The organism is Paenibacillus sp. ISL-20 (assembly GCF_018613005.1).
GTDB lineage: Bacteria > Bacillota > Bacilli > Paenibacillales > Paenibacillaceae > Paenibacillus_AQ.
The window spans coordinates 62,209-119,879 of sequence record NZ_JAGGRD010000064.1 but is presented as its reverse complement, the minus strand read 5'-3'; the positions used below and the strand labels follow the sequence as shown (position 1 = coordinate 119,879).

At 50.7% G+C, this 57,671-nt stretch carries 51 protein-coding genes, 2 pseudogenes and 1 riboswitch (2 of these 54 only partly in view); of the genes and pseudogenes, 25 read left to right on the top strand and 28 right to left on the bottom strand.

Features of this window, described 5'->3' with window-relative positions:
- The 10 genes and pseudogenes from J7E85_RS29715 to J7E85_RS29670 all read left to right on the top strand — a co-directional run.
- Nucleotides 1–18 (top strand): annotated as a pseudogene (locus J7E85_RS29715) (asparaginase) (it extends 1,204 nt beyond the left edge of the window).
- A 248-nt stretch (nucleotides 19–266) separates the two neighbouring features.
- Nucleotides 267–1,307, top strand: coding sequence for a LacI family DNA-binding transcriptional regulator (locus J7E85_RS29710; RefSeq protein ID WP_215163561.1), 1,041 nt, complete (start codon nucleotides 267–269; stop codon nucleotides 1,305–1,307).
- Nucleotides 1,308–1,633: 326 nt separating this feature from the next.
- On the top strand, nucleotides 1,634–2,947 hold the full coding sequence (locus J7E85_RS29705) for an ABC transporter substrate-binding protein (RefSeq protein ID WP_215163559.1): 1,314 nt from the start codon (nucleotides 1,634–1,636) through the stop codon (nucleotides 2,945–2,947).
- An 80-nt stretch (nucleotides 2,948–3,027) separates the two neighbouring features.
- Nucleotides 3,028–3,909, top strand: coding sequence for a carbohydrate ABC transporter permease (locus J7E85_RS29700; RefSeq protein ID WP_076322333.1), 882 nt, complete (start codon nucleotides 3,028–3,030; stop codon nucleotides 3,907–3,909).
- A complete protein-coding gene (locus tag J7E85_RS29695; protein ID WP_215163557.1) occupies nucleotides 3,902–4,732 on the top strand; it encodes a carbohydrate ABC transporter permease in 831 nt (276 codons plus the stop codon). The genes J7E85_RS29700 and J7E85_RS29695 overlap by 8 nt, the downstream gene beginning before the upstream one ends.
- Nucleotides 4,733–4,748: 16 nt before the next feature.
- Nucleotides 4,749–5,990 (top strand): Gfo/Idh/MocA family protein, encoded by a 1,242-nt coding sequence (locus J7E85_RS29690; protein ID WP_215163555.1) that lies wholly within the window; start codon nucleotides 4,749–4,751, stop codon nucleotides 5,988–5,990.
- Nucleotides 5,987–8,179 carry an alpha/beta hydrolase family protein gene (locus J7E85_RS29685; RefSeq protein ID WP_251036139.1) on the top strand — a complete coding sequence of 731 codons (2,193 nt, stop codon included), beginning with the start codon at nucleotides 5,987–5,989 and terminating at the stop codon, nucleotides 8,177–8,179. The genes J7E85_RS29690 and J7E85_RS29685 overlap by 4 nt, the downstream gene beginning before the upstream one ends.
- Nucleotides 8,176–9,450 carry a Gfo/Idh/MocA family protein gene (locus tag J7E85_RS29680; RefSeq protein ID WP_215163554.1) on the top strand — a complete coding sequence of 425 codons (1,275 nt, stop codon included), beginning with the start codon at nucleotides 8,176–8,178 and terminating at the stop codon, nucleotides 9,448–9,450. The genes J7E85_RS29685 and J7E85_RS29680 overlap by 4 nt, the downstream gene beginning before the upstream one ends.
- Before the next feature lie 36 nt (nucleotides 9,451–9,486).
- Nucleotides 9,487–10,224 (top strand): glucosamine-6-phosphate deaminase, encoded by a 738-nt coding sequence (locus tag J7E85_RS29675; protein WP_215163552.1) that lies wholly within the window; start codon nucleotides 9,487–9,489, stop codon nucleotides 10,222–10,224.
- A gap of 16 nt (nucleotides 10,225–10,240) precedes the next feature.
- A complete protein-coding gene (locus J7E85_RS29670; protein ID WP_215163550.1) occupies nucleotides 10,241–11,413 on the top strand; it encodes an N-acetylglucosamine-6-phosphate deacetylase in 1,173 nt (390 codons plus the stop codon).
- A gap of 262 nt (nucleotides 11,414–11,675) precedes the next feature.
- Here the strand turns inward: J7E85_RS29670 and J7E85_RS29665 are convergent, their stop codons facing one another.
- The gene (locus tag J7E85_RS29665; RefSeq protein ID WP_215163548.1) at nucleotides 11,676–13,676 is read right to left on the bottom strand and encodes a S9 family peptidase; all 2,001 of its coding nucleotides are present in this window, start codon (nucleotides 13,674–13,676) and stop codon (nucleotides 11,676–11,678) included.
- A 303-nt stretch (nucleotides 13,677–13,979) separates the two neighbouring features.
- Between J7E85_RS29665 and J7E85_RS29660 the strand changes: the two genes are divergently transcribed.
- Both J7E85_RS29660 and J7E85_RS29655 read left to right on the top strand, forming a co-directional pair.
- Nucleotides 13,980–14,564, top strand: coding sequence for a nitroreductase family protein (locus tag J7E85_RS29660; RefSeq protein ID WP_098741697.1), 585 nt, complete (start codon nucleotides 13,980–13,982; stop codon nucleotides 14,562–14,564).
- Between the two features lie 101 nt (nucleotides 14,565–14,665).
- Nucleotides 14,666–15,037, top strand: coding sequence for a hypothetical protein (locus J7E85_RS29655; RefSeq protein WP_215163545.1), 372 nt, complete (start codon nucleotides 14,666–14,668; stop codon nucleotides 15,035–15,037).
- A gap of 103 nt (nucleotides 15,038–15,140) precedes the next feature.
- On the opposite strand, the gene J7E85_RS29650 is transcribed toward J7E85_RS29655, so the two are convergent.
- Entirely contained in the window at nucleotides 15,141–15,332 is a 192-nt protein-coding gene (locus J7E85_RS29650; RefSeq protein ID WP_215163543.1) for a hypothetical protein, read from the bottom strand.
- 207 nt (nucleotides 15,333–15,539) lie between these two features.
- Between J7E85_RS29650 and J7E85_RS29645 the strand changes: the two genes are divergently transcribed.
- Entirely contained in the window at nucleotides 15,540–16,370 is an 831-nt protein-coding gene (locus J7E85_RS29645) for an aldo/keto reductase (protein ID WP_076322322.1), read from the top strand.
- A gap of 96 nt (nucleotides 16,371–16,466) precedes the next feature.
- Here the strand turns inward: J7E85_RS29645 and J7E85_RS29640 are convergent, their stop codons facing one another.
- The 4 genes from J7E85_RS29640 to J7E85_RS29625 all read right to left on the bottom strand — a co-directional run bounded on the left by J7E85_RS29640 (nucleotide 16,467) and on the right by J7E85_RS29625 (nucleotide 21,944).
- On the bottom strand, nucleotides 16,467–17,048 hold the full coding sequence (locus J7E85_RS29640; RefSeq protein ID WP_215163541.1) for a PadR family transcriptional regulator: 582 nt from the start codon (nucleotides 17,046–17,048) through the stop codon (nucleotides 16,467–16,469).
- Nucleotides 17,049–17,052: 4 nt separating this feature from the next.
- The gene (locus J7E85_RS29635) at nucleotides 17,053–18,555 is read right to left on the bottom strand and encodes an MDR family MFS transporter (RefSeq protein ID WP_076322320.1); all 1,503 of its coding nucleotides are present in this window, start codon (nucleotides 18,553–18,555) and stop codon (nucleotides 17,053–17,055) included.
- Between the two features lie 247 nt (nucleotides 18,556–18,802).
- The gene (locus tag J7E85_RS29630; RefSeq protein WP_076322319.1) at nucleotides 18,803–19,210 is read right to left on the bottom strand and encodes a VOC family protein; all 408 of its coding nucleotides are present in this window, start codon (nucleotides 19,208–19,210) and stop codon (nucleotides 18,803–18,805) included.
- Nucleotides 19,211–19,481: 271 nt separating this feature from the next.
- On the bottom strand, nucleotides 19,482–21,944 hold the full coding sequence (locus J7E85_RS29625) for a UvrD-helicase domain-containing protein (RefSeq protein ID WP_215163626.1): 2,463 nt from the start codon (nucleotides 21,942–21,944) through the stop codon (nucleotides 19,482–19,484).
- A gap of 291 nt (nucleotides 21,945–22,235) precedes the next feature.
- Here J7E85_RS29625 and J7E85_RS29620 point away from each other — a divergent pair, with 291 nt between their 5' ends.
- The gene (locus J7E85_RS29620; protein ID WP_215163539.1) at nucleotides 22,236–22,430 is read left to right on the top strand and encodes a hypothetical protein; all 195 of its coding nucleotides are present in this window, start codon (nucleotides 22,236–22,238) and stop codon (nucleotides 22,428–22,430) included.
- A gap of 206 nt (nucleotides 22,431–22,636) precedes the next feature.
- Here the strand turns inward: J7E85_RS29620 and J7E85_RS29615 are convergent, their stop codons facing one another.
- From J7E85_RS29615 to J7E85_RS29580, 9 genes are all read right to left on the bottom strand, one after another.
- Nucleotides 22,637–23,890, bottom strand: coding sequence for an anti sigma factor C-terminal domain-containing protein (locus J7E85_RS29615; protein WP_215163537.1), 1,254 nt, complete (start codon nucleotides 23,888–23,890; stop codon nucleotides 22,637–22,639).
- Nucleotides 23,887–24,387, bottom strand: coding sequence for a sigma-70 family RNA polymerase sigma factor (locus tag J7E85_RS29610; protein ID WP_215163535.1), 501 nt, complete (start codon nucleotides 24,385–24,387; stop codon nucleotides 23,887–23,889). Before J7E85_RS29610 ends, J7E85_RS29615 begins: the two co-directional genes overlap by 4 nt.
- Before the next feature lie 200 nt (nucleotides 24,388–24,587).
- Entirely contained in the window at nucleotides 24,588–25,349 is a 762-nt protein-coding gene (locus tag J7E85_RS29605; RefSeq protein WP_215163534.1) for a stalk domain-containing protein, read from the bottom strand.
- Between the two features lie 129 nt (nucleotides 25,350–25,478).
- On the bottom strand, nucleotides 25,479–25,670 hold the full coding sequence (locus tag J7E85_RS34365) for a hypothetical protein (protein WP_251036138.1): 192 nt from the start codon (nucleotides 25,668–25,670) through the stop codon (nucleotides 25,479–25,481).
- A gap of 3 nt (nucleotides 25,671–25,673) precedes the next feature.
- Nucleotides 25,674–25,925 (bottom strand): hypothetical protein, encoded by a 252-nt coding sequence (locus J7E85_RS34360; RefSeq protein WP_251036137.1) that lies wholly within the window; start codon nucleotides 25,923–25,925, stop codon nucleotides 25,674–25,676.
- Nucleotides 25,926–26,100: 175 nt separating this feature from the next.
- Nucleotides 26,101–27,237, bottom strand: coding sequence for an ArnT family glycosyltransferase (locus J7E85_RS29595; RefSeq protein WP_353049581.1), 1,137 nt, complete (start codon nucleotides 27,235–27,237; stop codon nucleotides 26,101–26,103).
- A 142-nt stretch (nucleotides 27,238–27,379) separates the two neighbouring features.
- Nucleotides 27,380–27,610 carry a hypothetical protein gene (locus J7E85_RS29590; RefSeq protein WP_215163531.1) on the bottom strand — a complete coding sequence of 77 codons (231 nt, stop codon included), beginning with the start codon at nucleotides 27,608–27,610 and terminating at the stop codon, nucleotides 27,380–27,382.
- Nucleotides 27,611–27,708: 98 nt separating this feature from the next.
- Nucleotides 27,709–29,565, bottom strand: a complete 1,857-nt coding sequence (locus J7E85_RS29585; RefSeq protein WP_215163529.1) for a bifunctional diguanylate cyclase/phosphohydrolase — start codon at nucleotides 29,563–29,565, stop codon at nucleotides 27,709–27,711.
- Between the two features lie 265 nt (nucleotides 29,566–29,830).
- Nucleotides 29,831–30,448 (bottom strand): DUF5317 domain-containing protein, encoded by a 618-nt coding sequence (locus J7E85_RS29580; RefSeq protein ID WP_215163527.1) that lies wholly within the window; start codon nucleotides 30,446–30,448, stop codon nucleotides 29,831–29,833.
- 299 nt (nucleotides 30,449–30,747) lie between these two features.
- Between J7E85_RS29580 and J7E85_RS29575 the strand changes: the two genes are divergently transcribed.
- Together J7E85_RS29575 and nfsA are read left to right on the top strand one after the other, a co-directional pair.
- Nucleotides 30,748–30,951, top strand: coding sequence for a cation transporter (locus J7E85_RS29575; protein ID WP_215163526.1), 204 nt, complete (start codon nucleotides 30,748–30,750; stop codon nucleotides 30,949–30,951).
- Between the two features lie 187 nt (nucleotides 30,952–31,138).
- Nucleotides 31,139–31,879 (top strand): oxygen-insensitive NADPH nitroreductase, encoded by a 741-nt coding sequence (nfsA, locus tag J7E85_RS29570; RefSeq protein ID WP_215163525.1) that lies wholly within the window; start codon nucleotides 31,139–31,141, stop codon nucleotides 31,877–31,879.
- Between the two features lie 102 nt (nucleotides 31,880–31,981).
- Here nfsA and J7E85_RS29565 read toward each other — a convergent pair whose 3' ends face one another.
- Both J7E85_RS29565 and J7E85_RS29560 read right to left on the bottom strand, forming a co-directional pair.
- A complete protein-coding gene (locus J7E85_RS29565; protein ID WP_215163524.1) occupies nucleotides 31,982–32,380 on the bottom strand; it encodes a hypothetical protein in 399 nt (132 codons plus the stop codon).
- Between the two features lie 252 nt (nucleotides 32,381–32,632).
- A complete protein-coding gene (locus tag J7E85_RS29560; protein ID WP_215163522.1) occupies nucleotides 32,633–34,951 on the bottom strand; it encodes a helix-turn-helix domain-containing protein in 2,319 nt (772 codons plus the stop codon).
- 377 nt (nucleotides 34,952–35,328) lie between these two features.
- On the opposite strand from J7E85_RS29560, the gene J7E85_RS29555 reads away from it, so the two are divergent.
- The 4 genes from J7E85_RS29555 to J7E85_RS29540 all read left to right on the top strand — a co-directional run bounded on the left by J7E85_RS29555 (nucleotide 35,329) and on the right by J7E85_RS29540 (nucleotide 39,179).
- The gene (locus tag J7E85_RS29555) at nucleotides 35,329–36,309 is read left to right on the top strand and encodes an ABC transporter permease (RefSeq protein WP_098741717.1); all 981 of its coding nucleotides are present in this window, start codon (nucleotides 35,329–35,331) and stop codon (nucleotides 36,307–36,309) included.
- Between the two features lie 32 nt (nucleotides 36,310–36,341).
- Entirely contained in the window at nucleotides 36,342–37,226 is an 885-nt protein-coding gene (locus tag J7E85_RS29550) for a carbohydrate ABC transporter permease (RefSeq protein ID WP_076322305.1), read from the top strand.
- A gap of 65 nt (nucleotides 37,227–37,291) precedes the next feature.
- On the top strand, nucleotides 37,292–38,845 hold the full coding sequence (locus J7E85_RS29545) for an extracellular solute-binding protein (RefSeq protein ID WP_215163520.1): 1,554 nt from the start codon (nucleotides 37,292–37,294) through the stop codon (nucleotides 38,843–38,845).
- A 157-nt stretch (nucleotides 38,846–39,002) separates the two neighbouring features.
- Nucleotides 39,003–39,179: an aspartyl-phosphate phosphatase Spo0E family protein gene (locus tag J7E85_RS29540; protein WP_076322303.1), complete on the top strand. Its 177-nt coding sequence runs from the start codon at nucleotides 39,003–39,005 to the stop codon at nucleotides 39,177–39,179.
- A gap of 32 nt (nucleotides 39,180–39,211) precedes the next feature.
- On the opposite strand, the gene J7E85_RS29535 is transcribed toward J7E85_RS29540, so the two are convergent.
- The 6 genes and pseudogenes from J7E85_RS29535 to J7E85_RS29510 form a co-directional block, all read right to left on the bottom strand.
- Nucleotides 39,212–40,027 (bottom strand): TatD family hydrolase, encoded by an 816-nt coding sequence (locus tag J7E85_RS29535; protein WP_215163518.1) that lies wholly within the window; start codon nucleotides 40,025–40,027, stop codon nucleotides 39,212–39,214.
- 80 nt (nucleotides 40,028–40,107) lie between these two features.
- Nucleotides 40,108–40,941, bottom strand: a complete 834-nt coding sequence (locus tag J7E85_RS29530; RefSeq protein ID WP_215163517.1) for an ABC transporter ATP-binding protein — start codon at nucleotides 40,939–40,941, stop codon at nucleotides 40,108–40,110.
- A gap of 54 nt (nucleotides 40,942–40,995) precedes the next feature.
- Nucleotides 40,996–41,751, bottom strand: coding sequence for an ABC transporter permease (locus tag J7E85_RS29525; RefSeq protein ID WP_215163516.1), 756 nt, complete (start codon nucleotides 41,749–41,751; stop codon nucleotides 40,996–40,998).
- Nucleotides 41,748–42,041 (bottom strand): MTH1187 family thiamine-binding protein, encoded by a 294-nt coding sequence (locus tag J7E85_RS29520; RefSeq protein WP_215163515.1) that lies wholly within the window; start codon nucleotides 42,039–42,041, stop codon nucleotides 41,748–41,750. Before J7E85_RS29520 ends, J7E85_RS29525 begins: the two co-directional genes overlap by 4 nt.
- 91 nt (nucleotides 42,042–42,132) lie before the next feature.
- Nucleotides 42,133–43,164 (bottom strand): ABC transporter substrate-binding protein, encoded by a 1,032-nt coding sequence (locus tag J7E85_RS29515; RefSeq protein WP_215163514.1) that lies wholly within the window; start codon nucleotides 43,162–43,164, stop codon nucleotides 42,133–42,135.
- Between the two features lie 114 nt (nucleotides 43,165–43,278).
- Nucleotides 43,279–43,390, bottom strand: a riboswitch (TPP riboswitch).
- Nucleotides 43,391–43,561: 171 nt separating this feature from the next.
- Nucleotides 43,562–43,657: pseudogene (locus tag J7E85_RS29510) on the bottom strand (VOC family protein); the annotation flags it as partial.
- 179 nt (nucleotides 43,658–43,836) lie between these two features.
- Between J7E85_RS29510 and J7E85_RS29505 the strand changes: the two are divergent.
- Complete coding sequence (locus J7E85_RS29505) at nucleotides 43,837–45,375, top strand: diguanylate cyclase domain-containing protein (RefSeq protein ID WP_215163512.1); 1,539 nt, start codon at nucleotides 43,837–43,839, stop codon at nucleotides 45,373–45,375.
- Between the two features lie 205 nt (nucleotides 45,376–45,580).
- Nucleotides 45,581–46,615, top strand: a complete 1,035-nt coding sequence (locus J7E85_RS29500; protein WP_215163510.1) for an EAL domain-containing protein — start codon at nucleotides 45,581–45,583, stop codon at nucleotides 46,613–46,615.
- Nucleotides 46,616–46,856: 241 nt separating this feature from the next.
- On the opposite strand, the gene J7E85_RS29495 is transcribed toward J7E85_RS29500, so the two are convergent.
- The 3 genes from J7E85_RS29495 to J7E85_RS29485 all read right to left on the bottom strand — a co-directional run bounded on the left by J7E85_RS29495 (nucleotide 46,857) and on the right by J7E85_RS29485 (nucleotide 51,056).
- A complete protein-coding gene (locus J7E85_RS29495) occupies nucleotides 46,857–49,160 on the bottom strand; it encodes a glycoside hydrolase family 65 protein (RefSeq protein ID WP_215163508.1) in 2,304 nt (767 codons plus the stop codon).
- Between the two features lie 90 nt (nucleotides 49,161–49,250).
- Entirely contained in the window at nucleotides 49,251–49,901 is a 651-nt protein-coding gene (gene pgmB / locus J7E85_RS29490) for a beta-phosphoglucomutase (protein ID WP_215163507.1), read from the bottom strand.
- A 120-nt stretch (nucleotides 49,902–50,021) separates the two neighbouring features.
- Nucleotides 50,022–51,056 (bottom strand): LacI family DNA-binding transcriptional regulator, encoded by a 1,035-nt coding sequence (locus J7E85_RS29485; protein WP_076322293.1) that lies wholly within the window; start codon nucleotides 51,054–51,056, stop codon nucleotides 50,022–50,024.
- A gap of 809 nt (nucleotides 51,057–51,865) precedes the next feature.
- Here J7E85_RS29485 and J7E85_RS29480 point away from each other — a divergent pair.
- Complete coding sequence (locus J7E85_RS29480) at nucleotides 51,866–53,071, top strand: MFS transporter (protein ID WP_215163506.1); 1,206 nt, start codon at nucleotides 51,866–51,868, stop codon at nucleotides 53,069–53,071.
- A gap of 84 nt (nucleotides 53,072–53,155) precedes the next feature.
- Here J7E85_RS29480 and J7E85_RS29475 read toward each other — a convergent pair whose 3' ends face one another.
- Nucleotides 53,156–53,608 carry an Lrp/AsnC family transcriptional regulator gene (locus J7E85_RS29475; protein ID WP_215163504.1) on the bottom strand — a complete coding sequence of 151 codons (453 nt, stop codon included), beginning with the start codon at nucleotides 53,606–53,608 and terminating at the stop codon, nucleotides 53,156–53,158.
- 184 nt (nucleotides 53,609–53,792) lie between these two features.
- On the opposite strand from J7E85_RS29475, the gene J7E85_RS29470 reads away from it, so the two are divergent.
- A complete protein-coding gene (locus J7E85_RS29470) occupies nucleotides 53,793–54,962 on the top strand; it encodes a serine hydrolase domain-containing protein (RefSeq protein WP_483311349.1) in 1,170 nt (389 codons plus the stop codon).
- Between the two features lie 55 nt (nucleotides 54,963–55,017).
- On the opposite strand, the gene J7E85_RS29465 is transcribed toward J7E85_RS29470, so the two are convergent.
- Complete coding sequence (locus tag J7E85_RS29465) at nucleotides 55,018–56,388, bottom strand: amino acid permease (protein WP_215163501.1); 1,371 nt, start codon at nucleotides 56,386–56,388, stop codon at nucleotides 55,018–55,020.
- A gap of 189 nt (nucleotides 56,389–56,577) precedes the next feature.
- Between J7E85_RS29465 and J7E85_RS29460 the strand changes: the two genes are divergently transcribed.
- Nucleotides 56,578–57,671: the 5' portion of an alpha-amylase family glycosyl hydrolase gene (locus J7E85_RS29460; protein ID WP_215163499.1), read on the top strand. It continues 604 nt past the right edge of the window; 1,094 of the gene's 1,698 nt are visible here — the first part of the coding sequence; its start codon is at nucleotides 56,578–56,580; the stop codon falls past the right edge of the window.

Genomic DNA, 57,671 nt, shown 5'->3' with positions numbered 1-57,671 from the left:
GGCACGCCTGAAGTGTAATCTCAGTCATGTTTTAACTGCTGCTTAGTCCTACTGAACGATGAAATTCCTTCCACCAATATATTGCCGCCAGGATTGCCCTGGCGGTCTTTTTTTGTTCATCGTTAGTAGTGAAACATCGATAATTTTAACAGGGTTCCATGTAACGTATGCCGAATGATGGGGATAATTTCATCGGTTTATTGCTTTCTATGTCAGCTATTTGTATAATTTACAATAGTAAACGATTACTATAAGTGAGGGATCCTATGAAGAAGCCGACCACGATACATGATATAGCCAAGATGGCAAACGTTTCTTCGGCGACGGTTTCGCGCGTGTTGAGTAACAGCAGTTATCCTGTCAGCAAGGAGCTTAAAGAACGTATCCAGCAAATCGCGAAGGAGTCCAATTATATTCCGAATATGTTTGGCAAACAGCTGAAGAAGAATAGCAGTAATACGATCGGAATCATCATTCCTTCTATTGTGAATCCATTCTATTCTTCCGTCATATTCGGGATTGAAGAGGTGGCGCGGCAGAATAGCTTTACGGTTATCGTATGCAATTCCCTGCAAGATCCGGCGCTGGAGGATGAATACTTGAGGACGATCATGGAGAAACAGGTCAAAGGCTTGATTATTTCCTCGATCTCCAAAGATAAGAGCCAATTGACGCAGTTGATGAAGCTTGGACTGAACGTCATTGCCATCGATCAGAAAATCGATGAGGATAACATCAACCAGATTGAGTTCGATTACCACAAAGCTGGTTACCTGGCGACTAAGCATCTGCAGGAAAAGGGGCATGAACGAATTAGTTACGTTACTTCTAAGCTAGACCGTCCCAGCCGCCGAAGCATCCATCAGGGGTACGTTTCGGCGATGAAGGACGCGGGTCTCAAGCCGCTGGTGGTCGAGTCCCAGACCGAAGAAGTATATAATGCAATCACCGAATTTGATACGGGCAAGCAGCTCACGCAGAAATTGCTGGAGCATTCTTCGCCGCAGCCGACGGCGATTTTTGCATGCAATGACATGATGGCCTTCGGGGTGATCAACGAATTGTCGAAGCGCGATATCCAAGTGCCGGAGCAGATGTCGGTTATGGGCTTTGACGGCATTGACGTGGGGCAAATGATTCACCCGCCGCTTACAACGATTAAGCAGCCCGATTACGAGATGGGGAAGATGGCCTGCAAAATGCTGCTGGATATGATGCTGGGCGACGACAGTCCGATGTTTGACGTCATGCTGCAGCCTAAATTGCTGGAAAGAAAATCGGTCCGGGATATCCGGGAGACGAAGTGAATATAGGATGGTATAAAGCCCGGGCATAACTGCTCGGGCTTTATTTATTTCCAATAAAAGATATCGATTACTAACTAATTACTTGTCCATGTCTGATTCAACAAGTGGAAAACAATGCCTATTAAAACTTGGAATACCTTATATGACGCCTGAAGTCAGACTTTTACAATAAAAATTATCGATTAGAGCATAGAAAACTCTATTCAAGAAAGGGCTTACATGCTATACTCGTTACAGAAATCGATTACTATAAAATCTAAACATTTGGAATGAGCTGGAGCAGAAAACACGCAATCCTGTTTTTTAAACAAAAAGGAGGGTTTTCAATGTCAAAAAAGGTAAAGGTATTCACCCTGATGCTGGCGTTTATGATGATTTTCACGGCATGCTCCTCATCCGGAGGGTCAACCGACGGGGAAACTCCGCCGGGCGAACCGGGAGGCAGCAAAGACAAAGTGACGCTCAAGATTGGGCTTCCCGGCAGTTATGAGGTGACGAGTAAGGAAATTATCGATGGCTTTATTGCTTCCCACCCCCACATCAACGTTGAAATTCAAGAAGCGCCTTGGGGGGACTTTACGTCCAAGATCGCCACGCAGATTGCAGGCAACACCATGCCGGACGTCTGGTTCCAAGAGAACGCCACCATACTTAGCTACGGACAGCGCGGTGTAGCAGAGGATTTATCCTCTTACATTGAAGCTGATCTGAAGGCAGACGAATACATCGATGGCTTGTTCTCGGCCAAAACGCCTGAAGGCAAGATCTGGGGTGTACCTCACGGTATTAACCCGATTGCACTCGCGTATAACCAGGATGTTTTTGAGAAAGCCGGCGTGCCAGTGCCGACCGACGACTGGACCTATGACGACCTGATTGAGGCCTCCAAGAAGCTGACGATCAAAGAAGGAGACAAAACGAGCCAATTCGGATTTATCGGATCCTTCTCCATAACCAACGGCTGGTTCCCTTGGATCAAGCAGGCAGGCGGCGCTGCCCTGGACGATACCCTGACGAAATCGCGGTTTGACGATCCCAAGACTGCAGTCGGTTTACAGCAGCTGTATGATGGGCTGGACCAGGGACATTTTGCGGATATCGACTTTCTAAAAGCGAACGGCGGCGAGCTCGAAGTATTCGCAAGCGGCAAGGCTGCGATGTACTTCCTCCAATACAGCTTGCAGGTGAATATGAACGAGAGTTTTGCCGATACGAACTGGGATGTTGTCAAAATTCCGAAAGGCGTTGACGGCAAACGTTATGTTCCGATGGTAGCCAACACGTGGCTGGTCTCCTCCAGAGCGAAGCAGGAATCGAAGGATGCCGCCTGGGAGTTCCTGAAATATTACCTCGGCGATGAAGTGCAGGACATGATCGTCAAGACGGGATCCACGCTGCCCGTGAAGAAGTCGGCACTGGATCAATTGAAGGACAGCACAACCAAACCGCTGAACAAAGAGGCTTTCACGGACGGCATTAACGAAGGCGGCGTTACCCTGGATGAAAATGCTACTTGGAGCGAATGGCGCATTCTGGTGCAGCAGGTGGTGAATGAAATCATGGTAGGCAATGTCTCGGTTGAAGACGGCGTGAAAGATATTCATACCAAAGTTCAGGACGTACTGGACTCCAGTAAATAGCTTCATGGGATAAGAGCGGTGCAGTCTTGACGACGTATCGGGTTGCACCTCTCTTCCCGCTATCGAAAGGTAGGTGTGTCATGCAGAAACAAGGGTACTGGGGCTATATATTCACATTGCCGTTTGTCATTAATGTCGTGGTATTCCTCTTATTTCCGATTGTATTCTCCACATATATTTCCTTCACGGAGTGGGACTTGTTTAACGCGCCGCGCTGGATCGGGCTGGATAACTGGGTACGCGTATTGAACAAACATGAATTCTGGGTATCCATCCGAAATGTCTTTATGTTTGCACTCATCTTCGTGCCGATTCAGACGATCATGGCGTTTGTGATCGCCTTTATGCTGAATCAGGCCATTCGGGCCAAGGGGTTGTTCCGCTTGTTCTATTTCCTGCCTGTCGTTACTCCGTGGATCGCCGGCGGTGTGGTCTGGGTGTGGATGTTCAACTACCAATACGGCGTCATCAACTGGGTGTTGGAATCCATCGGCCTCGATCCTGTGAAATGGATAGATAGCAGCAATTGGCTGATGGTCGTCTCCAGCATCGCGATTGTTCAGGTATGGAAGGGCGTTGGTCAATCCATGATCATGATCCTGGCCGGGATGCAAAATGTTCCGAAAGAGGTGCTGGAAGCCTCGCAAATCGACGGCGCCAACGGCTGGAAGCAGCTGACGAAGGTGGTGTTCCCGATGGTAACGCCGATGGTATATCTCGTTATGATTCTGTCCACCATCTCGGCGTTTCAGGCATTTGATGTGTTCCTCGGCCTGTTCGGTTCCATCACCACGGGAATTCCGGAACGGAACATGGTTCCGAACCTGCTAGTGTACCGGGATGCGTTCCTGCTCTTCAAAATGGGACCGGCATCCGCAACGGCCTGGCTGCTGTTTGTCATTATTCTAGGCTTCACCTTGTTCCAGAAGTATTTTGAGAAGAAGTGGGTGCATTATGACTAAGACTACTCACCCCTTACTTAAGGTGCTCATGTACCTGCTACTGATTTTCGGTGCGGTATTCATGGTGTTCCCATTCATATGGATGCTGTCCACATCGCTGAAAACGGTAGGCGCCATCTCGCAGATGCCGCCGCAGCTCATCCCGAATCCGATGAATTGGGATAACTATGTGACGATATGGAATAAAGTCGACTTCGGTCGATACACCCTGAACAGTTTTTTCATCGTCTCGATCGAGATGGTTGGATCCTTGATCTCCTGCGCGTTTGTGGCTTTTGGACTTGCGATGTTCACCTTCCGGCTGCGGGGGCTCATCTATATGATCATGCTGGCAACCTTAATGATTCCGTCTCAAGTGACCATGATCCCGACCTATTTCATCTGGAAGGAATTTGGCGCATTGAATTCGTATTTCCCTTTGATCGTGCCCAGCTTTCTGGGCGGGGCGTTCGGTATTTTCCTGATGCATCAGTTTATCAAATCTTTGCCTAAAGAGCTGTATGAATCGGCTACGATTGATGGCTGCAGCCCGCCGGGCATATTCTTCAGAATTTATTTGCCGCTGTGCAAGCCGGCGCTGGCGGCGCTAGGGGTATTCACTTTCATGGGGGCGTGGAACAACACGCTGGGACCGCTGATTTACCTGCAAGACAAGGAATTATATACATTGCCGCTCGGCTTGCTCTACCTGAAATCGGAGAACGTCAACCAAGCGCTGCTGATGGCAGGGGCCGTCATTACGACGCTTCCAGTCGTCATCGTCTATCTGTTCGCGCAGAAGCAATTTGTTCAGGGTATCGCTTCGACAGGGATGAAGGGCTGAAGGAGGAACTTACGACATGAAGAAGTACGTACTGGTCGGCGCTGGGTCAAGAGCGCTGTATATGTTTGCTAAACCGATGGTAACCGATTGGAAGGGGAGCGTTGCCTTTGAAGGCGTGTATGATGCCAATCCGGTGCGGGCGCGCTTTCTTAGCGAGGAATGCGGGGGAGTTCCCGTATATGATGATTTCCACGGCATGCTTGCGGCTGTGAAGCCGGATGTTGTCATTGTGGCGAGTACGGATTACACGCACCATACCTATATCGTGCAAGCCTTGAGAGCCGGCTGTGATGTTATTAGCGAGAAGCCGATGACGATTGATGAAGATAAATGCCGTGAAATTTTGCAAGCGGAGCAGGATAGCGGTAAGAGGGTGACGGTCACGTTCAACCTCCGGTTTGCGCCTTATTTTGCGACCGTGAAGGAATTGCTGCTGCAAGGGGTCATCGGGGATGCCTACCATATTGATCTGGAGTGGTTTCTGGACCGCCGGCATGGCGCGGATTATTTCCGCAGATGGCATGCCGAGATGAAGAACAGCGGCGGACTGCTGGTTCACAAGTCCACGCATCACTTCGACATCATGAACTGGTGGATGAACAGCCGTCCCGTGGAGGTCCATGCCTTCGGAACGAGACGGGTGTATGGGGACGATCGGCAGGATCATGGAGAACGATGCCTTACTTGCCATCGGAAAGACGAGTGCGAGTTCTATATGGATATCGAAAAGGATCCGTTTCTTGAAAAATACTATCGCCAGGCAGAAGAAGCGGACGGATATTTCCGGGACCGGTGCCTGTTTGACAGCCGGATCGACATTTATGACACGATGTCGGTCAATGTCCGATATGACAATAATGCGATGCTGACCTATTCCCTCGTCGCCTATAGCCCTTATGAGGGCTGGCGCGCTGCGATCAACGGCAGCAAAGGCCGGATCGAGGTCTCGAATGTATACAGCAACGCGGATATGAAGCAAGGGGAAGCGAGCAGGATTCATATCTTCAGAACCGATGGCACGGAAGAAGTGGTCGAGGTCAATACATCGGCCGCCGGTCATGGCGGCGGGGATGCGAAGCTGCGCAAGGCGCTGTTCGAAGGCGGAATCGAAGATCCTCTAGGTCAACAAGCCGACAGTTCGGTAGGTGCCGAATCCCTTCTGATTGGCGCCACAGCCAATCGCTCCATTGCCGAAGGCCGGGCGATGAAGCTTCCGGACGTTTCGCCGAAGTTCGTCAACGGGAGTTCATCGAGATGAACAGCGTTCAGGAACTGGAGCAGTATATCTGCACATTATACGACACGAGGGATCAGTTGAAGGCGCATGTGTTTGAACGTTCCGATGCCGCTTTTGCCGCCGGGGATGCCATTCGGGATGCCATTGTCACGCCCGAGGCGGCGAGAAAGCGGCAGGAGGAGATCAGGGGGGCTTTCCTGAGGTCCATCGGCGGTCTTCCCGATACGTTTGCGAATTCGGGAAGGGAGGAAGGGCCGGCATTCGGGGAGAGGGTACAGCCTGGTGTTTCTTTGCCGAATGTATACACGACCAAGGCGGCAGGGCGAATCAGTACAAAGGCAGAAGGGACTGCAGAGGGCGCGTCGCTCGTCAGGTTCCGTTCCGGGCGGGCAGTAGGAGAAACGGGTGATGATGGAGCGCAAGCCAAACATCAGCCTCTGCTTAATGCATATACGGCGGGTGTCGTTAGCGGAGCCGGCTTTCAGGTGGAGAAGGTCGTGTTCGAGTCTAGTCCAGGGTATTGGGTCACCTCGAATCTGTACCTGCCCGACCACCGGGAAGAACGTTCCGCGGCCGTCCTGTTTCTGAGTGGACACGAGCTGGGGGCGAAGCATGATGCCTATTATCAGCGCGTGATCCAGCACTTCGTCCGGGCGGGTATGATCGTGCTGGCCATCGATCCGATCGGGCAGGGCGAACGCCTTAGCCTTCATGATTTCGAAGATCGGGAAGGAAGCGTCATATGGGGCACAAAGGAGCATCAGCAATACGGCGTTCAGTGTCATATGCTCGGCGACAGCGTAGCCCGCTATTTCGTTCACGATGCCATGCGTGCCGTCGATTACTTATGCGAACGGCCCGATGTTGATCCGGCCCGGATCGGCGTAACGGGGAACTCCGGCGGCGGAACGCAGACGGCCATGATGATGGTTTGCGATGAACGCATTGCGGCGGCGGCTCCCGCCACATTCATCATGAACCGGCAGCTGTACATGCATGCCGGCGGCGTGCAGGATGCCGAGCAGGTATGGCCGGGTCTGTCCGGGCTGGGTTACGACCATGAGGATCTGCTTATCGCTTTTGCGCCGAAGCCGCTGATCGTGCTGGCGGCGGAATACGATTTCTTCCCGATTGAAGGCACGCGGCGCACCGTTGATCGCTGCAGGCGCTTCTGGGAGCTGCTGGGTCATCCACGGGACCTGCAGTTTGTAACCGATGCCTCGACGCACCGCTATACGGACCGGCTGGCCACGGCGGCGGCGGCTTTTTTCGTCCGGCATCTTGAGGTGAAGGTTGCCGCCAATCATGCAGTGAAGATAGAGGCATTTCCGCCGGAACAACTGTGGTGCAGCCCCAGCGGTCAGCTTTACCGGGATCAGGTGGGTGCAAGATCGATCCGGGACTTCAATGCCGATTGCTGCGACCAACTGGCCGCAGCCCGGTCGCTGCTGCCGACGCAGCAAAGACAGGATCAAGCAAGGCAGTGGCTGCAGGAGAGAATCTACGCCTCCCGCAAGCCTTGCGAATTGAACCCGCGCATCATTCGGCTGGGCGCAGTGGAGGGCCTTGAGGCTGATTATCGCCTGTGGTGGTCACAGGAAGGCATCATGAACAGTGGTTATGTATTCCGACTGGCCGGGGATATAACCGAACGAAAGCAGCCGCTGACCGTTGCGGTTTGGCGGGGAGGGACCCGCCGATTGAAGGATCACTGGGCCTGGATTCAGGAGACCTGTCAATCCGGCCGGGCCGTACTGGTGCTGAATACGTCCGGGGTCGGTCCTCATGAGCCTTATCCGATGTACGAAAAACCTGCGCATTCCTATTTTGGCGTGCTGCATAAGCTTGCCGATGATTTGATCTGGCTCGGGGACAGTCTGGCTGCGCTGCGCACGTACGATGTCCTCCGGTGCATGGAGGTCATCTCCCACTTTGATGAGTGGCAGGGGGGAGCGGTCCCGTTCTATACCGTGGGTCGGGAAGGGTTTTACGTGCAGCTTGCCGCGGAGATTGATCGAAGAATCGGTGCGATCACGGCCATTCATCCTTTGAGCAGCGCAGCCGATCTGGTCAGGGCACGGCAGCTTGAGGAGGAAGAAGCGATGAGCGTTGTGTTTCCCGGCATTTTGAAGGTGCTTGATCCCTCCGAGCTGAACGAATCGGGGAGTATATCGCGGGCAACTAGATGGAAAGGAAGTGGAAGGACATGAGTAAACCAAAACCATTAACGGTCACGCTGGTCGGAGCCGGCCTTCGCGGCATGATATATAGCAGTTATGCGCTCCAGCGGCCTGGGGAGATGCAGATTGTTGCCGTTGCCGATCCGGATGAGGTGCGGCGAAGCCGCTGCCAAGCGAAGTATGGGATAGCGGATGAGAGATGTTTTACGAGCTGGGATGAGCTTTTTGCTGGGTCCCGTCAATCGGATGCGGTCTTCATCTGCACGAGGGATCGGGACCATTATGAGCCGACGATGAAGGCGCTGGCCGCCGGGTACCATGTGCTGTTGGAAAAGCCCATGTCGCCTGAATGGCAGGAATGCATCGATATGGGTCGGCAGGCAGAAGATTACGACCGTACATTAACGATTTGCCATGTTCTCCGTTATGCGCCTTTTTTCCAAGAACTTAAACGTTTGATTGATGAAGGACGGATCGGTCGTCTGATGTCGATCCAGCACAATGAGAACGTCGGCTATTGGCACCAGGCGCACTCGTACGTGCGGGGATATTTCAATAACAGCGAGTCATCCAGCCCGATGATTTTGGCCAAATCCTGCCACGACCTCGACATTATGCAATGGCTGGCGGGAGGACAATGCCTGAGCGTTGCCTCCTATGGCCACCTGTCGCATTTTCGTCCGGAATCAGCTCCGCCTGGCGCGCCGAAGCGCTGCCTGGATGGATGCCCGGTATCCCATGAATGCCAGTACTATGCGCCGAATACGTATCTGATCGAGAATGCGGGTTGGAAGGGCGAGGCCGCGAGCAACGATCCGAGTTACGAAGCGCGTTACCAAGCGATGTTGGAGGGTCCTTTTGGCCGGTGCGTGTACCATTGCGATAACGATGTCGTGGATCACCAGGTCGTCAGCATGGAATTCGAGCATGACATTACGGCGGTGTTCACGATGAGCGCGTTCACGGAGAAATGCAACCGTACCATCAAGCTTATGGGGACGGAGGGCGAGATTCGGGCCACGATGGAAACCAACGAGATCGAGATCCGCCGTTTTGGCAGCGGCAAGCAGGAAATGATCCAACTCGTCGATCCGGAAGGACATGTAGGACATGGAGGCGGGGATATGCGCTTAATTGAGGATTTTGTGAAGTCGGTCAGATCCCAGGGGCAGCATAACAGCTCAACTTCTGCCCAAGCGTCGATACAGAGTCATCTGATGGCCTTTGCCGCCGAGCGTTCCCGCGTAGAGAAGCGCATGGTGAGGCTGGAGGAATTTATGAATAGCGACGTTCTGGCTTAAATTTACAACGCTGTACAACAAGGAGGAATTATCATTATGCAATTGAACATATTGGAACATACGGATCAAGCAGGTTTGGAGGCAGCCCGCGCTTGCGAGGCGATTCTCCGCGACACGATCGCGGAAAAAGGAAAAGCGCGCATCGTCCTGTCAACGGGCGCGTCGCAGTTTGAGTTTTTGTCGCACTTCGTGAAGCTGAATATGGAATGGGAAAGAATCGAGATGTTCCATTTGGATGAATATATCGCGTTGCCGGAATCTCACCCCGCGAGCTTCCGTAAGTATTTGAAGGAGCGTTTTCTGAAATATGCGAACGTCGGCCAGGCATGGCTCATTGACGGGGAAGGAGATCCTGAGGAAACGGTGAAGCGGTTGAATGAAGAGATTGCCAAGGCTCCTGTGGATCTGGCCCTGATCGGCATTGGGGAAAATGCGCATATTGCCTTTAATGATCCGCCGGCCGATTTTGATAATGAGTCGCCTTATACCATCGTGAACCTCAGCGATACGTGCAAGAGCCAGCAGGTAAGGGAAGGCTGGTTTGCATCGAATGAGGAAGTGCCGAAGCAAGCGATAACGATGACAGTCCAACAGATTTTGAAGAGCCGCCATATCGTCTCGGTCGTGCCTCATCAGGCCAAAGCGGCTGCCATTCAGAATACCATTCAAGGCGCGGTGGACAACCGGGTGCCAGCTACCATCTTGAAGACGCATCCCAGCTGGATGCTATATCTGGATAAAGCATCGGCAGCGCCGATTTATCAATGGGCGTAGTAAGGGGGACACACCTATGTTGTGGCGCGGAAAGCTCCCGCATACCGATGAGCCGGTAGAGGTAGAAGCGTATGACGGACGGATCACGGCTATCCGACGGTTGGGACAGGACGATAAGACGGCGGCGTTACCCTGGATCAGCAGCGGCTGGATCGATGTGCAGGTTAACGGCTTCGGCGGATACGATTTGAATGGAACCGTGACGTCGCCGAGCGATATTGAAGGCGTGACGCGTGCGCTGCATCGGCGAGGGGTTGCCGCATACTTACCGACGGTCATCACGGGCAGTTATGACCGGATGCGTCAAGCATTTAGCGGGTTGTCCCGGTATGTCCAGTCCGGGGAGTTCGGAAGTGCCTCTATTGCCGGCATTCATATGGAAGGCCCATATCTATCCGGTGAAGACGGCAGTCGAGGGGCGCATCCGAGGGCGTATATCCGGAATCCGGAGTGGGATGAGTTTCAGCGGCTCCAGGATGCGGCTGGCGGGCTTATCCGGATGGTGACGCTCGCGCCGGAGCGCGAAGGCTCGGTTCCTTTTATAGAGAAGTTAGTCAAGGCGGGCGTGGTTGTGGCGATCGGGCATACGATGGCTACAGGGGAGCAGATCGATCGGGCGGTGCAGGCGGGGGCGACGGTATCGACTCATCTGGGGAACGGTTCACAGCCCGTTCTGCCGCGCCACCCCAACTATATCTGGCATCAGTTGGCGGACGACCGGTTATGGGCAACCTTTATACCGGACGGCCACCATCTGGCGCCCCCTGTGCTAAAAGCGATGCTGCGGGCGAAACGGGACAAATCGCTGCTTGTCAGCGATGCCGTCATGTTTGGCGGCATGGCTCCCGGACGGTACAGCAGCCTCATCGGAGGCGAGGTCGAGCTGACCGCAGACGGGCGCCTGCATACGGTAGAGAATCCGGCGATACTGGCCGGATCCGCTTCTTCGCTGGACGTTGGCATTGCGAATGCGATCCGCTATACGGATATGACGCTGGCGGAAGCGGTAAGCGCGGTCACCATCCGCCCGGCTGTGGTACTGGCTATGCCGCAGTTGGGCGGGCTTGCGATCGGGAACCCGGCGAACCTGACGCTGTTTGACTGCAATGCGGACGGATCGGGTATGTTTGTCCGGGAGACTGTTGTGGCGGGCGAGACGGTATACGGTCCTATTTACGGTCCTATTTGATATGAGGGTGTAGGAGGCTGCGGGAAAATGAACAGCGTCCGCGAACAACACGTCCTGATTCTTGCAGGGGACTTGGAGAAGTGCAAAAAGTCACGCTCACCGATCCAGAAAGTCCTTTTATGGGACTTTGGGCAGCAAATCTGCTGCCCTCCAGCAGACTACAACTCTCTTTGGCCATCGTCTGGCGGAACCAATACAAAAAACCATCCTTATGCGAGCGATCATTGCGTTAGCTCGCACAGGGATGGTTTTTCTTTTGTTTTTATTTTTCGATATGCTCCACAAACCAACGGACGATATGACTCAAGCGTTTGACCCGCAGATGCGGGTGGCCGCTTCGGGACAAGTTGTGATCCGCGCCTGGGAAGCGAATCAACTGGGTTTCCCGGCCGAGTCGCTTCAAAGCGATAAACAGCTGTTCTCCCTGTTCGATCGGGCAGCGGAGATCCTGTTCTCCGTGAAGGATGAGAAGCGGCGTATGGACGTCCTTCACGTAAGCGAGCGGGGAATGCTTCCACAGCTTCTCCAGATCGTCCCACGGATTGCCCCAGATCTGATCCTGCGTAAAGGTGTAGCCGATATCGCTGACGCCGTAGAAGGAGATCCAGTTCGATATCGAGCGCTGGGTTACCGCAGCCTGGAACCGGTCGGTATGACCGACGATCCAGTTGGTCATGAAGCCGCCGTAGCTGCCGCCGGTTACGCCAAGGCGGGAAGCGTCGACATAGGTGTAGGTATCCAGCACATAATCTACAGCTTCCATCAAATCCTGGTAATCCCGTCCGCCGTAATCTCCTCTAACGGTATTAACGTGTACCTGACCATACCCGTGGCCACCCCGAGGGTTGGTGTAGAATACCGCATAGCCGGCTGCAGCAAGCAGCTGGAACTCATGCATGAACGTATGTCCGTACATGGCTTGCGGACCGCCGTGAATCTCAAGCACGGCTGGGACCTTGGTGCCTTCCGTGAAGCCGGCAGGCTTCATGATCCACCCTTGAATCGGCCAGCCGTCCGACGTCCGGAACGTAAAGGACTCCGGCGTGCTTAACGTAAGCTCGTTCCACAGCTCCTCGTTGCAGTTTGTCAGACGTTTCTCCTCGTTCTTAGCGATAGAGAAGCTGAACAGATCGCCAGGCTGCAGCGGGTCGGCAGCGGCGAACACCACGTTCTCCTCCGGTGTCAGAGCGAATTGGTACACCTCGCGTTCACCCGATACGACCAGCTCATAGGATGAACCGTCCAGAGCAAAACGTCCAATATGAACACTGCCATCCTGGCTGAGCTGGATGTATACGGATTGGCCGTCCTTACTGAACAGCGGAGGCGTTCCGGCTCCGGCTCTCATGTCGCTGACCGCGGCGTGCCCCAGCTGAATATCCATGTCCGTGAAGAGCACGCGGGATTTTCCGCCCGATAGCGGAACCAGGTGGATTTTGGTCAGGGTGGCAAAACCGCAGCTGAGGTCGCTGGCAAGCATGAGCATATAATGCCCGTCCGGGGTGAATGCAATGGAGCCGATCGAGAGGGTTCCATCCGTCAATTCGGTTAGGGATCCGCTATCGAGGTCCATGACAAACACATCGCCCGTCAAACGAAAATCCGGATCCGGGAATTGTTCCGTGGCAAGGCTGTTGCTGTATGCGATGCGGGTGCCGTCCGGCGACCAGGCGAAGGCATATACATCAAAATCTCCTTCTGTAATTTGCTTGCATTCTTCCGTTGCCGGATTTACGAGGTATAGATGATGTCGACGTTCATTCCACAATCCTGCGCCATCGGCTTTATATTTAATGCGATTAATGATCTTTTCCTCAGGGAGCTTGTTTTTGTCGTCTTGGTCTGATTCTTCGCTTTCCGTAGATTCGGCTGCTTCCGCCTCGCTTCTAACAAGCAGGCGTGCGCTGTCCGGAGACCATTTAAAAGCGCTGACACCGTGCTTCATGTCGGTAACCGGCCTTGCTTCCCCACCGTTGGCAGGCATGATCCATACCTGCGGCTTATCGCCCTTTTTGCGCAAGAAAGCCAGCTCCGACCCGTCAGGGGACCAAGCGGGTGCTGCATCCGCCTCGCCGGACGTGAAAGGAACATCCTGGTCTCCTTCTGCAGGAAGCAGGCGGATATGGGAACGGTAACCGTCGTACTTTTCGCTGACGGATTTATGTACATAGGCTATGGCTCCACTAGCTGGAGATACGACAGGGTCATTCACCCAGTGCATCCGGTACAAATCCTCTGGCGTTATGAGTCGCTTATCAGTCATGAATCATCCCCCTAATCTTCTTGTGTGAGTTAAACATCATTATCCCAGATAATGGCATGGAAATCTAGATGAAAAATGAGAGGGGAAATGTGAACGTTTCGTACCAAATGCTAGTAAAACAGAGGGAGAATTACAATAATTCTAGGTTGTAAAATGAAGCTCTAGAACTGAAAACAGCTCATTAATTTTCAACTGGTCAATTTAGAAGCGATACGGTGTGCTTTTTGTTATAATTGAGACAGGCTCTCAATTAGGAGTATGTAAAATAAAACCAACTATATATAGTTCAGGAGGAAATCAGATATGAACGTAAGTGAAGCTATCCGCACGCGCCGCAGCCTTGGCAAGGTCAAGCCTGACGCCGTACCGCAGGAATGGATTGAACAGATCGTAGAAGCAGGAACCTGGGCGCCGAACCATAAGCTCACGGAGCCGTGGAAATTCTTTGTCATGCAAGGGGAGGGCCGTGACGTGCTCGGCAACGCACTTGGTGACATTCAGGCGGCAGGCGGTGATGATACAAGTGAAGAGGCTGTAATTGCAGCACGCGAGTCAGGACGTACGAAGGCATACCGGGCTCCGGTTGTTATCGGTGTGGCGGTTGAACCGTCCACGGATCCCAAGGTGATTGAACTTGAAGAGTACGGAGCGGTATTTGCCGCCATTCAAAATATGCTTCTGCAAATTCATGAGCTTGGTCTGGGCGCGGTGTGGAGAACGGGCGAGCCGTGTTTCCATACGCTGATGAATCAAGCGTTTGGATTGAAGCCTGAAGACAAAATGCTGGGTTTCCTGTACATCGGCTATCCGGATATGGAACCTAAGCAGGGGAAACGTCAACCGGCAGCGAACAAAACGGTATGGCTGAATAGTGCTGCAGACCTGTAGTTGATCTACCCTCAGCCGCAAAAATCCGGTATAATGAACCCTGAGTTTGTCTAAAGGGTGTTATGGCATCCGGGCGATTGACACTAGGGGAGTGTACATGGATGAAATTTCGGTTTAAGCAGTGGGATCTGGGGAGTAAGTTTATTTTTATAGCCACCTGTTTAGCGATAGCCTCTTTCTTTTTTAAATGGCTGGATATCGGCGTGGCTGCAGAGAATGGTTTCTTGCAGGGCGGCGTATTTTTCATCGTATGTTTCATCTATCCATTTTTGAAAGTGGTTCGCGAGAAGAAGATGAATAAGCTGATTGCCTACGTTTTTGCGCTGGTCGCTATATTTTTGACCATGATGTACGTGTCATCCAAGACTGTAGATTTCTTCGGCCAGACAATAAGAGGGGCGGCGGCAGGGCCTTATTTGTTCTTGGTGTCATGCGGACTGCTGAGCTTCGGTATTTTTAGACGCAGGTACTAGACTCGCTGCGCATGCTTTTGTATATGGCGTGATAGGAATGAAGGGCTGAACCCGGAGGCGACATACCTCTGACAGGGACGGCCCTTTTTCTATTTGAGACAGATCACCAATGGGTGAGAAGGACAAAGCCGCTGATCGACACCGCGTAAATGATTAACAGCACCACGGCGTACTTTTTGGCATGGATGTTCAAGTTGAAGACGGCGGAGAGTCCGTTGTTGATTATATTTCCGATGAATAGAATGAGCATGAGCGCGAGTGCAGAGATCGCAACGATGAGCGTAGCGGTTTCCATGGGTTCGTGAATCCTCCTGTTTTAGCTGCTAATAGCGTATAAGATATATTCCATTGTAACGGACGAAGTTTAAACCCCGGTTAAATGTAGTTAAAAAATGAATGCACCTGGCAAGTGGTGTAACGTTGAGCGGGATACTGGGATTTTGATATACTGGAGAAAGCGACTATACAACCGCTGCATTACATCAACAGGAGGGATTTCAGAATGGCCAATCAAACTTTTACCGATGGACCTACTTTGAATGACGGCGTAAAAATGCCGTGGCTGGGCCTTGGCGTATGGAAGACCAAAGAAGGCGAAGAGGTTATTCAGTCCGTAAAATCAGCAATCGCTGCAGGGTACCGCAGCATCGATACAGCTGCCATCTACGGCAATGAAGAGGGCGTAGGGCAAGCCATTCGCGAATCCGGAGTTTCGCGGGACGAGCTGTTCATCACCACCAAGGTGTGGAATGATGACCAGGGGTATGAGAAGACGCTGCAAGCTTTTGAGACGAGCCGCAAGAAGCTCGGGCTGGATATCGTTGATTTGTATCTCGTGCACTGGCCGGGAAAAGATAAATACCTCGATACGTGGAAAGCATTGATTCATCTGCAAAAAGAAGGACTCGTGCGTTCCATCGGGGTCAGTAACTTCCAGATCCGCCACCTGCAGCATATCATCGAGGAAACGGGTGTCGTACCGGTTGTCGACCAAGTCGAATTGCATCCGCTGCTCTCTCAGAAGGAGCTGCTAGGGTATGCACGCGAGAATAATATCGTCCTGGAGGCGTGGAGTCCGTTGATGCAGGGCAATCTTGATCAACCAGTGCTCGCGCAGATCGCGGAGAAATACGGAAAAACCACGGCGCAAGTCATTCTGCGCTGGGATATTCAGAACGGTGTCATCGTCATTCCGAAATCGATTAAAGAGCATCGCATTCGCGAAAATGCGGGCATCTTCGATTTCGAGCTTTCGGCGGAGGATATGGCAGCCATTGACGGCTTGAACCAAAACAAACGTTTTGGCTCCAATCCGGATGAAGTCCTGTTCTAAATTTCGCTTCCATATAAAAAGAGCGAGCACAACCCGGAATGAGGGAAGTGCCCGCTCTTTTTTACGTTATTTATCAGGATGGAGGGCCTCGTGCAGTTATCGTTCTTCGAGCCCATCCGCAGGAAACAAAGGTTCACCAATCGTACCGAGCTTTCCCTGTACCAGGTCTTCGTGCAATCTTTTCAGCCAGTTCAGGTCGGTCTTGGCATGTTCATACATCCCGATCATCAGATGCTGGGCGCTGCGGGGGACGATATGTTGGTGTTCCACGTATAATTGATATGCATGGTTCACCCGATGCTCTGCTTCCCGGATACGGGACTGCAGGATCGGGGCCAGAACGGCCGGGTCCGCGAGTCGCGAGAACGGCAGCGCAATATAGAGCGGGTGATGCACGGGCTCGATGTCCCTGAATTTTTTGAGCAGCAGCTGCTCAAAAAGCTTGCGTCCGGCATCCGTGATCCGGTAGATGGTTTTGTCCGGGCGGCTATCGCTCTGTATGGTTTCCACTGCTTCGATATATCCGTTCTCGGCAAGCCGGTCTACCGCGTAATAGAGAGAGCCCATCTGAAGTTTCGTATACTGATCCATGCCGCGATCCTTCATCTTGATCCGGATCTCGTACGGATGATGGTCTCCTTCCAGCAGCAAGCCCAGGATGGCCAGCTTCATCGACATGACATTAGGCTCCCTTAGCCTTGGCAGGCACGGTCACCCGCTCGTTGCCCATCATGAGCACAAACACGAGAGCCAGTACCGCCGGCACAAGCGCCCACAAGAACGTATTAGCAATGGAATCCGCCAAGGAAGTCGTAATCTGTTCACGCACGTTCGGCGGAAGCTGCCCCATCACTTCAGGTGAAAGAACGGCATCCGCATTTAACTCGGCACCGGCTGGCGCGTTTCCTCCGGCTTCAGCAAGTCGGCTGTTCAGGCCGTTGCGCTGGATGATCCCGAAGATCGTAATCCCCACCGTCATGCCAAAGGAGCGAAGGAAGGAGTTCGTCGATGTTGCCGCGCCACGCTGTCTGGCATCAAAGTTATGGATGGAGGCCATGCTGAGCGTGGAGAACGAGAAACCGACTCCAAAGCCGGTCAGGACCATGAAGATTGTCAACAGGTAGCGCGGCGTATCTGGGCTTATCGTGCTCAGGCAGAAAATGCCTGTGATAAAGCACAAGACGGACAGAATCATGATGTTTCTAAACGAAGTCCGGGTCGTCAGCATACCGCCGCCTTGGCTGCCGAATACGCTCCCGAGCATCATCGGCATCAGAATGAGGCCCGAATTGGTTGCTGATCCACCGTACACTCCGCTAACAAAGATCGGGATGTAGATGGTTGCCACGATAAAGGTTGCTCCATAGAACAAGGCAACGATGTTGCTCGAAGCAAACAGGCGTTTACGAAACATTTGGAATGAAATAATGGGTTCGGCTGCCCGGGTCTCTGCGAACAGAAACGCAATAAACAGAGCAATGAATCCCCCGAACAAGCCCAAAATTTGCGGTGAGTCCCATGCATAGGTTTGCCCGCCCAGTTCCAGACCGAACATTAGGCAGATGATTGCACCTACAAGCGTTGCGGCTCCCGTCCAGTCAATCTTTTGCTTGGCATGGGAACGGGTCTCCTTATAGGAAGTCATGATGAAAATAAAGGATACGATCCCGATTGGAACGTTGACATAGAATATCCATTCCCAGCCGACGCTATCGGTAATAAAAGCACCCAGCAGCGGTCCCATAATGCTGGAGGTACCGAATACGGCACCGAGCAAACCCGTCATTTTACCGCGCTTCTCCGGCGGGAACAGGTCAAACACGATGGTAAACGCAATCGGCATTAGAGCACCGCCGCCGATTCCTTGAATCGCCCGGTAAATAATAAGCTCTGTCATGTTGTTGGCCATCCCGCAGAGGGCGGAACCGATCAGGAAGACAACCAGCCCGAATATAAAGAACCGTTTCCGCCCGTACATATCGGACAGCTTGCCGAAGATCGGCGTGCCGGCCATTACGGCAACCATGTAGATCGAGGTTACCCAGACAACTTGGTCGAAGCCCTGAAGATCGCGGATAATCGTCGATAAAGCCGTGGCTACAATCGTGTTATCGATGGCGGCCATGAAGATGCCGAGCAGCAGACCGGCCACGACCAATTTGATGTTGCTTTGTTGTGCATTCATGTTAAGAATACTCCTTTTCCATATTCAACTATGTACATATTATTCAAATTTGAATAATTCGGTGGTTATATTGTAGCCGGATTAACAGATGTTGGCAAGATGTTTAATGGCACTGCCTGTCTCTACATTCGGGACAAGAAAAAACAAGGCCAACCCAAAGCTTACGGGATGACCTTGCAATAATAGGGAATCGGCTGCCGGGATACCTTCGCGTCAAGACGCGCTGTTAGCTGCTTCCAGTTAATACTTAACAGTTCATCTGCGGCGATTTGGGATCCAACTGCATAAATTCGATCCGATTGCCGTCCGGGTCCCTGGCCCAGCACTGCCAGTTGAAGTCTTTTCCTTGGACCGGCGGGACGTCGAGTTTCACGCCCTGATTGCGGAGATGTTCCGCGATGCGCTCGATATGTTCCACCTCGAGGCAGAGATGGGAGAATCCGACGGGCCGTTCTACTTGCTCCGGTTTCTGTTGTCCACCGTAAAACAATTCGATAAACTGTCCGTCACGCACCTTAATGTACTCGATCCAGGGTTCACCTTGATCGTTAGGAATATCAAAAGCACGGGTGAAACCAAGAATATCACAGTAAAAATGCAGAGACTTCTCCATATCGGCGACATCGAACGCCAGATGGGCGATTCCTTTAATCATGACAGCATTCCTCCTTGGTATGTATCAACGCTTAAGGATCAGGCGAGTTCATAAATCTATTGTAGCTTATTCTGTATACGCTTCCATATATATTTGAAAAATCGGAGGAATAAAACAATGGAGAGAAAAAGGACCTACCTGTTACGTTCGGTGAAGAACGATAAGGGGCGGTCCTTATTTGTATATTGGATAGCAGCCTACAAACACATGGATTAATGATTGCAAAATGATCGATGTAATTGTTTTCGGTGACTCCAGAAATTAGGCGTCCCTAGCGCCTCTGATGCACCGGAACTTCTTTACGCCCCTGTTTCATGGGCGACTGGCATAAAGGACAGGCCTTGCTCTCCCGATCCCGTGCGCCAGCGGCGATTCTCGCGTTGACTCGCTGCCAGCCTTTGCAATTGGCGCTGGTGCACAGCCACACGTCGACGATCTCCGTTGCAGCGGGTGCAGTCTGATGCTGTAACCTGGGAGCGGAGCCTGATCCTGAACCGATGCGTTGGCTCCTCTGGCTGGCAGTGCTTACCGTTGCCCGCCCAGCGGGTGAAGGCAAGGATGAGCGCTTGGCTGAGGTTGAGGTCTCTATGCGGACCGTACGCTTTGCCGTAAACGTCGATCGCGCCGTTGACCCGCCGCCCTTGCTTGGTATGCTGTTGCCTTGCTTGCTCTGCTCGTCCGTAACGAACACATCGCGGAAGAAGCGGGAAACCTCCGCTTTTCGCCCCCGATAAAAGCCAGGCGAACTGACAATCAATTCATCCCGTGCCCTCGTGATAGCGACATAAGCCAATCTGCGCTCTTCTTCCAGCGCATCCAGCGCCTTATCTTCTTTGTCCGATAGCGGACGCTGATCGTCCCTGCGCTCGGCGTCCAAAGCGGACGTATGCGGCAGAATGCCCTCGCTTGCCCCGATCAGGCATACCGAGGGAAACTCCAGCCCTTTGGATTTATGGATCGTCATTAAGCGGACAGCATCGGCATGTTCGTCCCGTTTCATGGCCGCCATTTCCTTATGAATGATGATCAGCCGATCGACAAATTCGACGAACTCAGCGATATCGCCAAAGCGTTTCGCTGAAGCCTCCAACTCATCCAGACCTTCCTGTATGAATTCCTTATGGAGGGTGATTTCCTGGCGCTCGTCTGCCTCCAGAAACTTGTCATAGAATTGCCGCCTCATTTCCTGTACCGCCTGAAGGGGCTCCATCGCCTTTAGTCCCTTAATGAGCTTTGTGCGATCTCTAATATTCTCGATCTGAAAATCCTTCAGGCCGGGAAAGGATAGAAGATGCGATAGAGGCCCTTTCTTGGGACGCGGAGCATCCTGCTGCCGGATGAAAGCCATGCCTTTATCCCGGTTCATGTACAGCGTATGGAGCATGCCCTCCATGGCCGTGAAATTGCGCCGGTCCAGCGACAGCCGCAGATGGTCCATGAGCGGTTTGACAATCCACTGCTCGTAGAACAGATCTCCATTCTCGTAATGAATGAACGGAATCTCCCGCATCACGAGCTGTTCAAAGATAGCCCGGCTGTTGTTCGCGGTCCGGTACAGAATCGCATGATCGCGGTACTGCTTTCCGTGCTCCCGGACCTGCTCGGTAATATGGGTCAGCAGTTGCTCCGCTTCTTGGTCTGGATCGCCTGGACGAAGATACAGCGGCACGCTGCTGCTCTTGCGGGTCGAACGCAGCTGCTTGGGGCGGCGCCGTTCATTGACGCGGATAATTTCGTTCCCCAGCCCGACGATCGAGGAGAGGGATCGATAGTTGATATCCAGCGTCACCACCTTGGCCCCGGGAAACGTCTGGTCGAATTCCAGAATGAATTCGTTGCGCGCGCCGTTGAAGCCATATATGGTCTGGTCATCGTCACCAACAACCATCAGGTTGCGATGCGGGGCGACCATCTTCTTCAGCAGCTCATAGGGCAGCAGCCCGGTATCTTGAAACTCGTCGACCATCACATAACGGTACCGCCTTTGTAGGGAGGCCAGCAAACCGGGATCCTGAGACAGTAGACGGTGGGACATGACCAGAATATCATCAAAATCCATCTGGCCATGGTCTTCCTTCCACGCTTCATAACGGGCAAAAATTTGCCTTTGCTCGACTTCTGCAGGTGTTTTGACAGGCAGCTCGTCAAGTCCGGTCATACTCATTCGATGGGCAGACCAGAGCGATAGCAGCGTCTCAGCTTCGTAGCTATCCTGCAAGCCCATTTCCCGCAAAATGCGCTTCATAATAAATTGCTGATGCCTGGAGTTGCTTAGGATTTCCTGCCTGTAGCCGCGGGTACGCAGCAAGTATAAGAAGAAGGAGTGGAAGGTTCTTGCCGTTACTTTGGCGGTTTCGCTAGCCCGTAAGCCGGGAAGCGCCATGATGCGTTCCTTCATCTCGGCTGCCGCCTTGGATGAGAAGGTGACAAGCAGGATGGAAGACGGATCGATCTTCTTGGCCGCAATGAGGTAGCCTGTCCGGCTGACCAGCACGGAGGTCTTCCCGGAGCCGGCGCCTGCAAGCGTAAGCAGCGGTCCTTGCGTATGTCGTACGGCTTGGATTTGGGCGCGATTCAGCAGCAGCCCCTGTGATTCCAAGCCGCGAAAAAAAGCCGCATCCGGCGCGTCATCGCTGATCAGGTCCTGGCTGTTCTCGAAGGAAGCCAGCTTGGCAAACGGAATATCCTGACGCTCTCCGCCGTATGGGCGTTTATAGAAGGGTATGGATGTCATGAAATTCACCAATCATTTCGTATTTCGATTATCGTCCTACCAGTTTACCGGATTCTCGGAGGTCTGGCAAAGCGCAGGATATGGATAAGAACCATGGGATGCGAAAACTTATGAATTCATAATGTGAATTTCAGAGGCGCACGCCAGAATTGAGCTGATTTGCTCCGACTCGTTTAGCCTGCCAGATCCGCGGATACGAACCAACTTTCCCTCTGAGGAAAGTGTTATATTCTTTAGGAATATTTGTTAGAAGAGCGAAGAAGAGAAGAGACATGTTCAAGGAGGAATCTTATGCTGGTTGTTATTGCTATTCTGCAGCTCATAATGATTGGGATCTTGCTGAACATCAACGGGAAGCTGAAGCCGCGCGACTATATTGCTGAAGCGATGGAGAGGGATCGTCTAATACGGGAGGAGCGGGAGAGAAAGCAGCAAATGGAGCAATGGTCACATGAGGCAAGTGCTAGCAGCGCGGATCATTCATGACCTGAATCATTTATATGGATAACAAAAATCCCGGGCTCGAAATGAGGGAAGTCCGGGATATCTGTTGCCTCTATGTGATATTGTACATGGCGCGTACTGCTCCCTGTGGTGCACGGCGTGTAAATCCTGGGTAGGCTTGGATGGCTGGCAACCATTATTCAATGTCAGCACGCCTCTAGAAACATATGGCATTCGCCAAAAGACCATCACTCGGTCCAATTCCACAATCGCACTTCCCCGACCCGCAGGTCGCGTACCCAGGATACCTCGCGCAGGGTCAGCAGCTCCTTTACGGGCCCGGTTATGACAGCACCATAGAGATGAATGCCGTTTTGCTCCACATAAGCTAAGGAAGCGTCTATGTCTACGAACGGAGCCACCCGACTCGCAATAAGCTCGTACTCCTGCAGAAGCCGCAACGATTTCTTGAATTGCTCGTTCCGCAGCTCCCCGTCCCCATAGGTTTCTACTGAAGGATAATGTCCGCCACTGGACACGACTTTGCCGAACCAACCTCTTTTTTCTTCCTTATAGGAGGTCACGGTCAAATCGTCATGATGCCAGACGGGAGAAGCTGGAAAGCCGACGGGATGGATGATCACTTCGTCTTCGCTGCCGAATCTCATATCAGGCCCGGTATCCACTGCAAACCAGACGGCCTCCATATTCCGGTTCTCGAACTGCTTGAGCAGCTCGTCAGTCGAGAAGAAGCGGTTAAACGATACATAAGCCTCGGCCACAGTGCCCTCCGGCAGTTTTTCAAGCCTGGACCATTCCCCGCTCTTGGTGGAAGAGGAACCCGCCTTGGCTTCCTTTAGCTCTTCCTTGTTATTTTCCTCTTGGCTTGCAGAAGAAGTCTCCGATTTATCTTTTGGACGATAGAAAATCTGTGATGTACCCGAGCTGCCTTCTTTCCAATCCATTTCGACCGACGGCAGCCCAAACAGGAAGTTTACGGTGTATTTACCGACGGTAACCCGTTCGCTCCCCACTTGTTTGAGCATATCCCCGTACATTTCCTGACTGAAGAAGGTTTTGCCCTGACTGTTGAGTGGAACATCTACGTTAGGTTTGGAGATCGATATGGCGGAAGCAATGGCATCCCGATATTTATCGTTTCGGTTCGGATCACCGACACCGTAAAACAACGCCGTAATGATGGAGCTAATGATCGTTATAGCCAGAAACGCCGATATCACCGTCAGCGTATTGGAGATCCGGGCTCTCCATTTGCCCCTGCGCACGATTCGCTTTTCTTTCTTGGGCGAGAGGCCGGTCTGATCGTCAGCGCGCTTGTGCATAGCGCTATTAGAATTAGAGTTTGTGTTATCCATCATTTCATCCAGGTAAGCCTGGTATTCTTCCAGCTTTTCCATTTCCCGCTCGACTTCGATTTTTTCCTCGTCACTCAAATTGCCATCTGCGTAATCTTTCAGTCGCTGCTTGAATTCTTCGCTCATAACGTTCCGTCCTTTCGTTTCATTTCCCGCAGCCGCTGCCTGGCCCGAAATAACGTGATTTTGATATGGGATAAGGTGATGCCCATAATATCCGCCGCCTCCTGGTATGAGAATTGATGAAAATCCACCAGAAGCACCGCTTGCCGCTGCTTCTCCGGAATATCGGTTAACATTTGCCCGATTTCCCTTTGGGCTTCTTGCTGAAGCAGGATGTTCTCCGGGGTATTGCGGTCGATCATCTGATCGAAAAAAACAGCGTCCCTCACGATGCTGCGGCTGGCCTTCCGCTGATAATCCACATAAGCGTTATGGGCAACCCGAAATAGCCATGGCTTGATTCGTTCTTCCTTCCAATCCTCGAGATACAGATATGCCCGGTAAAAGGTTTCCTGTACCAGGTCTTCGGCCGTATGGTGATCGTAAGAGAGGGAGTACAAGTAACGATAAACGTCTTTCACGTAATATTGATAAATCGATTCCAGACTGTTCAGTTTCATGTCCTCCCCTCTAAGTAACACACGTTTAACCAGGGCATAAAGTTACAGTTAGGCTGTGAAAAAATGAAAAGGGGCTTTAACCCCGTAAACCGCAAAAGCAAAAGCCCGCCAGGTGAGCGGGCTTCCGATAGAATATGAAGTGCAGTAGAAATGGGGGTTACCGTAAACGGTGGGACTCACGCGTTGTGCAGCATCGGAAATCACTTGCTATTCTTGTCTATGTAGGTCATCAGCGTTTTGTATTGCTTGCTGTCTTTTTCGGCATAGTCCAGTGCTTTTTTTCCGGACGCGTCTTGGATGGAGGCATCCACTTTGTGCTGGTTCAGCAGCTTGTCGATGAAAAAGTCATTCTTGTGGATGACAGCCAGATGAAGCGGTGTCTGACCATCGAAATTTGGCAGGTTGTAATCAAGCTCACCAGCTTTTCCGTCCATATGTACAAACGGGTCGTAGAGGGAGGAATCGCCGTTTAGAATCAAATAGTGCAGCAGGCCGTTGCCGGTTGCTTCGTCTTGGGAATACAACTTCGCTTCACCGGCAGCGATAACAATATAAATCTTTTGCATATTCAATTCGCCGTTCACTTCGATCAGCTTGCCAAGGTTTTTCACCAAAGGGCGTTCTTGAGCAGGTGCTCCTTCGGACTCGGAAGGCGTAGTCGGGCCAACCGGGATTGCCTCTCCATTTGAGGATTTGGGAATAATCCCGATCTGATCGGCACCAACAGAGCCGACCTGATATCCAAGCGCTTCCGAGAAGTCCCGGACAGGGACATAGAGCTTGTTCTGAATGACAACGGGGGACTCGGACAGCTTGGCCTCCGAACCGTTGACCAGGATCTTGGAATGGGACGGTACGGCCTTCAGATAAACGGCAGCGCCAACAACCGTACCGGCTGTCAGTGCCACGCCGACGATCGCGCCGAGTGCAAAAGCAGGAATAGAAGAGAAACGTTTTTTCATAATATCCTCCCATGGCGGTATATGGACTTTTACACCATTATATACCAATGCAGCGTTACCTCAATTGAATATCCGGATCCAACACGATAATTCGCTGTTCATTTAGCGCGGTGTGTAGCAGTTCATCCTTCAGTTGCCTTCCCAGTACTGATCTTCGCTGATGCCCATCGTATCCAGAATGCGCAAGTGCTGTTCCTGCACCTGCTGCGGCTGGGTCTGGAGTGTCTTCCGAAGCACCTTGGCCCTTTGAATTCCATCTTCAAGACTCGCCGCAACGCCTTGTTCATCGGCCAATTGAAGCATCAATTCCTTTGTTGCCATTTCTTAAAGAAGCGCCGAGTCATCAGGAAGGGGCGCGGTGCTATGCGCGAGGTTATTCTTATAGGTGGTTAAATTGGTATGCGTGATGTAGGTGGAACCGACTTGAATCAGCGCCTGTCCGTTCATATTGTCGTTCATGCCATGATTCTGGCCTGAGCGATCCGAAGCATCCGTAAAGAAGAGTATAATGCTTACCGTCAGGACGCTTGCCACAGCGATGCTGAGAATAGTGATATATTTACGGTTTATTTTCATGCTGTCATTCCTCCTGGCATGAATATATATAATTGCTTAGATACTAATATAGACGTTTCGTCAGCCTGAAAGGTTCTAGAGAAATGCGAAAAAAAAACGCCTGAAGGCACAAGATATAAGTGCTTTCAGGCGCAGAAGTTGCATGATGATGGAATAACAGGCTTCACGTTGAAGCTTACTTACGAAGCAGTCGGGTCTTATGCGCATAGATAATCGCTTTGTCCGCGAGAAAGGCAGCGTAGAGGAGCAGGAAGACCGAATAAGGAAATCCGGTACCGTCCAGGCTGGGAACCAACCATTCAGCGGCAATAAAATACAGCAGGGTCAGCAGCACGGGGAGCTGCCGTTTCAGGTGGTATTTCCAAACCGACCAGATGACGCCGGCAGCCCCGGCAAACAGCATGATGAGACGGACGGCATCCAATGCGGATTGCACGACCTTTCTGGCTTCCTCATTTCCGATCGCATCCGCATATTTGGAGGTGCGGCCGGCAAATATGCTCCGGAAGAGATGAACCAAAGGGTTGCCTTCGATGTATCTCGATTCGAGCCACAGCGAGGCAAGGTTCCACGGACCGGACATATACATCAAACGATTGAAAAGCGGGATGTTCAGCCACCATGGGGACAAGATGAGCAAATAACCCGCACTAATAAGAATGAGTCCGCCGGTTACAATTTTGACCGGACTGCGGTACTTGATCCAAAAGGCAATGAACAATACCGGGTACAGCAGCGCCTGAAGGTTGTAGCAAGCCATAAGCGCCGTAAGCGCGCCGGCAGCCGCGTACCAGCCGGCCTGCTTCAATTCAAGCGCTCCGATGACGGCGCAGACCAGAAGAAGCATTAAGGTCTGCATGGTCGTATCCGGCAGAATCAGCCGGACGGCGCCGTAAGCCGGCCAGAATAGCGCGTAGATCATGCATGACAGAAAGGCGATTCGCGTATTAAACATGTAGCGGGACAGCACAAAAACCAAGTAGACGGAAAATGCATGGAAGAGACATTGGAGCAGCTGGTAGGCAATCAGGGCAGCATCCATGCTTCCGAACAAGGCGGTAAGTCCGGCAATCATAAGCGGCACACCGGGCATAACGCTGGAGGCATGTTCTTCCAGGTCTCCACCGGGGTGGCTGATCATGGCCGCACTTTGGATATATCGTTCTTCGATCACGCTGCTTATGCTCGGGGAACGTTCATGAAGACCGGTAAGAACCAGCAGACATGACATAACCAGAACGGCTGCAATCAGTACCAGCAGCATCCTTCGCTGCACACGGTTTAACGTCCATATGGAAAACAAAGGGTCCACTCCACTCTGTAGATAATCTCTAGGGTTCAAATCAGAATTCATACTCTTATATATTAAAGAATAAGCAGTGAAATAAAAAGACTCCGCCAAAACGGAGCCCATAAGTTCAAGTTACGCTGCAGCGACAAGGTCAGTCCCACTATTAAAAGCCGCTGTGATACTTATCGTTACTGGATGAACGATCCTTTGACGTCCCGTCCCGCTGCTTCTCTTCCTGGCGCTCCAGCCTGGCGTCTTCCATTGGAATCGGGTCCACATGCTGCTCACTCTCGTGCATATCGAACAGGCTTTCTTGTTCCGTCGGGTATTGTTCAGGGTGATCCATGTTGCCGGGACCGTTGTGAAGCGGAAGATCCTTTTTCTTGTCAGCCACCGTTTCTCACCTCATTTATCGTTGTGATACTACCTTTATACCTTATTTGGGGAAGTATCAAACATGAAGAGGTGATAAAGGGGAGGGGATAGGTTTCTTTAAGACGTCTCCGAACTGGCTGCAGGCTGCTGCTGCGCTTCTGCCTTAAGTCTTAAATAACGGATAAACAGTTCAACAAGCTCCGAATCGAATTGCGTGCCCGAGCAGCGGAGCAATTCTTCAATTCCCTCCTCGAAGGTTTTCGTTTTCTGGTAAGGCCGTTCCGTTGTCATCGCGTCAAAGGAATCGATAATGGTCAGCATCCGGCACAGCTTGGGGATTTGGCTGCCCTTGAAGCCGTGCGGATATCCACCGCCATCATATCTTTCATGGTGCAATTCGATGTAAGGGACCAGTTCCTTGAACTTCTCGTTCGTTTCCGCAATGCGTTTCCCCCAGCTGACATGCCGTTTGACTGTTTCCCATTCGCCGGCCGTGAGCTTGTCCCGTTTGTTCAAGATCCCCCAAGGAATCTCAAGCTTGCCGATATCGTGAATGAGTGCGCCGAGTACGAAATTGCGTCGCTCCACACTATCAAGCTCGAGCACTTCGCTGATGTCCATGGCATAGCGGAACACCCGTTTGGAGTGTTTGAACGTATCCACATCTTTATACAAGAACAGCTTCAGCTGCTGCTCGATATCGCGGACGTCTTCCGCGAAGTCGATCTCGGATTCTTTTTCGGCGCCGCTTCCGTATACATGCACATTATTCTTACCCTGCTTCTTGGCATAGTACAGTGCCTGATCGGCAAGCTCGACAAGCTGTGACTTATCATGGATGTCAATCCGATAGGACGCAACACCAGCAGAGAAGGAGAGACACCCGGAGGGAAAAATCTCGACGCCGTCAAAATAGGTATCATTCAGTTTTTTGCGGAGCCTGTTAATGAAGGAGCGTGCTTTATTGTCATCGTAACCCGGCATGAGAATCGTGAATTCCTCGCCGCCGAAACGGGAGGCTACCACCTCGGCCATTTCGGATTCTACCTTGAGGTAATTGCCGAGAAATCCGAGCAGCATGTCGCCTTTCAGGTGTCCGAATTGATCGTTGTATTTTTTGAAATCATCAATATCGATCATGGCCAGCGACAATGGCGTTTCATTCACTTTGGCCTTCTTGATTTCGTCTTCCAGCAAACTTTCGAAATAACTGTGATTATAGAGGCCCGTCCGTTGATCTTTAATTGCTTTTTCCTGTACTTCGTTATACATCGTGAACAGCTGTTTAAAGGAATACGAGAGCATCACACTCAGGCCTATGAATAGGGTGAGGCCGAATACGCCGTTATGCACGATAAGAACGGAGAGGACCAGCGACAGTATAAGCGTACTCAAATAAACGAGCAGGGTGTCTTTAATGAAGGACTTCAGAATGTCGTATAAAGATCCCCGATATAATAAGTAATAATAAAATCCAAGCAGAAAAACGTTAATAATGAAATAGACGAGCAGGGCGCCAAGATAAGCCCCAAAATGATCATTGATGATGGGGCCCGATTGTCCTCCTGCTGCCTTAAAAACAAGCGAGGAACCAACGATCATGAGTGTGTATATGGAGAAGTTAACAAAATGCTTCCAAAAAGGGATCTTCCTGTCATATATTGCTGTTGCCAGAGTATTGAATAGGATTACCGAAAGAGCAAAGGGGGCGCCATATATAAATATGCAAGCTAAATAAACAGAGGAATCCATAGATTGCAAATTACCCTCAGGCGGAAGCTGGAAGGTGAAATAATTTAATATTAGGGCGGCGCCTAACATTGCATAAACCCATACCCACTGTGAAGGAGAGTAGTGTATAAATTCTCCTTGATGTACTAGTAGAAAGGTTATACAGCCCATAAGTGAAACGAACACAAAATACAGCTGTCCCGGAAGTTCCCTGGAAATCTTAGGACGCTTGAATATGGACATAACGGTTTCTCCTCAATTAAAAAGCATGGTGTATTCTCCACATTTTAAGATATATTGCGTCTCAAAACAACGAAAAAGATGTAAAAAAACAGGCTGAGCATTCCAGCCTGTTTTTTTAGGTGCTTATGTTATCCCAATCTGTATCCGGAAGTCAGAGCGACAACAACGGAAGCAACGATGATCGCATTCAATACGATACGGGAATACTTAATTTTATTAGTTTTTGTCATAGTTCTCCCTCCTTTCCAGGTGGTATGATGTATGATTAATTCTGCGGTTCAGCATGTTCAGTCGTATCGGATTTGCGCATTAAGGTTTGAACAGGGGTATTCTTCCCGGAAGTCATTAGATGGACGATGTAGAAGAATATACCGATGTTCATGATAATATCTCCGATACTGATTACCTGCGTTCTTGGATAGGGTGGAGATAACGGAATGATGTCACCAAGAAGAGACAGGCGGGTAGAGGCGTCCATAAGATAGTGCTTGGTAGTAGCTGTGGCATCCATTAGCATGTCCACATAAATGGGATCCAGCACGGATGCTGCGCTCATGGAAACAGGCATTCTGCCACCGTTCACTGCCATGACAAGGAAATTCAGAAAGACACCTGCCAAGATGCTGCCAAAACCTTTCTGATCCCGGTTTATCCAGAGAAAGATCATGCCGGCAACGTAGATGAACATAAAGACGTAGCCGCTTGCGGCTGCCAACCAATCAGAGTTCACTTGAAAGCGGAATATCAGCAGCTGCACAATCAGGAGTATGGGGAAGATTAGGCCGCCCTTCAGACGAATCTTACTGAATTGCTGCAGTCCATGACGGAGTCCGCCACGTATCAGTCCGACAATTAACCCGAGTATAATGCCGTCAAATACCATGATAGAATTCCTACTTTCATAGTTCATTATCTCTGTAATTAAGATAGTTCGACAGCGAGTTGGTAATTCCTTCAACAAAAATAAAATTTTATGAAGAAAATTAGAAGGCCGGATAAAAAGCTTGTCCCTTCCTGTATGAATGTAATGATTTATGTATATTATAGCAGATTAAAAGGATAAATCTTCCTACTTTTTTCGTGTTTCTGTTGCAGAAAAGAGCAAATTATCGAACTTTACATACCTATGGGGGGTATAGTAAAGTTAAATGGTACAATATTATATGATAGGAGGACGACAGCATGAAACAAGTGACATTGACAGTGGAAGGCATGTCCTGCAACCATTGCGTGAACTCGGTGGAAGGCGCGCTGAAGAATGCGGGAGCTTTTGGTAAAGTCGATCTTGCATCCAATACAGTGGCCGTCGAATACGACGAAACCAAGGTCAGCCTTGAAGCATTGAAAGAAGCGATTGAAGAGCAAGGCTACGATATTGTGTCCTAACGAAAGATTCCCTAGAACAATCCAAAGCCGCGAGCTTTGGCTAAAATAGGAGCCGGCTGCTGAAGCGATCGACAGCAAGCCGGTTTTTTTGCGCTGCCATCACCTCACGCGTGAACTTGCACTGCTCAAGCCTAAGTTTCATAATAGATGAAACAATTCTTTCAGAGCCTAAGGAGTGGATACCCCGATGAATGATACCCTATCACTTCTGATGAACCATCGATCGATTCGTAAATATTCGGATCAGCCCGTGTCCGAGGAGCAGCTTAGGGCAGTCGTGGCAGCAGGTCAGATGGCATCAACCTCAAGCAACGTCCAGGCATACAGTGTGATTGCCGTTACCGATCCAGATAAGAAGCAGCGGTTGGCCGCTTTAGCGGGAAATCAGGCGTATATTGTGGAATGCCCGGTATTTCTGGTGTGGTGCGCGGATCTGTATCGTTTGAAAAAAAGCACAGAGGCGCACGTGGTTGATCAAGAGACGTATGAAGATTCGACCGAGAATTTCATCGTGGCCACGGTGGATGCCGCTTTGGCTGCGCAGAATGCCGCGATCGCCGCGGAATCGCTTGGTCTTGGCATCGTGTATATAGGAGGTGTCCGTAACGCCATTGCCGAGTTCTCCGAGGCTTTGGAACTGCCGGAGCTGGTCTATCCGGTATTTGGCATGTGCATGGGCTACCCGGATCAGGAGCCGGGGCTTCGTCCTCGGCTTCCGGTGGAGGCTGTTTTGCACCGCGACAGCTATCATCGCGAGGCTACAGAGGAAGTGAAGAACTACGATCGAACCTCTTCCGAATATTTGTCCCAGCGTACCCATGGCAAAAACAACACGCCATGGTCGGCGCTTATGGCTAAACGCCTGGCAGAGCCGGTAAGGCTGCACATGAAGGACTTCCTGAAAGGGAAGGGCTTTATGGGGCGTTAGACATGAATAGAGAAAGCCGGTACGGCGCTCTCGTAAATCAATAGAGAGAGGCGGGTACGGCTGCTCTCGTGGGAATACTCCGGAGGGCACGGCTCAAGGAACTTAGCCATGTCTCGGAACCAATCCCACGCCAGCGGGCTTCGGAACCAAGCCCGGCTGGCGTGGGATTGGTGCGTGGAAGGCGAGCAGTGCACCATAAGTTTGCGCCGTAGCTTCCAGCCGCGCAGTGCTCCGTAAGTTTGCCGTAGCTTCCAAGCCGCAAGCCGGAACGAGTTGCGGCCCGGCAGTAACAGTATCGGACCGCAGATCCGTTATTTTCGCTATGGGCTCGTTTTTGCCGGATCTATCGGACACACGTTCCGTTAAGTAGCGTATAATCCGAAAAATGAGAGCCTTATTCGGTGAATAACGGACCTCATGTCCGCCACCATTCGAGAAATGGTGCTTTTGATCAAAATAAGGTCCGCTGAGTCCGCTAAAATGTGCAACTATTTTGTACATCGTGCGCACGGTTCCCTGTACGCACGATGCGTGGTTCGGGGCATGCTTGGATGACTGGCCGGCGCTAAGCGTGCCGCCATGTACGACGCTTGAACGTAGGTCATAACACAGAAACGGGGCTGTCCCAAAAGGTCATGAAATACGGACCAAGGGACAGCCCTTTTTCAGTGGTCTCCTTTTATATGGAGATTGCTGATCAGGATGACATGTGTCGGCAAATCCATCTTCTCCGTATGCTGAACCCAGTCTGATCTATTTGCCAATGCCCTGCTGACGGTATTGTCCGGGCGTGATCCCTTCAAGCTTCTTGAACATTCGATTGAAGTAGGGAGGCTGATATCCTGCGGCTTCCGCAATCTCATGAATGCGAAGATCCGTGGTCAGCAGCAATTCTTTACAGCGGTTCATGCGCACGGTTGTCAGATAGTCTATATAATTCGTGCCCGTCATCTGCTTAAACGCTTTGCTCAGCTGGGATACGCTGACACCGGCTTCCATGGCCATGGTATCCAGGGACAGGTCTTGCATCCCGTTTTGCTCGATTTGCTCCAGTACGTTTTCGACCAGCGATTTCATGGAACTGTTGAAATTTTTTGTTAACTGATCGAGGTAGGGTTCGATGATTTCTTTCTGGAACCAGGTCACGCAGGCCTTCGGGTCGCGAAGCAGGGACAGCTGTTCCTGCAGATTGGAGAAATTGTACACCTGATATGGATTTAAGCCAGCCTGCAGCATAGACCGATGAACGCTTGTGATTAACCGCATGAGGCCATGGTGGACATGCCACTCCGAGCCACCCCCGGCTTGAAGCGCCGTTACGAAGCGGCTCAGGGAACGCAGCGCATCCCCCTGAAGCCCAAGATTCAAGGTGTGAATGAAATCCTGCTCCAACTCCAGCGGAAAGTCGATCCAGTCGTTTTTCTGGGAAAGCACGGTTTCTGCTTCCAGCAGCTGACTACCTGCATCAAAGGACCGGTAATGCAGCGCCCGCTTGGCCTGTTCGAGAATATGGGGAACATCGGTCCAGGTTGAGCTTGGTCCTCCCAAGACGATGGTTGCCGACATGCGGAGCGTATCGCGCAAAGCCCGCATGATCTGATCGCACAGCTCCCTCATCAAACGCGACTGTTCATCGGCTTGATGGGAAGCCGGAACGATCAAGATGACGCCGAAGGAGCCATCGAAGAAATTGATGGGATGCATATATGCGCTTATGTCCTCCGCCAGCTCCTGGATCACGTTCAGAGCGGCATAGGTGAGAAGATGCTGATCGTTTTCCGTCAGAGGCGTCCGATCCTCCCCGTGAGTATGCTGCTGAAGCACGATGGCCGAGAACTGTTTATGGGTAATGTCAAGATCCATCTCTTGCAGCTTAAGCACGTATTCGGACTCCGTCAGGTGGGCGGCTTGTCCACTCAAAAATTGATTGATATAAGCCTCCCTGATCGCGGGCAAGGATCGCTTCCATTGGCTTTGAAGCGTATCATGCGAGAACCGGTACTGCTTCCACTCGTGTTCAATATAATCAAGCTCATTATATCGCGAGCTCGGTTTGGCCTGATCACCGCCAATCATATTCAGCATCTTGCTTATAGGACGATACATGCTCTTAGAGGCAAACCAGCTCACAGCCAGTGATGCCGCAAGCGCAAAAGCAAAGCAAATCAGAATGATATGGGTGTACGGCTTCGTTGGAGCGATGATCTTGGATTGCGGCGTGCCTGAAACATAGGTCCAATTTTGTTGCATTTTTTCGAATTGAACGGTATTCACCAGCAACACATCCTGGTCGACCGGAACCTTCAACCGCAAATGATTCGCACTCCGGACATTCTCCGGAAGCTTCAGCTGTTCCTGAATCGCACTCATCGCCTTCGGCATGTTGCGGCTCATGCCCGACTCCCCGATGACGTGACCATGGTCGTCCAGCAGGAACGAGAGATTCTCGCTATTGCGAATGACGTGCAGCTTCGACGGATCAATATAGATGACGATCGCGCCATAGGGCGTATGACCGTTGAAGGGAAGTCGCATGACGAGCGCGTGGGAAGATTTATCCTTGTTAAAAGGCCGCTCCAGGTCATGGACCCAGAACATGTCCGAATCTCCTTCCATGAGCTTGTTGAAGCTTATCGCATCCTGTTCCTGATCCAGCGTCCGCAGGCCGAGATCAGGCTCCATGATTTTATTTTGCTTTTTGATATAGAGATAGACCTGATCCACCAAGGGATCGGCATTCCCCACCAGGTTGAGCGTACTGAACAGCTCGTTTGTCTCCTCGACATTCGATACAAAGTCCATATCCGACAACGAAGGCTTGAAATGGGGCTTCACCACCATATTGAGGGCGTAGTGGACCAACTGGGTAAATTGCTCGTCTACTTGTCTCGCAGCGTCAACCAGGGCTTCTTCGTTCCGCTGCTGATATTGGTTAATCATATGCTGGTTGCCCACATAAAGGTAAACGGCCGTAATGGCCGAGATGGGGAGGCATGTTAACAACACGGCAAGCGCGATGCTTCTCCAATACATAACACCTTTGAAAACGGATTCAGGATTCTGTTGCCTCATTACGTTAACCCCCTGTTGGCATAGACAAATCAAAGGCTTGATCGAAGCGAGCCGGTAAATGATTACATACTATCATAGCGAATGAGTGGATGAGTTGAAAAGATCATATCTTCCTAATTGAGGTTGGGTCAACGTTATCGATTAACCGAATCGGACGTTTATTCGTCGTGGAAAAAAAGTGCAATACGAGGAAACGAGAATATCCTCCATGCCGTAGATACCAAGCATTTCCTTGTGTTGCGTATTGAACGGAGGGGGATTGGGAACGGCGGAAAAAAAGTGGAATTGCAGGGAATCTTGCAACCGTTTACATTAGGACTACATTCCGTGAACGGTATGTTGAACGAGATGACAAGGCTGAAAGTGAGGGAGTATCGATGAAAGCACAAGAAACCGTTCAGTCGGCAAAAGGAAGCGGGAGCCCCCCCATTCCCGTGAGATCCAAAACGAAGTGGGGGCGGATATGGTCGGATGTTGTGCGCGACAAGTATTTGTACGTGCTGGCCTTGCCGGGTCTGATCTTTTTTATCATTTTCAAATATATTCCGATTACGAATCTCGTAATTGCCTTCCAGGAGTATTCTCCATACTTTGGGGTGCTCGGAAGCCCCTGGGTAGGGTTTGAGCATTTTACCCGGTTTTTCTCCAACCATGATTTCTGGATGCTGCTGCGTAATACGCTGGCGATCAGTTTTCTGAGCCTGATTTTCTTTTTCCCGGCACCAATCATTTTATCTTTGATGCTGAATGAAGTGCGGAACTCCTTCTATAAGCGGACCATTCAATCCCTGGTGTATATCCCCCATTTTTTATCCTGGGTATTGATCTACGGTCTAACCTACCTCATGTTCTCGCAATCGGAGGGCTTGTTTAATAAGTGGCTCATCTCCATGGATTGGGAGACAATCGATATTCTCTCCAACCCGAACTATTTCTGGGGTATGCTGACGGGACAATCCATTTGGAAGGAAGTCGGGTGGGGGACCATCATCTTTCTCGCGGCTATCGCTGGAGTGGACCCGCAATTATATGAAGCAGCCGTCATGGATGGTGCGGGCCGAATGAGACGGATGTGGCATATTACCCTGCCGGCGATGCGCAACGTGATCCTGATTCTGTTGATTCTCCGTCTGGGAACGATTCTGGATACGGGATTCGAACAGATTTATCTGATGATGAATGCACCTGTTACCAATGTAGCCGAAGTGTTCGATACCTATGTATACCGGGTAGGGATTCGGCAGGGTGAGTTCAGCTACAGTACGGCCATCGGATTGTTCAAATCGATTGTCGGCGTCATCCTGGTGGTCACGGCCAACCGGTTGGCGAGACGGTACGGTCAAGAAAGCTTGTACTAGAGGATGGGCGAAGAGACAAGGAGGAGTAAAACATGCATGAGAAAGGATGGAAAACCAGGCTGTTCGGGTTTGTGAATAACGGACTGCTGCTGATCATCGGTTTGGCAACGATATTTCCGATTTACTATACCGTTATTTTGTCGTTTACCGATCCGGTGGAATATTATCAACGAAGCTTGATATTATGGCCCCGGGTTTGGACGTTGGATGCTTACAAGCATTTACTGTCCAACGGATTGTTTGTCACCTCGATTTCCGTGAGCGTGTTCCTGGCTACGGTTGGCACGCTGCTCAGCCTGCTCGTTACCGGGGGCTTGGCTTATGCGGTGTCCCGCAAACGCCTTCGGTTTCGCAAGGCCATCATGATTATGATCTTAATCACCTTTCTCTTCACGCCGGGATTGGTGCCGCTGTATTTGGTGGTCCGCAATGTGGGACTCATTGACAGCGTCTGGTCGCTGATCCTGCCGAGCTTGACCAGCGCATGGTATGTGCTGCTCATGAAGGGATTCTTCGACAGCATTCCGGAAAGTCTGGAGGAAGCCGCGATGATCGACGGCTCGAATGATATCGGCGTATTCTGGCGAATCATTCTGCCGTTGTCGCTGCCAGCGTTAGTGGCGTTCGGATTGTTCTTTGCGGTCGGCTATTGGAATACGTATTTCAACGCACTGATGTTTATTAACGATCAGAAGATGTGGCCGCTGCAAGTATTGCTGCAAAATATGCTTGTGGACCCAACAACGATGGGATCGGGGAGCGGCGGCGGATTCGCCTTCCAAGTGAACCGGCCTGTCCCAACAGAAACGTTGAAGATGGCGGCGGTCGTGATTGCAACCGTTCCGATCATGTTAGTGTATCCATTCCTGCAGAAGCACTTCGCCAAAGGAGCGATGGTAGGCTCTGTCAAGGAATGATCCGATATACGGTCTAACTGCCATCATGATCAGTTAGATGAGATGTAAATTAAAAGGGAGGTCTAATGATGAAAAAAATGGAAACCAAGCCGGGCAAGTCGTTTTTAAAAATGTCGGGGGTGCTGCTCTTGGCAAGCTCGCTCTTGCTTAGCGCATGCGGCAGCCGAGACGGAAGTGCACCGAGCGATAACGGAGGCGGAACAGACAGCAGTGAACCAACCAGCATTACGATACAGACCCTGAATTATGCCACCGAATTCATAGACAACACCAATGTACTATGGAAAGAGCTTGAGAAACGCACCAATACCAAGCTGAATATTACGTGGCTGTCGCCGTCCACCGCCGAAGAGAAGATCAATGTCATGCTTGCATCCGGCGATCTACCGGAGGTTACTTTCGTGGAGACGATGCAGAACCCGCAGCTGCAGAAAATGCTGAAGCAGGGTGTCTTCTGGGATCTGACTCCGTTTCTTAAAGACTATCCGAATTTGAACCGCGAAGAACTGAAGGAAATGTGGGAAATCACCAAGGTGGATGGCAAGAACATCGTTATTCCTCGTTATTATCCTAGCTATGGCGGCGGCGTGTTCCCGATGATCCGCAAGGACTGGCTGGATGCCCTTCAGCTGGAAACGCCGAAAACGCTGGATGAGTTCCATAACGTGTTAAAGGCTTTTAAGGAACAGGATCCGAATGGTAATGGACAGGCGGATGAGATTCCATATGCCGCAAATCCGGGGGCTCTCGCTTATATTTATAATATATTTAATGAAACGCAAGGGTCCTGGAAGCTTCAACCCGATAATACCCTGACTCCGATTATGACATCGGACGAGTCCAGGGAGGCCATGCTGTGGATCAAACAGGCTTATGACGAGGGTTTGTTCCCCAAAGACTTCGCCATCATGAAGTTCTCGCAGGTGATGGACACGATGCGAAGCGCCAAGGCAGGGGTAGGGGGCATGTCCATGAACCATGCCTGGGTGACCGGCGAAGCCGTGAAAGGTGTTGACCCTAAGGCGGATTTGATGCCACTTGCTTACTTGGAGAATGCAAACGGGGTGAAGTATACGCCTTCAGGATCGCCGTACTATGGAGTGTACCTGATTCCGAAGAAAGTGCCGGAGGCGAAAGTAAAGAAAATCCTCGAGTTTTTCGATTATGGCTATAGTCAAGAAGGCAATGAGATGCTGACCTACGGAATCGAAGGTGTCCATTATAATGTGGAGAACGGGAAGAAGGTTGCAACGCCGCAGGCCGCCGTGGATAAGACGGGAGACGGCAACTTGAACAATATGATTCACCTCGTCAGTGATGATATGGCCATCAGCGCGGTAGGGATGCCGGATGAAGTATATGAGCGGAACGTAGAGATTGTCACAGAGCGCAAGACGGTCAAGGTTCCGAATCCTTCGGGAGAGCTGTATTCGGAAGCCTATAACAAATACTATCCCGAGATTTCCAAGAAGGTGGAGGATATGCGGGTCATGGTCATCACGGGCAAAGAACCGGTTGAATCGTACGATAAACTGATCGAAACGATCAAGAGTGATCCAAAGATGAAGGAAATTACAGACGAGATGTCAAAGGCATATCAGGAGAAGTACATTAAATAATGAAATCCAAAACCACAATGCTGCAACTTGCATTGTGGTTTTTTGGCGTGAATAACAGGAAAAGCCCCTCCATGTTATATTTCTGATGTCTAATATTATACATCCTATAATTTTACATTAAAGCATAAAATATTACATGAGGGGAGGATATAAAGTCATGGAAACGAAGGAAGGCATAAAGTTTAATATCGAGCAAGAACGGCATAAGCTTCATAAGATGAAGCAGCGGTATCGTGATTTTAATCATCCTAAAGTCCTCGGTCAATCGATCGTGCTTGATGAGTTGATTAATCAATATAACCGATTTCTTAAAGAAAACAAGCCGATTGCGTAAACAACCGACTTAAAGCTGAATGAAGATTCTTTTTATAGATCGTAAAGTCTCGCGGCGTTCTCATAAAAAATCCTGCGAGCCTCGGATATGGACAGCCCCTGAAGCTCCGCCCATGCCGCAGCCACAGCAGCCGTCATCCGAGGATGGGTCATCTGTCCGGTGAACGGACCTTCGAACGGCCAAGGACCATCGGTTTCGGTCATGACGAGATGATCCGGATACCTACATGCCATATCATGAATTTCTTCCTCATAGAGGATGTCAGGCGTGAAGGAAATATAGTATCCGTTACCGGCCATCCGCTGCAAGGTGTCACGGGAGCCCTTGAACCAATGGAAATGGGCACGAGTGACGCCGTATTTCTCGAGCAAATCACATGCGATATCCGCATCTTCATATACAGCGTGCAGAATCACCGGTTTATGATGCTTTTTAGCAAATGCTATAAATTGCTCCAATAGATAGGCGTAAGGGCGGTTATCCCAAGGTCGGCCCTCCGATTCAGCCTCCAGCCTGGCGTAATAGGGGAGACCCACCTCTCCTACGGCAACCATCTCATCGGCATGCTCTGCCATCCAATCCAGCAGCTCTTCGGTTTCGTTAGTGGAAGGGAGGGGCTGCTCCGGGTGATAACCGAAAGCCGGCCGCACCATCGGTCCGTACTGCTGGGCCAGCTCCAGGTTTCGCTTGCAGGAAGCCAGATGCATGGAGACGGAGATGACGGATTGAACCTCATGATGACGGATATCCGCGAGAATCGCTTGTTGATCGGATAACGAATAGCTGTCCAGATGAATATGAGTATCCAACAGTGGGAAATTGGCTTCACTTTGAGTGAATGATTTCATCGTTACATAACCTCGCTTGTAAGCTTCCACGAAGCGCTTGGCTAATCATGGATATATGTATTTCCGCTGGCCTTCATCGGTCAGCGTTTGTGCTGTTCTTCCCGCATGATGGCGGAAATTTCGGTTTTTAATGCGATGAAGGACGGATCCATCAGGATGTTTTCCCGGCGCGGGCGGGAGAAAGGGACTTCTACCCGTTTCAAGATGGTTCCGGGCCGTGCTGACAGGATATAGATGCTGTCCGAGAGGAGCAGCGCCTCCTCGATATGATGGGTAATCATCAGCACCGAACGGCGCGTATCCTCCCAGATATCGAGCAGCCAGCGCTGCATATCGCTGCGGGTCAGCGCATCCAATGCGCTGAACGGTTCGTCCAGGCACATGACTTCCTGGGGACTCATCAGTGCGCGCAGAAAAGCCGCCCGCTGCTGCATTCCGCCTGAAAGGGTGTGCGGATACGCCTTCTCGAAGCCGGTGAGGCCTGCCCGTTTCATCCAGCTGCGGGCATGTTCCCTGGCAGTGGATTTCGTGGTGCCTCTCAGCTCTTCGGGAAGGAGCACATTGTCCTCCACCGTACGCCAAGGGAACAGGGCCGGCTGTTGAGGCATATAGGCGATGCGGCCTTTTTCCCCGGTCACGTCCTGACCATCCATGAGGACCGAACCCGTATCCGGAGCGGTTAATCCCCCGATGATATGGAAGAGTGTGCTCTTTCCGCTGCCTGAAGGACCGATCAAGGAGACGAATTCCCCGGGTTGTACCTGAAGCGAAAGGCCATCCAGTACATGCACTTCGCTGCGCCGGTCGCGGAAGGCTTTCCGAAGGCTGCGAACCTCGAGGGCAGGTGCTGATGAGACCAACGCAGTGGACGGGTCAGCACCGTCCTGGAGCGGCAGGGATATTTGAGGTGTCATATCGATAAATGGCCTCCTTTCATATAAGATTCGAAATGTCTATTCACAGGGGGCTCAACCTTTTCGATTCCAGCGGATGAGCCGCTTCTCCAGCAGGCTGATCAGCAGCACCATCAGCAGGCTGAGCAAGACGATGACCAGGATGGCAACAAACACCCGATCCGTGCGGTAGCCGGATTTTTGCAGCATCATGTAGTAGCCGATTCCCCGGTCCGAGCCGATCCATTCCCCGATAACCGCCCCCATGACCGAATAGGTGGCCGCAATTCGAATCCCGGAGAAGATGGAGGGAAGGGCATGCGGCAGCTCCAGCTTGGTGAAAATTTGCCACGAGGTAGCCCCCGTCATCTGCATATAATTCATCATGGTGCGGTCGGTACGTGCGAGTCCATCCAGGGCCGCAACAGCGACAGGGAAGAAGCAGACCAGCGTAATCACGATAACCTTGGGCAGCATACCGAAGCCGAACCAAATCATGAGAAGCGGGGCTAGGGCGATTGTCGGCACATTTTGGCTAAGAATAAGAAGCGGATAAAGGGCGGTTTTGAGAAAAGGCACCAAGTGCAGTGCCAGCGAGATGATTAGACCGATTGCCGTGCCGATTATAAAGCCGATCAGGGTTAATTGCAGGGTGGCCGCTGTATGCTGGAAGAGACCGGAAGCTCCGGTAACGGCCTCATGCCCGATGGCCGTCGGTGCAGGCAAAATAAAGGGTTCAATGTCGAACACGGATACTGCCGCCTGCCATACCACCAAAAAGAAGAGAACCGCCAAAACGGGCGGCCAAACAGAACTCCACCAGCTTCTCATGGACGGTATTTCTCAGTCAGCTTATCCATGCTGATGCCGCTTGGATGATGCGCGATTTTGACCTGGGATATGATGCTGGGACTTCCCGCATTCACCAGCGCCTCGTGCATGCGCTCAACGATCTTGAGCAGCTCGGAGAGCTCTCCTTCCATGGTCGTTTCGAGTGCATGAACCTCGTATTTCACGCCCGATTCCTGAATAACCTTGATCGCTTCATCAACATAAGGGATGCTGTCGGCCCCGTTTGGCGTTCTCGGTATTACTTGAATGCTCAAGAGTGTATTCGCCATATAAACTCATCCTTTCGTGCAAGCTGTATTGTAATGGAAGAGAGGCAGCCTGCTGCAAAGGCCGTCTCTCTTCTTATAAATAGAAATAACCTTATGGCTTCTCCGGTAAAAAATCATTGGTAAATGCGCTGTCAGCGTCAAGTTCCTTCTCCAGCAGCTTGCGCTCAAACATCCAGTCTGCGTACCCCGACCATACTTCGGCTTTCTGTTCGCCCCAGCGGGATGCATCATCCTGATAACGGGGGCTCAGCCATTTCTGGCTGGCTAGAACCAGTTCGGCATCCAGGTCGGGAACAGCTTTCGTCAGCAGGGCTGCTGCATCTTCGGGATGTTGAATCGCATAGTCGTATCCTTTTGAAGTCGCCCGCATGAACGCTTTGACAAGTTCAGGGTCCTCCTGGATCAGCTTCTCGTTCGTTACGATCACCGGCGTGTAATAGTCAAGCTGCTCGGAGTAGTCCTTCACATAAATCATGTCAAGCGGCTCATTGCGAAGCTCGGCTTCAATACCCGTCCAAGCATAGAAGATCCAGGCAAAATCAATGTCGCGTTTGACGGCCGTAAAATAATCGGCATCGCCCATATTAACCATGTTCACCTTGCTGACATCGGCGCCATCGATCTCCATGATGGATTTCATGACCGCTTCCTCCACAGGCGAGCCCCAACCGCCATAGGATTTCCCTTCAAAATCGCCTGCCTTCACGATGCCTTTGTCCTTGGGGGCGGCAAAGCCGGATGTATTATGCTGAATGATCGCCGCAATGGAGACGAGCGGCAATCCTTGGGTTCTGGCCAGCGTTACGCCTTCCTGATAGCTGATGCCAAATGGCACGTTTCCGGATGCAACCAGCGTATCCGTTCCGCCTGCTCCCGGCTGGACGATCTGGACATTAAGCCCTTCTTCCTCATAATACCCAAGCTCCTTCGCTGCATACAGGCCGGTGTGATTCGTATTGGCAGACCAATCGAGCATCAGCTGTACGTCACGTAGTTTCCCGGGAGACTGACTGTCTTCGCCTGTGGCACCTGTCTTCTTGTTCTCTCCACTTGTACCGCATCCAGACGCAACCATCAGCAGGACGCAAGCGAGAAGCAGCGGAATCCATCTTCCCTTCTTCATCGTTTCTTCTCTCCTTTAAGTTCTCTTTCTATTACCTCGCAACTCCACAAAAAAAACGCCCTGATGATATCAGGACGCATGACGGCGTAAGTGTATACCACGGCAAATAAATAGCTGCCGCAAACATGGGCTTCCTACGCTGGCATTACCCAGATCAGGTGTAAGGGTCAGTATCATGTCGGATACACTCTCAGCCGGCCAAATTCCAGCTCCCCCGGTATTTATGAAGTTTCGATCAGTACACCCGCTATTATAGTCCTAACACAGCAGACCTGTCTAGTTCGAAGAGGCTCGAACGAGACAGGTCTTTGTTAGAACACTAATGCAATGGGAGAATTAATTGATGCTATAAACCTTTCACAAGATAAAGTATTTGAATACGGCTTCTACGCAGAGGTTAGCGCTGGAAGAACTCAATCCATTCTCCTTCGGGACCGTGCACGAAGAAATAGCGGTACCCGTTCGGAAGCGTCACGATTTCCTCGTCAATGTGAGGAACGTCAAGTGGGTGTTATGTTGTTCGTGCACAGGCTAATAAGATGATTTTTCTTTCATTTCCTCATCTTTACTTTTGTGTGGGCAAAAAGTATCATGAGAAATAGAGATGTTAATTCAAAAGACCTAACACACTTAAAGTGAACCAGCTTACCTTTTGGCCGAGGAGGAATGCTTATGAGTCCAACTCCAGCAGATCATCTGTGGATTCGACTCGCCATAATATATGCATTCATTCAGATAATGATCGCTCTGTGGATGCCTGATGCTTTATCGCTTCAGCGTGTTCTAGTCATTATTTCTCCTGCAGCCGCTTCCGTTTATTTAATGCGGATCCGTCGGCGTTTTGAGGTTCATCTTGGCAGGTTTTGGCTTATTGTGAGTCTCGGATTGATGGGGGAGGCAGTGGCCCGAACCCTCCACGCATGCAATATCTGGTTTGGAAAAGAGAGCGCTTTCCTGCCAGTTCTAACCCATTTGTTCTGGGGGCTCGAACTTATCCTGTTCGCAAGTTCTCTCATTTATTTATTCCGGCATGTTCAGGGTTCGTTTCGGGGGCTGCGGTTTATGCTGGATATCCTGATTGTTGGCATAGCGGTCATGACGGTAGGATGGGAATATTTCATCAAGCCTGAGCTTCAGGGTCTGGCCCATGAGGCAGCATGGGGAAACCTTTGGGTGGACATGCTGTATCCACTGTGCGCAATGGTACTTATTTTTTTTACACTGGTGTTGTATTTTAATACCGGACAGTTAAGGAAATGGGCGGCCATCCTGTTATGTCTTGGCGGAAGTACATTTATTGCCGGAGATGTTCTGTACATCTATCTCGTTGATCTTTTGGATATCGAGGTTCGCTCTTACCTGTATCCACTCTATACGTTATCGGTATTTTTCATTAGTTTCGCAGGCGGACAGTCCGCTCCTGATACCCGTAATCCATCTGTTGGCGAGCGGGAGCCTCGTTCAACCGGAAACCTGATCGTAAGGTACCTGCTTCCCTACAGCGTGCTCGGCGGGATGTTTGCCCTTATGGCGCAGCATTTTGGAGGGTGGAATGGACTGTTTACCGGCCTTTCCCTGTGCGTTATCCTGATCCTATTCAGGCAGATTTTGATCCAGTTCGAGAACGACCGCTTGTTTGATCGACTGCATGAAAGTCTGATGCAGAGTGAATCCCTGGCACATCGCGATGATCTTACGGGTCTGTATAATCGTCGTTATTTTAATGCAAGGCTGTCAAGTTCGCTGAAGGAGGCGGACCGCACAGGTTCCCGTGTAGGCTTGCTGTATATGGATATGAACCGTTTCAAACGAGTCAATGACCGATACGGCCACCGTGCCGGCGATTTGTTGATACGAAAGGTTGCAGACCGGCTTCAATCACTCGAATCCAAGGGAGTTTTGGTTTCCCGTTTAGGAGGAGACGAATTCACGGTTATGATCCATCCGGCCGGCGATGATCAGGAGCTGATCTGGATGGCGGAGGAGATCTGGACGATGCTTAGTGAGCCGTACGAGCTGGAAGGGCATGAGGTCCGAACCACGCCGAGTATCGGTATTGCGGTTTATCCAGATCATGCCAGAAATGACCAGGAGCTGATTGGTCGTGCGGATGCAGCGATGTATGCGGCGAAGGAACGGAACGCCCCCTGGCATTTTGATGTAGAGCGGACGATGCTGCTGCAGCTTTTGGATCAAAAGGTGAGTAAATGAATGTATGACCATAGTATCGACAATAGGTTGTTAAAAGCAATATAAGTCGATTTTTGTAGAATTTGGCGCAATCATTGCACGAATCTTGCGCATTTCTCTTAAAATAGGTCATAACTTCGATATAAAATCCATAAAATGCAAAGAAATCATATTCAAAATGCCGATAAGAAGCATAGTGAGAGCTAGCTTGCCAAGGAGGACGAACATGATTTGCGACAATTGCAGCACCTTTGAACCGATTGAGGACCAGGGGACCATTCATATGAAGCCTGCAAGTGGTGAGCTTATTCAGTTGCTGGCAGTGAACGGCTACACGGTACAAGAGAACAATGAGGGTTGTGCTGTGAATTACAAGGTACGTGCGGACCTGATCTCTATGATAAAGTGTCTGCAGCCCCTTCCGCTGAAGATTCGTCAAGAGCTGTCCTTCTGTGTTACCGGTGGAGAAGCTCCGCAAATCCGGCATTCGTGGACCCCTATGCAGAAGTTCGAACTGCAGATGGAGCATTACGATATGGTGAGTATCATTTTACATAAGCAGTTTACGAGCTACATGCAGCCCATCGTGGATACATCCGAGCAGATCGTGGCCTACGAATTTCTCCTTCGTCCGGTAGAGTGGGGAGCCAGGTTCCAGCCGTATGAGCTGTTTGAGACAGCCCGTAAAACCGGATTGCATGCATTTCTGGACCGGGCAGCACGAACCAGTGCCATTGAGACCAGTGCCGAGTGGCTTCCTATCGGCGTGAAGCGATTCGTGAACTTCCTGCCATCCTCCATATATGATGCGCAGATGTGTCTAAGCCACACCTTTAATACCATTGACAGGCTCCATCTGGATCCGAGGGATTTCGTATTTGAGGTCGTGGAAACCGAGAAGATTGATGATGTTAAGCATTTGCAATCGATTTTTGAGGTTTATCGCAGTCATGGAATCTCGGTAGCCATGGATGACGTCGGCGCAGGGTATTCCACATTGGAACAGATGATTAAGCTTAAGCCGGATTATGTAAAGATCGACCGGAGTCTGATCGACCATTGCGATCGTAATCCCGCCCAGCAGAAGCAGCTCAAAATGATCACCAACATGGCTCATGATTTTGGGGCCATGGTGCTGGCTGAAGGCATTGAGAGACGGGAGGAGTTTCATTTTTGCCGAGAAATCGGAATCGAGCTCTCGCAGGGGTATTTGTTTGGGAAGCCATCTGAACGACCTCCGCGTGACCTCATTCTCAACTAATCTATTCATAGCATACATAATCGGTAATTCCCCCGCCATCTTGATGAGGAACTTTCACATCTGATTGCCGCAGCCTTCGGCTGAGTTCGGACAATACAGATGCTAGGCATGGTGAAGACAGGTCCTTCAGAATGAGTAATGATGCCTGAAGGAGCCCACTTTCTGTAAAAACAAGAGCCCTGGAATGTTCTCCAGGGCTCTTGTTTTTATATAAGTTGGTGCTTTTGAAGACGCATGCCTGTTATCTTGCGGCTTTTACCTCTCCAAATCCGTCGATGCTGTATTCCTTGCCATTCACGTTCAGGACAGCCGGCGTATCCGTTTCGTTCACGATGATGGTTTCCTTTCCTTTTACGTTGACCTTCAGGCGGGATCCGCGGAACATCACCTTGAAGGAGAAGGAAGACCAGTGACCTGGAATGAATGGATTCAAATGCAATACGCCGTCCTTCACACGCAAGCCGCCGAAGCCATGCACAACGGACATCCAGGTTCCCGCCATACTGGTTGTATGACAGCCGTCCTCGGTATCGTTGTTGTAGTTGTCCAGATCCAGCCGAGCTGTACGGAGGTACATCTCGTACGCCTTCTCCTGGTACCCAAGCTCGCAGGCGAGAATGGAGTGTACGCATGGCGAAAGGGAGGACTCGTGTACCGTGAACGGTTCATAAAAGTCGAAGTTGCGTTTTTTCGTAGCCAAGTCGTACTGGTCGCCAAGGAAGAACAATCCTTGCAGCACGTCAGCCTGCTTAATGTATACCGAACGCAGAATGCGGTCCCAGGACCAGTTCTGATTCAGGGGAAGGTGGACTGGGTCCAATTCCTTCACCGGAACAAGCTCCTTGTTGAGGAACCCGTCCTGCTGCAGGAACACGCCGAGCTCTTCATCTACCGGGTAGTACATTTTGCTGATGATATCCTGCCATTTGGAGGTTTCGACATCCTGCAGCGCAAGCTTCGCCGTAAGCTCGGCATAGCGGGAATTCTCGTTCTCTTTTAAATATTCGAGCACGTCGAGCGTGTATTCCATCGTCCAGCTGGCAATACGGTTGGTGTACCAGTTGTTGTTCACGTTGTTCTCGTACTCGTTCGGACCGGTAACGCCCAGCATCATATACTGATCCTTCGCCGGTACGTAATTCACGCGCTCTTCCCAGAAACGGGAGATTTCCACGAGCACTTCCAGACCGTATTGGCCGAGGTAAGAGAAGTCGCCGGTATAATTTACATAGTTATAAATGGCATAGGCAATCGCGCCGTTACGGTGAATTTCCTCAAAGGTAATCTCCCACTCGTTATGGCATTCCTCGCCGTTCATCGTCACCATAGGATAGAGGGCGCCTTTGGTAAAGCCGAGCTTCTTGGCGTTTTCCTTCGCTTTTTCCAGGTGCTTATAACGATAAATCAGCAAGTTGCGCGAGATGCTGGCATCCGCGGTGCTCAGGTAGAACGGAAGGCAATACGCCTCGGTATCCCAGTAGGTGCTGCCGCCGTATTTCTCCCCGGTGAAGCCCTTTGGCCCGATATTCAGACGGTCGTCTTCGCCGCTGTAGGTTTGGTTCAGCTGGAAGATGTTAAAGCGGATCGCTTGCTGGGCCGCTACATCGCCTTCAATGACGATATCGCTTTCCTTCCATTTATCACCCCATGCATCGGCCTGCTCCTTCAGCAGCTGCTCGAATCCGGTCCGGGCCGCCGGCTCCAGCACAGCACGTGCAGCATCCACCAATTCGCCGAATCCATAATTGCGGGAAGTAACGTTAGCCACATATTTATAGATGGTGATGGCTTCGCCTTCAGATACCGGCACGCTTACGCGGTTCCCCACATATTTCTCTTTCTCCACCAGTTCGGCTTGAAGTTCCAGCTTCTCGCCGTTCTTTAAAATGGTATAAGACATGACAGAGGTTACGTGGAAATCGAGTTTTTTGGTCTTCACGGTCAATGCAGCCGAACCTTGCGCCGCTTCCTTGAATACCTCTAGCCAGAATTTCTCGTCATAGTTGGAGTCCTTGTTCTTCACATCGCCATCGAGATATGGCGTTATCGTAAGCTCTCCAGCGAAATTGAGCGGAGTTACGCCATATCGAATGGCGCCGATCTCGTGGCGTACAATGCTGACAAAACGGACAGCTTCAACCTTGAGTTCTTTGCCGTCTTCCATGACAGCAGTGAAGCTGCGGGAGAGGAAGCCTTCCTTCATATTCAACTCACGCACAAAATCCTTCACCGTGCACTGGGCCAGATCAAGCGGCGTGCCGTCGATTTCAATACCGATGCCAATCCAGTTGGTGCTGTTCAGCACTTTGGCAAAATATTCGGGATAACCGTTCTTCCACCAGCCTACACGGGTTTTATCCGGATAATACACGCCTGCCATATAACTGCCTTGCAGGGAGGAGCCGCTGTAGGATTCCTCGAAGTTGGCGCGCTGGCCCATAAATCCGTTCCCGATACTGAAGATACTCTCCGAGATCTCATGCGTGTGAGGATCAAAGCCCTCCTCAATAATTGACCATTCATCAAGCTTTAAATATTGTTTCACAATCATCGGCTCCTTTGTTTTTAGGGAAAATGGTTGCAGATCTATATGGGATGAAACTACTGGATGCCGTAAGCATGCGTGCTCATTCGCTTACAACTCCAGCAGACGGTCTACCGTGAACTCTTCCAAGGAGGGAAGAACGATGCTGGCCCGCCCCAAGGTTTCAGGCGAACCGATGCCGACGCTGCGCATGCCCGCGCGCGTGGCAGCTTCGATTCCGGCTTCGGCATCCTCGAATACGACGCAGGCATCAGGCCGGGCGCCAAGTTCATGAGCGCCCATCGTAAATACCTCTGGATCCGGTTTCGCTTGGGCAGTCTTCGTTCCATCGATAATGGCGTCGAAGTAAGGAGTGAGGCCGGTATTGTTCAGGATCAGCATGGCGTTTTTGCTGGCAGAGCCCAGCGCAACCTTGATGCCGCGGTCCTTCAGCGCTTGGATAAATTCGAGGGCTCCAGGCAAAATCTCGGATTCATCCATGTTGGAAATATACTCGACATACCAGGCGTTCTTCTTCTCGGCCAGTGCCAGCTTGGCGCCTTCATCCAGCTTCACTCCGCCAACCTCGAGCAGAATATCGAGGGAGGCCATGCGGCTTACTCCCTTCAGGCGTTCATTGTCCTGCTCAGTGAATTCAAAGCCGAGTTCCCCGGCAAGACGCTTCCAGGCAATGTAGTGATACTTGGCGGTATCCACCAGAACGCCGTCAAGATCAAATAAACAAGCGGATATGGATGACATGAACATCCTCCTTACGAATTAGTGCAAACGTTTGAACCAAGCTGCAAAAATAAAGGAAGCACCACGATGCTTCTTTATTTTGAAAATACTTCGTGTATCTTCCGCGATTCGATCCGGACCTTAAGACTTCGGCAGCGAAAACATCGAGGATTCGCGGATCATCAACCGGTGCGGAATGATATAGCGGTGCGGCAGTATCGTATTGTCATCGTTACGAATGGTCTGGATCAGCGCTTGGGAAGCGGTATAACCCAGGTTATAAATTCCGATGTCCACACTGCTCAGCGGCGGGGTCGATAGTTCGGTCAATGAGATGTTGTTGAAACTGATAATGGATACATCTTCGGGCACCTTATACCCTAGCTCATGCAGTCCCCGCAGCACGCCGAAAGAGACAATATCGTCAACAATGACAAGCGCCGTCGGACGTTCAGGCAGGTTCATGAAAAAGGACATGGCGCGGTAGCCGCTCTCCTGGAGGAACTCGCCTTCGACAATCCATTCTTTTCTCATCTCCAGACCCGCATCGGCAAGCGCTTTCCCATAGCCTTTCATCCGGTCCTGAGATACGATCAGGTTTGGCGGGCCGCTGACAAAGCCGATCCGTTGATGTCCAAGGGAGATCAGATGCTTGGTTGCATCATAGGCAGCCTGCACATTATCCGTATCGACGGATAACAGATCCGGGTATTTCTCGCTCCGGCCGACAAGCACGAACGGATAGTTGTTGGACTTGAGAAAATCAACCACCTTATCGTCCTGCCTGGAGTACAGCAAAATAGCGCCATCGACGCGGCGACCGTTAAGCAGCCGGGATACGGCTTCGACCTCTTCCTTCTCGTTGCCGCCCGAACTGAGAACGACGTCGTATCCGGAGCGGTTCGCTTGGGTGACGATACCGCGGATCAGTTCCATGAAGAATAAGTTGAGGAACAATTCTTCCGCAGGTTTCGGCAGAATGACGCATATGCTTTCCGTCGTTTTGGAAACAAGGCTCTTAGCCATAATATTGGGATGGTAGCCCATTTCCTCCATGATCTCTTTCACCTTACGCGAGGTTTCGCGGCTGATTCTAGGATGATTGGAAAGCACCCGTGAGACGGTGGAGGGGGATACGCCCGCTCGTTTTGCAACATCTTTAATCGTTACAGACATAATAGGACCTCCAGTGGAACCGTTTGCGTTTTTTTGAAAATAAGAAAGCGACTACTGGAGTTCTCTCTTAATTCAGAAGAGTAACTTCCGCTAATCGCGGACCGTTCTTCTTTATTTAATTGTGGGTCTGTCAGGCCCTGAGTATACATGATACCTATTGATCTAAAGCCATATTGATCCGGTATGTTAAACGGTTTCACACTGCTATATTAACGTTAATCGATAGGCTTGTAAATACGTATCCAAGTCAGTCCAGCGCAATTATTTCACAAATGCATCAAAAAGGAAGCAAGGGTTAGAAAACGGGAGAAAGGTCCACATTATCACCAAAAAAGCCCGAAAAACAACTTAAAACGGCATTGTGCAAACGATTTAACAAAACAGAGGAGGTGTTTGTGATATAGTTAGGCGAAAAAGTGGCCGTACTGACAAAAAGAAGATGGAACTAAAGTTAAACCCTAATATGTAACCGTTTTACTGGAAAACCCTAGCAGATTTAAATTCAAACGTTTGCGCTATCCGTTTTTGAGGATATCTCCAAAAATATGCTGAAAGTTTTTTTTGATTAAATAGTTTGATATCAAATCAAATCACTAGCAGCGATACATGGAAGCCGCCCTGAGAATCATGGAGTGGTTACATACACGGCAGGTCTTTAAATTAACGGAAAAACTAACAAAATAAAAGGAATATCATGATAAAACTCCTTTCTTTCCTTTAATCTGGCATGCAAAATGAAGCTTTTTTTATATAAGCTTATATGCATAGTTCTGGAAAGGATTAAAAATATAAGAAATGGGGTTTTATGAATGGGCGCTAACACATCCCTCCCAATCAAACGGGAGTTACATTCCATCTCTTCAGAACGCCTTCCTTGGGCCGGGCTGCTTGCATTAGCCATGGCTGGATTTATTTGTATCCTCACTGAGAGCCTGCCTGCGGGTCTGCTGCCCCAAATTGCAAAAGACCTGGGGATCACAGAGGCCCTTACCGGACAATTGGTCACTCTTTATGCCATTGGATCCCTTGTTGCTGCCATTCCCTTGACTGCTGCTACACGTGGATGGAGACGTCGGCCTCTCCTGCTGGTATGCATCAGCGGCTTTCTGGTTTTTAACACCGTTACCGCTTTATCCTCAGATTATATACTGACACTTGCCGCCCGTTTCCTGGCCGGAGTATCTGCAGGCGTGTTATGGGGAATGACGGCAGGTTATGCACGTCGGATGGTTTCGGATTCGTTAAAAGGCAAAGCAATGGCCGTGGCTATGGTTGGCACACCGTTGGCATTAGCCCTTGGTGTCCCCATCGGCAGTTTTCTCAGTTCTTATGTCGGCTGGCGCTTCATCTTCGGTACTGTATCTCTGCTAACAGCAGCTTTAATCGTCTGGGTTCTCTGGAAAGTGCCGGATTTTGCCGGAGAGCCGGCAGGTGAACGTCTTCCGCTGCATAAGGTGTTTTTAATCCCAGGGGTTAGGCCTATTCTGTTTGTTGTTCTGGCCTGGATCCTGGCGCATAATATTCTATACACTTATATTTCTCCCTACCTTGCCCAGACCGTGCTTGCTAACAGAGTAGACCTGATTTTGCTCATTTTCGGCATCACCTCCATTGTGGGGATTTGGGTAACGGGAATGCTCATCGACCGGTTTTTGAGGGGATTGGTTCTAATCAGCATGGCGGCATTCGCCCTGGCGTCTGTAGGAATGGGAATGGGGATTCATCAACCTGCAATTATTATCCTTGGAATCATGATATGGGGACTTACGTTTGGCGGGGCAGCCACACTGCTGCAAACTGCCGTTGCTCAAGCCGGGGGCAAGAGCGCAGATGTAGCCCAGTCCATGCTGGTTACAGCATGGAATCTGGCGATTGGCGGAGGAGGCATCGTCGGCGGCATCCTTCTTGAGCTGTTTGGGGCTGGATACCTTCCCGGCTCGCTGTTTATCCTGCTGATTCCCGCTTTGCTCGTAGCCATACTTGCTCATAAATATGGATTTTCCAGAGGAAATTGACAGGAAGGCAGTTATGCATGAGAAGAAAGAGGAGTTCACATGATGTGGACTCCTCTTTTACTTGTCATTTTGAAGACTGCAATCTTATTCTGCCTGAGCCAGCAAATTCGGTCCTTCCATAAGATTCTTATATGCAATAGGAGAAGACATGGTAATTAAGGTCATATAGGTGCCGTACGGATCGCACTTGTTCTCAAACTCCTCCAGTCCCTGGATGGAGTCTGTCAGGATTTTCAACAAATAATTATACTCCCCACTGATCCGATAACATTCCACAACTTCAGGTGACGAGCGGCAGAAATCCAGGAAAGGATAACAATCCCGTGTCCGAAAAAGAACATATGCCGTACTCTGCTTACCCACTTTGGATGGAGAGATCACGGTACGATATTCTTCGATGACCCCCTTTTCTTCCATTCGCTTAACTCGTTCAGTAACAGCGGGCTGAGATAATCCCACCAGCTTGCCTAATTCGGTCATGGATAATCTCGCCTGGTTCTCCAAGTGAAACAGAATATGCTGATCAATTTCGTCCATGAAACCCACTCCTTTAATCTATAAGATATGATTAGGAATTACCTTAAGTATATTCGCTAATCGATACTAATATCTTTAATGTCTTATGTGATATCAGATAAATCATTTATATAATTAACATAGTCATCATAATTAATCAAGCACATCACCTTAAGAGAGGAAGATAGGAATGGGGAAAGAAAACATGACGACATTGCATTCTTATGTGGATCAAGCAGTCGACCGCGCTCTGAGCGAAAAAAGAATCGTGGGAACTGTTGTACAGGTTGCATTAGGAGGGGAGCTGGTGTACAGCCGGGCTGCCGGTTTCGCGGACAGGGAACATAAGCGCACCATGTCGGAAAACGCGCTGTTTCGGCTTGCTTCCGTAACCAAACCCATTGTATCGACAGCAGCTCTGGCATTGATCTCGCAAGGAAAGCTGAGTCTGAATGATCCGGTGACCCGCTGGCTGCCTGCATTCCGGCCCAAGCTTTCCAATGGTCAGTACGCTTTAATAACGGTTCATCAGTTGATGACGCACACCGCTGGTTTGACATACCGTTTCTTCCAAGAAGACCAAGGAACCTATGAACTTGCAGGGATATCGGACGGGATGGATTTGGCTGGAATTAGTTTGGAAGAGAATCTCCAAAGGCTCGCTTCTGCTCCTCTTCTGTATGAGCCAGGGAACATGTGGAGGTATTCCATTGCAACGGATGTACTCGGAGCTGTTATCGAAAAGGTCACCGGAATGTCATTAAAAGAGGCTGTTCAAATGCTCGTTACTCATCCACTTCACATGACTGACACTGATTTTGTTGCCGTGGATCCGAATCGGTTGACCGCCGCATACGCAGATGGTCCTGAAGAACCGCGCCTTCTCCATGATGAGTTGGAGCAGGTCCCGTTTATGGAAGGTACAGCCGGTTTCCGGCTTGCACCCAACCGCGCGAATGATACTTCTGCTTATTCATCGGGTGGAGCGGGTATGGTTGGAAGTACCGGAGATTTTCTTACTTTACTTGAGACACTGCGGCAAGGAGGAAAGCCAGTTCTTACCGAAGCCGTTGCCGCTGAGATGTCCACCAATCAAATCGGTGAACTCGTGATGCCGTATTGGCCGGGAAGGGGGTTTGGCCTTGGTTTTACGGTACTTAAAGACCCTATGGCAGCTGGTACACCGGAATCACCGGGTACGTGGCGAATGGGTGGAACCTACGGCCATTCATGGTTTGTTGATCCAAGGGAAGAACTTAGTGTTGCTGCATTCACCAATACGGCACTTGAAGGGATGTCAGGCCAATATACCACCGATATCTGTGAGGCCGTCTACGCAGGCATTCGTGAAAGCAAAGAGGCTGCAAGAACATAATACGAATAACCGCCCAATATCATGGGGCGGTTTTATTTTGCAACGAAGCTATATCCTACTGTCTGTTTCCGCTCCAGCTTCTCTTTTGGAGAAGGTAGATCCCGGCAACCAGGATAAACCATACCGGTGTTACAAACAGCGCCACACGTGTATCTTCTGCCAGCCCCAATACCACAAGGACAAAGACCAGAAATGCCAGGATAAAGTAGTTCGAGAACGGATATAACGGCAGCTTGAACGTATTGCGGCTAGCCAGTTCTGGCCGGATACGGCGGTATCTCAGATGGCTGATCACGGTAATTCCCCAAACAAAGATAAAGCAAACGGTCGACACACTTGTAATCAGGGTGAATACGCCCTCCGGCATGACATAGTTCAGAATAATCGCGATCAGGATGACCGTGGTAGAGAAGAACAAGGCATTGGAAGGCACCTTCCTGCCATTCAGACGTCCCAACGAATCAGGAGCGTTACGGTCCTTGGCCATCGAGAAGATCATGCGGCTTGTACTAAAAATGGCACTATTGCACGCGGAAGCCGCAGATGTCAGCACAACGAAATTGACAATTCCGGCTGCTGTCGCAATCCCCACTGCTGCAAATACCTGTACGAACGGGCTTTCGCTTGGTACAATCGCGTCCCACGGGTAAATACTCATAATGATCAGCAGTGCCCCAACATAGAAGATCAGAATCCGAATCGGAATCTGGTTAATCGCCTTAGGAATGACCTTCTCGGGGTTCTCCGTTTCACCGGCCGTTAGACCAACAAGCTCCATGCCTACGAAAGCGAATACGACCATCTGAAAAGATAACAGAAAACCATGAATTCCATGCGGAAACATGCCTCCATGATTCCATAAGTTTGCAAAGCTGGCGGGTCCTTTATCCGTCGAGAAACCCTTGACGATCATAAAAAGTCCGACGAGGATCAGGGCCAGAATCGCCAACACCTTGATCAAGGCAAACCAAAACTCCATTTCACCAAACAGCTTAACCGTCGCCAGATTCATGATCAACAGAATCACCAGAGCGATTAACCCCGGCATCCACTGCGGTACGTGCGGAAACCAGAATTGGGTGTACAACCCGACAGCCGTGATATCCGCCATGGCGATGGAGATCCAGCAAAACCAGTAGGTCCAGCCGGTAATAAAAGCTGCCATATTCCCCAGATAATCACGCACAAAATCAACAAAGGAATGGTACTGCAAATTACTTAATAACAGCTCCCCTAATGCACGCATAATCAGGAACAGCACAATGCCTGTAATAATGTAGGCAAGCAGAATGGATGGTCCTGTCAATTGAATCGTTTTGCCTGCCCCCAGAAACAGGCCCGTACCAATCGCGCCTCCAATGGCCATCAGCTGAACATGCCTGTTTTTCAACCCCGCTTTAACGTTTCTTCCTGCATGGTATTTCATCACTCTCTTTCTGCAATTGCTCTCTAAGTTGCTGACACTTGTACACAACCCATAATATAATAGTCTGACCAGAATACCTATCCTGCATTTCATTTTAGTCTGCATGTCGTGGTGGACTGCAGATTTAATGTAGTGCATGGAAGTGGTGGCTCGGTGAAGATTAGCTGTGAGCGAATAGGGGGTAACAGTGTGATATGTAATCAATGGGGAAGACGCAGGGTTCTGCCTATATGGCTCGCCGCCATTGCGCTTACGGGAAGTCTGCTGGCAGGCTGCAGCGACACAGCGGCTCCACCGCATGAGGAGGCTAAGCCGCCAGCGGCACCGGAAACGAAACAGCCGGATCCGAAAGCGCCCGCAACAATGGAAACAGCGGAGGTGGACGAGCAGCCCTCCGATGTCTATTATGAAATTTTTGTACGCTCATTCTATGATTCCGATGGGGATGGGATCGGTGATTTACAAGGCGTCATTGAGAAGCTGGATTATCTGAATGACGGAAATCCGGACACTACTGACGATCTGGGCGTGACGGGGATTTGGCTGATGCCGATCAATCCTTCGCCAAGCTATCATGGCTATGATGTAACCGACTATCGCTCCATACATCCGGAGTACGGGACGCTTGATGACTTCAAAACGCTGCTTGCTGAAGCCGATAAGCGCGGAATCAAAATTATTATGGATTTGGTAGTCAATCACACCAGCACAGAGCATGCCTGGTTTCAGCAGGCTGCGAAAGACAAGGCTTCGGCTACGCGCGATTGGTACATCTGGGCCGAGGATCAAGGGAGGACTCCTTCGGGAGCCAGCGCGGCAGGCAGCGGCTCGCCTTGGCATGAGATGAACGGGGCCCATTACATGGGCACGTTCTGGGGCGGAATGCCGGACCTGAACTTCGATCATCCCCAGGTCCGCGAGGAGATGAAGGATATCGGGAAGTTCTGGCTGGAGCTCGGTGTCGATGGATTCCGGATCGATGCAGCCAAACATATTTATGAGGATCTGATGTCCGATAAGGGAGAGGCGACAACGGCTAAAAATACAGCATGGTGGCAGGAATTCCGAGCCAGCATGAATGAGGTGAATCCGGACGCTTATATTGTCGGGGAAATTTGGGATAATTCCGCTGCGGTCATTGCGCCGTATCTGGATAACACGTTTGATTCCGGATTCAACTTTAGCCTGGGCGAGAGCATCATCGGTGCTGCGATGAACGAGAAGGATAACAATCTGGCCTTCACCCTGGAGCGGACTTATGGTTTGTTCAGCCAGGTATCAGG

Excerpts from the sequence above, each read along its gene's own strand:
- J7E85_RS29710 (WP_215163561.1), top strand. The coding sequence starts at position 267 with ATGAAGAAGCCGACCACGATACATGATATAGCCAAGATGGCAAACGTT.
- J7E85_RS29705 (WP_215163559.1), top strand. The coding sequence starts at position 1,634 with ATGTCAAAAAAGGTAAAGGTATTCACCCTGATGCTGGCGTTTATGATG.
- J7E85_RS29700 (WP_076322333.1), top strand. The coding sequence starts at position 3,028 with ATGCAGAAACAAGGGTACTGGGGCTATATATTCACATTGCCGTTTGTC.
- J7E85_RS29695 (WP_215163557.1), top strand. The coding sequence starts at position 3,902 with ATGACTAAGACTACTCACCCCTTACTTAAGGTGCTCATGTACCTGCTA.
- J7E85_RS29690 (WP_215163555.1), top strand. The coding sequence starts at position 4,749 with ATGAAGAAGTACGTACTGGTCGGCGCTGGGTCAAGAGCGCTGTATATG.
- J7E85_RS29685 (WP_251036139.1), top strand. The coding sequence starts at position 5,987 with ATGAACAGCGTTCAGGAACTGGAGCAGTATATCTGCACATTATACGAC.
- J7E85_RS29680 (WP_215163554.1), top strand. The coding sequence starts at position 8,176 with ATGAGTAAACCAAAACCATTAACGGTCACGCTGGTCGGAGCCGGCCTT.
- J7E85_RS29675 (WP_215163552.1), top strand. The coding sequence starts at position 9,487 with ATGCAATTGAACATATTGGAACATACGGATCAAGCAGGTTTGGAGGCA.
- J7E85_RS29670 (WP_215163550.1), top strand. The coding sequence starts at position 10,241 with ATGTTGTGGCGCGGAAAGCTCCCGCATACCGATGAGCCGGTAGAGGTA.
- J7E85_RS29665 (WP_215163548.1), bottom strand. The coding sequence starts at position 13,676 with ATGACTGATAAGCGACTCATAACGCCAGAGGATTTGTACCGGATGCAC.
- J7E85_RS29660 (WP_098741697.1), top strand. The coding sequence starts at position 13,980 with ATGAACGTAAGTGAAGCTATCCGCACGCGCCGCAGCCTTGGCAAGGTC.
- J7E85_RS29655 (WP_215163545.1), top strand. The coding sequence starts at position 14,666 with ATGAAATTTCGGTTTAAGCAGTGGGATCTGGGGAGTAAGTTTATTTTT.
- J7E85_RS29650 (WP_215163543.1), bottom strand. The coding sequence starts at position 15,332 with ATGGAAACCGCTACGCTCATCGTTGCGATCTCTGCACTCGCGCTCATG.
- J7E85_RS29645 (WP_076322322.1), top strand. The coding sequence starts at position 15,540 with ATGGCCAATCAAACTTTTACCGATGGACCTACTTTGAATGACGGCGTA.
- J7E85_RS29640 (WP_215163541.1), bottom strand. The coding sequence starts at position 17,048 with ATGTCGATGAAGCTGGCCATCCTGGGCTTGCTGCTGGAAGGAGACCAT.
- J7E85_RS29635 (WP_076322320.1), bottom strand. The coding sequence starts at position 18,555 with ATGAATGCACAACAAAGCAACATCAAATTGGTCGTGGCCGGTCTGCTG.
- J7E85_RS29630 (WP_076322319.1), bottom strand. The coding sequence starts at position 19,210 with ATGATTAAAGGAATCGCCCATCTGGCGTTCGATGTCGCCGATATGGAG.
- J7E85_RS29625 (WP_215163626.1), bottom strand. The coding sequence starts at position 21,944 with ATGACATCCATACCCTTCTATAAACGCCCATACGGCGGAGAGCGTCAG.
- J7E85_RS29620 (WP_215163539.1), top strand. The coding sequence starts at position 22,236 with ATGCTGGTTGTTATTGCTATTCTGCAGCTCATAATGATTGGGATCTTG.
- J7E85_RS29615 (WP_215163537.1), bottom strand. The coding sequence starts at position 23,890 with ATGAGCGAAGAATTCAAGCAGCGACTGAAAGATTACGCAGATGGCAAT.
- J7E85_RS29610 (WP_215163535.1), bottom strand. The coding sequence starts at position 24,387 with ATGAAACTGAACAGTCTGGAATCGATTTATCAATATTACGTGAAAGAC.
- J7E85_RS29605 (WP_215163534.1), bottom strand. The coding sequence starts at position 25,349 with ATGAAAAAACGTTTCTCTTCTATTCCTGCTTTTGCACTCGGCGCGATC.
- J7E85_RS34365 (WP_251036138.1), bottom strand. The coding sequence starts at position 25,670 with ATGGCAACAAAGGAATTGATGCTTCAATTGGCCGATGAACAAGGCGTT.
- J7E85_RS34360 (WP_251036137.1), bottom strand. The coding sequence starts at position 25,925 with ATGAAAATAAACCGTAAATATATCACTATTCTCAGCATCGCTGTGGCA.
- J7E85_RS29585 (WP_215163529.1), bottom strand. The coding sequence starts at position 29,565 with ATGTCCATATTCAAGCGTCCTAAGATTTCCAGGGAACTTCCGGGACAG.
- J7E85_RS29580 (WP_215163527.1), bottom strand. The coding sequence starts at position 30,448 with ATGGTATTTGACGGCATTATACTCGGGTTAATTGTCGGACTGATACGT.
- J7E85_RS29575 (WP_215163526.1), top strand. The coding sequence starts at position 30,748 with ATGAAACAAGTGACATTGACAGTGGAAGGCATGTCCTGCAACCATTGC.
- nfsA (WP_215163525.1), top strand. The coding sequence starts at position 31,139 with ATGAATGATACCCTATCACTTCTGATGAACCATCGATCGATTCGTAAA.
- J7E85_RS29565 (WP_215163524.1), bottom strand. The coding sequence starts at position 32,380 with ATGTACAAAATAGTTGCACATTTTAGCGGACTCAGCGGACCTTATTTT.
- J7E85_RS29560 (WP_215163522.1), bottom strand. The coding sequence starts at position 34,951 with ATGAGGCAACAGAATCCTGAATCCGTTTTCAAAGGTGTTATGTATTGG.
- J7E85_RS29555 (WP_098741717.1), top strand. The coding sequence starts at position 35,329 with ATGAAAGCACAAGAAACCGTTCAGTCGGCAAAAGGAAGCGGGAGCCCC.
- J7E85_RS29550 (WP_076322305.1), top strand. The coding sequence starts at position 36,342 with ATGCATGAGAAAGGATGGAAAACCAGGCTGTTCGGGTTTGTGAATAAC.
- J7E85_RS29545 (WP_215163520.1), top strand. The coding sequence starts at position 37,292 with ATGATGAAAAAAATGGAAACCAAGCCGGGCAAGTCGTTTTTAAAAATG.
- J7E85_RS29540 (WP_076322303.1), top strand. The coding sequence starts at position 39,003 with ATGGAAACGAAGGAAGGCATAAAGTTTAATATCGAGCAAGAACGGCAT.
- J7E85_RS29535 (WP_215163518.1), bottom strand. The coding sequence starts at position 40,027 with ATGAAATCATTCACTCAAAGTGAAGCCAATTTCCCACTGTTGGATACT.
- J7E85_RS29530 (WP_215163517.1), bottom strand. The coding sequence starts at position 40,941 with ATGACACCTCAAATATCCCTGCCGCTCCAGGACGGTGCTGACCCGTCC.
- J7E85_RS29525 (WP_215163516.1), bottom strand. The coding sequence starts at position 41,751 with ATGAGAAGCTGGTGGAGTTCTGTTTGGCCGCCCGTTTTGGCGGTTCTC.
- J7E85_RS29520 (WP_215163515.1), bottom strand. The coding sequence starts at position 42,041 with ATGGCGAATACACTCTTGAGCATTCAAGTAATACCGAGAACGCCAAAC.
- J7E85_RS29515 (WP_215163514.1), bottom strand. The coding sequence starts at position 43,164 with ATGAAGAAGGGAAGATGGATTCCGCTGCTTCTCGCTTGCGTCCTGCTG.
- J7E85_RS29505 (WP_215163512.1), top strand. The coding sequence starts at position 43,837 with ATGAGTCCAACTCCAGCAGATCATCTGTGGATTCGACTCGCCATAATA.
- J7E85_RS29500 (WP_215163510.1), top strand. The coding sequence starts at position 45,581 with ATGATTTGCGACAATTGCAGCACCTTTGAACCGATTGAGGACCAGGGG.
- pgmB (WP_215163507.1), bottom strand. The coding sequence starts at position 49,901 with ATGTCATCCATATCCGCTTGTTTATTTGATCTTGACGGCGTTCTGGTG.
- J7E85_RS29485 (WP_076322293.1), bottom strand. The coding sequence starts at position 51,056 with ATGTCTGTAACGATTAAAGATGTTGCAAAACGAGCGGGCGTATCCCCC.
- J7E85_RS29480 (WP_215163506.1), top strand. The coding sequence starts at position 51,866 with ATGGGCGCTAACACATCCCTCCCAATCAAACGGGAGTTACATTCCATC.
- J7E85_RS29475 (WP_215163504.1), bottom strand. The coding sequence starts at position 53,608 with ATGGACGAAATTGATCAGCATATTCTGTTTCACTTGGAGAACCAGGCG.
- J7E85_RS29470 (WP_483311349.1), top strand. The coding sequence starts at position 53,793 with ATGACGACATTGCATTCTTATGTGGATCAAGCAGTCGACCGCGCTCTG.
- J7E85_RS29465 (WP_215163501.1), bottom strand. The coding sequence starts at position 56,388 with ATGAAATACCATGCAGGAAGAAACGTTAAAGCGGGGTTGAAAAACAGG.